At 56.2% G+C, this 56,342-nt stretch carries 56 protein-coding genes (2 of these 56 cut by a window edge); 25 read left to right on the top strand and 31 right to left on the bottom strand.

The window, feature by feature from the left end:
• On the top strand, positions 1-1,386 hold the 3' portion of the coding sequence (locus AC6I8X_RS27810) for a hypothetical protein (protein ID WP_497842020.1). The gene continues 36 nt to the left of window position 1, outside the view; only the last 1,386 of its 1,422 coding nucleotides appear in the window; the start codon falls outside the window, past its left edge; the stop codon is at positions 1,384-1,386.
• Positions 1,387-1,435: 49 nt separating this feature from the next.
• Here AC6I8X_RS27810 and AC6I8X_RS27805 read toward each other — a convergent pair whose 3' ends face one another.
• Positions 1,436-2,866: a Cu(+)/Ag(+) sensor histidine kinase gene (locus tag AC6I8X_RS27805; protein WP_313682126.1), complete on the bottom strand. Its 1,431-nt coding sequence runs from the start codon at positions 2,864-2,866 to the stop codon at positions 1,436-1,438.
• On the bottom strand, positions 2,856-3,539 hold the full coding sequence (locus AC6I8X_RS27800) for a copper/silver response regulator transcription factor (protein WP_299456615.1): 684 nt from the start codon (positions 3,537-3,539) through the stop codon (positions 2,856-2,858). Before AC6I8X_RS27800 ends, AC6I8X_RS27805 begins: the two co-directional genes overlap by 11 nt.
• A gap of 179 nt (positions 3,540-3,718) precedes the next feature.
• Here AC6I8X_RS27800 and AC6I8X_RS27795 point away from each other — a divergent pair, with 179 nt between their 5' ends.
• Genes AC6I8X_RS27795 through AC6I8X_RS27780 form a run of 4 tightly spaced genes read left to right on the top strand, consistent with a single transcriptional unit; the run spans position 3,719 to position 9,897 of the window.
• Positions 3,719-5,104, top strand: coding sequence for a Cu(I)/Ag(I) efflux RND transporter outer membrane protein (locus AC6I8X_RS27795; protein ID WP_497842019.1), 1,386 nt, complete (start codon positions 3,719-3,721; stop codon positions 5,102-5,104).
• A 32-nt stretch (positions 5,105-5,136) separates the two neighbouring features.
• Positions 5,137-5,490: a cation efflux system protein CusF gene (gene cusF, locus AC6I8X_RS27790; protein WP_497842018.1), complete on the top strand. Its 354-nt coding sequence runs from the start codon at positions 5,137-5,139 to the stop codon at positions 5,488-5,490.
• 26 nt (positions 5,491-5,516) lie between these two features.
• Positions 5,517-6,752: an efflux RND transporter periplasmic adaptor subunit gene (locus AC6I8X_RS27785; protein ID WP_299456611.1), complete on the top strand. Its 1,236-nt coding sequence runs from the start codon at positions 5,517-5,519 to the stop codon at positions 6,750-6,752.
• 10 nt (positions 6,753-6,762) lie between these two features.
• A complete protein-coding gene (locus tag AC6I8X_RS27780) occupies positions 6,763-9,897 on the top strand; it encodes a CusA/CzcA family heavy metal efflux RND transporter (RefSeq protein ID WP_299456610.1) in 3,135 nt (1,044 codons plus the stop codon).
• A 4-nt stretch (positions 9,898-9,901) separates the two neighbouring features.
• Here the strand turns inward: AC6I8X_RS27780 and AC6I8X_RS27775 are convergent, their stop codons facing one another.
• From AC6I8X_RS27775 to AC6I8X_RS27755, 5 genes are all read right to left on the bottom strand, one after another.
• Positions 9,902-10,504 carry a cupin gene (locus AC6I8X_RS27775; protein WP_497842017.1) on the bottom strand — a complete coding sequence of 201 codons (603 nt, stop codon included), beginning with the start codon at positions 10,502-10,504 and terminating at the stop codon, positions 9,902-9,904.
• A gap of 144 nt (positions 10,505-10,648) precedes the next feature.
• Entirely contained in the window at positions 10,649-11,755 is a 1,107-nt protein-coding gene (locus tag AC6I8X_RS27770) for an NAD(P)/FAD-dependent oxidoreductase (protein WP_299456607.1), read from the bottom strand.
• Between the two features lie 14 nt (positions 11,756-11,769).
• Positions 11,770-12,513 carry an amino acid ABC transporter ATP-binding protein gene (locus AC6I8X_RS27765; RefSeq protein ID WP_299456606.1) on the bottom strand — a complete coding sequence of 248 codons (744 nt, stop codon included), beginning with the start codon at positions 12,511-12,513 and terminating at the stop codon, positions 11,770-11,772.
• Positions 12,506-13,309, bottom strand: coding sequence for an amino acid ABC transporter permease (locus AC6I8X_RS27760; RefSeq protein WP_299456604.1), 804 nt, complete (start codon positions 13,307-13,309; stop codon positions 12,506-12,508). Before AC6I8X_RS27760 ends, AC6I8X_RS27765 begins: the two co-directional genes overlap by 8 nt.
• Before the next feature lie 68 nt (positions 13,310-13,377).
• A complete protein-coding gene (locus tag AC6I8X_RS27755; RefSeq protein WP_299456602.1) occupies positions 13,378-14,190 on the bottom strand; it encodes an ABC transporter substrate-binding protein in 813 nt (270 codons plus the stop codon).
• A gap of 198 nt (positions 14,191-14,388) precedes the next feature.
• Here AC6I8X_RS27755 and AC6I8X_RS27750 point away from each other — a divergent pair, with 198 nt between their 5' ends.
• Positions 14,389-15,462 (top strand): LacI family DNA-binding transcriptional regulator, encoded by a 1,074-nt coding sequence (locus AC6I8X_RS27750; RefSeq protein WP_299456599.1) that lies wholly within the window; start codon positions 14,389-14,391, stop codon positions 15,460-15,462.
• Between the two features lie 85 nt (positions 15,463-15,547).
• On the opposite strand, the gene AC6I8X_RS27745 is transcribed toward AC6I8X_RS27750, so the two are convergent.
• Both AC6I8X_RS27745 and AC6I8X_RS27740 read right to left on the bottom strand, forming a co-directional pair.
• On the bottom strand, positions 15,548-15,889 hold the full coding sequence (locus tag AC6I8X_RS27745) for a type II toxin-antitoxin system HicB family antitoxin (protein ID WP_299456597.1): 342 nt from the start codon (positions 15,887-15,889) through the stop codon (positions 15,548-15,550).
• Complete coding sequence (locus AC6I8X_RS27740; RefSeq protein WP_299456594.1) at positions 15,886-16,140, bottom strand: type II toxin-antitoxin system HicA family toxin; 255 nt, start codon at positions 16,138-16,140, stop codon at positions 15,886-15,888. Before AC6I8X_RS27740 ends, AC6I8X_RS27745 begins: the two co-directional genes overlap by 4 nt.
• Positions 16,141-16,426: 286 nt before the next feature.
• Between AC6I8X_RS27740 and fecI the strand changes: the two genes are divergently transcribed.
• From fecI to AC6I8X_RS27700, 8 genes are all read left to right on the top strand, one after another.
• A complete protein-coding gene (fecI, locus tag AC6I8X_RS27735; RefSeq protein ID WP_299456591.1) occupies positions 16,427-16,948 on the top strand; it encodes a ferric citrate uptake sigma factor FecI in 522 nt (173 codons plus the stop codon).
• Position 16,949: 1 nt separating this feature from the next.
• A complete protein-coding gene (fecR, locus tag AC6I8X_RS27730; protein ID WP_299456588.1) occupies positions 16,950-17,903 on the top strand; it encodes a ferric citrate uptake sigma factor regulator FecR in 954 nt (317 codons plus the stop codon).
• 86 nt (positions 17,904-17,989) lie between these two features.
• Positions 17,990-20,329 carry a TonB-dependent Fe(3+) dicitrate receptor FecA gene (gene fecA / locus AC6I8X_RS27725; RefSeq protein ID WP_313682109.1) on the top strand — a complete coding sequence of 780 codons (2,340 nt, stop codon included), beginning with the start codon at positions 17,990-17,992 and terminating at the stop codon, positions 20,327-20,329.
• Between the two features lie 14 nt (positions 20,330-20,343).
• Positions 20,344-21,210: a Fe(3+) dicitrate ABC transporter substrate-binding protein gene (locus AC6I8X_RS27720; protein WP_313682107.1), complete on the top strand. Its 867-nt coding sequence runs from the start codon at positions 20,344-20,346 to the stop codon at positions 21,208-21,210.
• A complete protein-coding gene (fecC, locus tag AC6I8X_RS27715; RefSeq protein ID WP_313682105.1) occupies positions 21,207-22,172 on the top strand; it encodes an iron-dicitrate ABC transporter permease FecC in 966 nt (321 codons plus the stop codon). The genes AC6I8X_RS27720 and fecC overlap by 4 nt, the downstream gene beginning before the upstream one ends.
• On the top strand, positions 22,169-23,128 hold the full coding sequence (fecD, locus tag AC6I8X_RS27710) for a Fe(3+) dicitrate ABC transporter permease subunit FecD (RefSeq protein WP_409521653.1): 960 nt from the start codon (positions 22,169-22,171) through the stop codon (positions 23,126-23,128). Before fecC ends, fecD begins: the two co-directional genes overlap by 4 nt.
• Positions 23,129-23,902 carry a Fe(3+) dicitrate ABC transporter ATP-binding protein FecE gene (gene fecE / locus AC6I8X_RS27705; RefSeq protein ID WP_299456579.1) on the top strand — a complete coding sequence of 258 codons (774 nt, stop codon included), beginning with the start codon at positions 23,129-23,131 and terminating at the stop codon, positions 23,900-23,902.
• Positions 23,903-24,034: 132 nt separating this feature from the next.
• A complete protein-coding gene (locus tag AC6I8X_RS27700; protein WP_497842016.1) occupies positions 24,035-25,417 on the top strand; it encodes a scabin-related ADP-ribosyltransferase in 1,383 nt (460 codons plus the stop codon).
• 31 nt (positions 25,418-25,448) lie between these two features.
• Here the strand turns inward: AC6I8X_RS27700 and AC6I8X_RS27695 are convergent, their stop codons facing one another.
• Both AC6I8X_RS27695 and AC6I8X_RS27690 read right to left on the bottom strand, forming a co-directional pair.
• Entirely contained in the window at positions 25,449-26,138 is a 690-nt protein-coding gene (locus AC6I8X_RS27695; protein WP_299456575.1) for a response regulator, read from the bottom strand.
• Positions 26,128-27,765 (bottom strand): ATP-binding protein, encoded by a 1,638-nt coding sequence (locus AC6I8X_RS27690; RefSeq protein ID WP_299456573.1) that lies wholly within the window; start codon positions 27,763-27,765, stop codon positions 26,128-26,130. Before AC6I8X_RS27690 ends, AC6I8X_RS27695 begins: the two co-directional genes overlap by 11 nt.
• Before the next feature lie 334 nt (positions 27,766-28,099).
• On the opposite strand from AC6I8X_RS27690, the gene AC6I8X_RS27685 reads away from it, so the two are divergent.
• The 8 genes from AC6I8X_RS27685 to citG are packed head-to-tail and all read left to right on the top strand — an operon-like array spanning position 28,100 to position 35,455.
• Positions 28,100-29,470 carry a 2-hydroxycarboxylate transporter family protein gene (locus AC6I8X_RS27685; RefSeq protein WP_084878917.1) on the top strand — a complete coding sequence of 457 codons (1,371 nt, stop codon included), beginning with the start codon at positions 28,100-28,102 and terminating at the stop codon, positions 29,468-29,470.
• Positions 29,471-29,492: 22 nt separating this feature from the next.
• Positions 29,493-30,356 (top strand): fumarylacetoacetate hydrolase family protein, encoded by an 864-nt coding sequence (locus AC6I8X_RS27680; RefSeq protein WP_313682097.1) that lies wholly within the window; start codon positions 29,493-29,495, stop codon positions 30,354-30,356.
• 15 nt (positions 30,357-30,371) lie between these two features.
• Positions 30,372-31,391 carry a [citrate (pro-3S)-lyase] ligase gene (gene citC, locus AC6I8X_RS27675; RefSeq protein ID WP_299456567.1) on the top strand — a complete coding sequence of 340 codons (1,020 nt, stop codon included), beginning with the start codon at positions 30,372-30,374 and terminating at the stop codon, positions 31,389-31,391.
• A 17-nt stretch (positions 31,392-31,408) separates the two neighbouring features.
• Entirely contained in the window at positions 31,409-31,702 is a 294-nt protein-coding gene (citD, locus tag AC6I8X_RS27670) for a citrate lyase acyl carrier protein (RefSeq protein WP_313682093.1), read from the top strand.
• Positions 31,699-32,574: a citrate (pro-3S)-lyase subunit beta gene (gene citE / locus AC6I8X_RS27665; protein ID WP_313682091.1), complete on the top strand. Its 876-nt coding sequence runs from the start codon at positions 31,699-31,701 to the stop codon at positions 32,572-32,574. The genes citD and citE overlap by 4 nt, the downstream gene beginning before the upstream one ends.
• A gap of 10 nt (positions 32,575-32,584) precedes the next feature.
• A complete protein-coding gene (gene citF, locus AC6I8X_RS27660; protein WP_313682089.1) occupies positions 32,585-34,105 on the top strand; it encodes a citrate lyase subunit alpha in 1,521 nt (506 codons plus the stop codon).
• A gap of 2 nt (positions 34,106-34,107) precedes the next feature.
• Entirely contained in the window at positions 34,108-34,647 is a 540-nt protein-coding gene (citX, locus tag AC6I8X_RS27655) for a citrate lyase holo-[acyl-carrier protein] synthase (protein ID WP_497842015.1), read from the top strand.
• The gene (gene citG / locus AC6I8X_RS27650; RefSeq protein WP_313682085.1) at positions 34,625-35,455 is read left to right on the top strand and encodes a triphosphoribosyl-dephospho-CoA synthase CitG; all 831 of its coding nucleotides are present in this window, start codon (positions 34,625-34,627) and stop codon (positions 35,453-35,455) included. The genes citX and citG overlap by 23 nt, the downstream gene beginning before the upstream one ends.
• Here citG and AC6I8X_RS27645 read toward each other — a convergent pair whose 3' ends face one another.
• From AC6I8X_RS27645 to AC6I8X_RS27600, 10 genes are all read right to left on the bottom strand, one after another.
• On the bottom strand, positions 35,456-36,001 hold the full coding sequence (locus AC6I8X_RS27645; protein ID WP_497842014.1) for a GNAT family N-acetyltransferase: 546 nt from the start codon (positions 35,999-36,001) through the stop codon (positions 35,456-35,458).
• The gene (locus tag AC6I8X_RS27640; protein ID WP_313682081.1) at positions 35,998-37,269 is read right to left on the bottom strand and encodes a type II toxin-antitoxin system HipA family toxin; all 1,272 of its coding nucleotides are present in this window, start codon (positions 37,267-37,269) and stop codon (positions 35,998-36,000) included. The genes AC6I8X_RS27645 and AC6I8X_RS27640 overlap by 4 nt, the downstream gene beginning before the upstream one ends.
• Positions 37,266-37,580: a helix-turn-helix domain-containing protein gene (locus tag AC6I8X_RS27635; protein WP_299456551.1), complete on the bottom strand. Its 315-nt coding sequence runs from the start codon at positions 37,578-37,580 to the stop codon at positions 37,266-37,268. Before AC6I8X_RS27635 ends, AC6I8X_RS27640 begins: the two co-directional genes overlap by 4 nt.
• A gap of 158 nt (positions 37,581-37,738) precedes the next feature.
• Positions 37,739-38,680 carry a threonine ammonia-lyase gene (locus AC6I8X_RS27630; protein WP_497842013.1) on the bottom strand — a complete coding sequence of 314 codons (942 nt, stop codon included), beginning with the start codon at positions 38,678-38,680 and terminating at the stop codon, positions 37,739-37,741.
• Entirely contained in the window at positions 38,677-39,684 is a 1,008-nt protein-coding gene (locus AC6I8X_RS27625) for a succinylglutamate desuccinylase/aspartoacylase family protein (RefSeq protein WP_299456547.1), read from the bottom strand. Before AC6I8X_RS27625 ends, AC6I8X_RS27630 begins: the two co-directional genes overlap by 4 nt.
• 5 nt (positions 39,685-39,689) lie before the next feature.
• Positions 39,690-40,472 (bottom strand): transporter substrate-binding domain-containing protein, encoded by a 783-nt coding sequence (locus AC6I8X_RS27620; RefSeq protein WP_299456545.1) that lies wholly within the window; start codon positions 40,470-40,472, stop codon positions 39,690-39,692.
• A gap of 18 nt (positions 40,473-40,490) precedes the next feature.
• Entirely contained in the window at positions 40,491-41,219 is a 729-nt protein-coding gene (locus AC6I8X_RS27615; protein WP_299456543.1) for an amino acid ABC transporter ATP-binding protein, read from the bottom strand.
• Positions 41,200-41,856, bottom strand: coding sequence for an amino acid ABC transporter permease (locus AC6I8X_RS27610; protein ID WP_299456541.1), 657 nt, complete (start codon positions 41,854-41,856; stop codon positions 41,200-41,202). Before AC6I8X_RS27610 ends, AC6I8X_RS27615 begins: the two co-directional genes overlap by 20 nt.
• A gap of 2 nt (positions 41,857-41,858) precedes the next feature.
• On the bottom strand, positions 41,859-42,521 hold the full coding sequence (locus AC6I8X_RS27605; protein ID WP_299456539.1) for an amino acid ABC transporter permease: 663 nt from the start codon (positions 42,519-42,521) through the stop codon (positions 41,859-41,861).
• Complete coding sequence (locus tag AC6I8X_RS27600) at positions 42,505-43,032, bottom strand: RidA family protein (protein ID WP_299456537.1); 528 nt, start codon at positions 43,030-43,032, stop codon at positions 42,505-42,507. The genes AC6I8X_RS27605 and AC6I8X_RS27600 overlap by 17 nt, the downstream gene beginning before the upstream one ends.
• Before the next feature lie 280 nt (positions 43,033-43,312).
• Here AC6I8X_RS27600 and AC6I8X_RS27595 point away from each other — a divergent pair, with 280 nt between their 5' ends.
• Positions 43,313-44,047 (top strand): FadR/GntR family transcriptional regulator, encoded by a 735-nt coding sequence (locus AC6I8X_RS27595; RefSeq protein WP_084878934.1) that lies wholly within the window; start codon positions 43,313-43,315, stop codon positions 44,045-44,047.
• 102 nt (positions 44,048-44,149) lie between these two features.
• Here the strand turns inward: AC6I8X_RS27595 and AC6I8X_RS27590 are convergent, their stop codons facing one another.
• Together AC6I8X_RS27590 and AC6I8X_RS27585 are read right to left on the bottom strand one after the other, a co-directional pair.
• Complete coding sequence (locus tag AC6I8X_RS27590) at positions 44,150-44,302, bottom strand: Hok/Gef family protein (protein WP_299456533.1); 153 nt, start codon at positions 44,300-44,302, stop codon at positions 44,150-44,152.
• Positions 44,303-44,690: 388 nt separating this feature from the next.
• Positions 44,691-44,843 (bottom strand): Hok/Gef family protein, encoded by a 153-nt coding sequence (locus AC6I8X_RS27585; protein WP_299456531.1) that lies wholly within the window; start codon positions 44,841-44,843, stop codon positions 44,691-44,693.
• A 492-nt stretch (positions 44,844-45,335) separates the two neighbouring features.
• Here AC6I8X_RS27585 and AC6I8X_RS27580 point away from each other — a divergent pair, with 492 nt between their 5' ends.
• Complete coding sequence (locus AC6I8X_RS27580) at positions 45,336-46,949, top strand: dipeptide ABC transporter ATP-binding protein (RefSeq protein ID WP_299456529.1); 1,614 nt, start codon at positions 45,336-45,338, stop codon at positions 46,947-46,949.
• Here AC6I8X_RS27580 and AC6I8X_RS27575 read toward each other — a convergent pair.
• The 8 genes from AC6I8X_RS27575 to AC6I8X_RS27540 form a co-directional block, all read right to left on the bottom strand.
• On the bottom strand, positions 46,935-47,894 hold the full coding sequence (locus tag AC6I8X_RS27575) for a hypothetical protein (protein ID WP_313687163.1): 960 nt from the start codon (positions 47,892-47,894) through the stop codon (positions 46,935-46,937). The genes AC6I8X_RS27580 and AC6I8X_RS27575 overlap by 15 nt on opposite strands.
• 256 nt (positions 47,895-48,150) lie before the next feature.
• Positions 48,151-48,963, bottom strand: a complete 813-nt coding sequence (locus AC6I8X_RS27570) for a sulfurtransferase (RefSeq protein ID WP_299456525.1) — start codon at positions 48,961-48,963, stop codon at positions 48,151-48,153.
• Complete coding sequence (locus AC6I8X_RS27565; RefSeq protein WP_299456522.1) at positions 48,953-49,924, bottom strand: ornithine cyclodeaminase; 972 nt, start codon at positions 49,922-49,924, stop codon at positions 48,953-48,955. The genes AC6I8X_RS27570 and AC6I8X_RS27565 overlap by 11 nt, the downstream gene beginning before the upstream one ends.
• Positions 49,925-50,923 (bottom strand): 1-aminocyclopropane-1-carboxylate deaminase/D-cysteine desulfhydrase, encoded by a 999-nt coding sequence (locus AC6I8X_RS27560; RefSeq protein ID WP_299456520.1) that lies wholly within the window; start codon positions 50,921-50,923, stop codon positions 49,925-49,927.
• Positions 50,907-52,334 carry a M20 family metallopeptidase gene (locus tag AC6I8X_RS27555; protein ID WP_299456518.1) on the bottom strand — a complete coding sequence of 476 codons (1,428 nt, stop codon included), beginning with the start codon at positions 52,332-52,334 and terminating at the stop codon, positions 50,907-50,909. Before AC6I8X_RS27555 ends, AC6I8X_RS27560 begins: the two co-directional genes overlap by 17 nt.
• Positions 52,331-53,245 carry an ABC transporter permease gene (locus AC6I8X_RS27550; protein WP_299456516.1) on the bottom strand — a complete coding sequence of 305 codons (915 nt, stop codon included), beginning with the start codon at positions 53,243-53,245 and terminating at the stop codon, positions 52,331-52,333. Before AC6I8X_RS27550 ends, AC6I8X_RS27555 begins: the two co-directional genes overlap by 4 nt.
• 1 nt (position 53,246) lies before the next feature.
• Positions 53,247-54,095, bottom strand: a complete 849-nt coding sequence (locus AC6I8X_RS27545) for an ABC transporter permease (RefSeq protein WP_299456514.1) — start codon at positions 54,093-54,095, stop codon at positions 53,247-53,249.
• Positions 54,092-55,585, bottom strand: a complete 1,494-nt coding sequence (locus AC6I8X_RS27540; protein WP_299456512.1) for an ABC transporter substrate-binding protein — start codon at positions 55,583-55,585, stop codon at positions 54,092-54,094. The genes AC6I8X_RS27545 and AC6I8X_RS27540 overlap by 4 nt, the downstream gene beginning before the upstream one ends.
• A gap of 167 nt (positions 55,586-55,752) precedes the next feature.
• Between AC6I8X_RS27540 and AC6I8X_RS27535 the strand changes: the two genes are divergently transcribed.
• On the top strand, positions 55,753-56,342 hold the 5' portion of the coding sequence (locus AC6I8X_RS27535) for an FCD domain-containing protein (RefSeq protein WP_299456510.1). 67 nt of this gene lie beyond the right edge of the window; the window shows 590 of its 657 coding nt (coding positions 1-590); the start codon lies at positions 55,753-55,755; its stop codon lies beyond the right edge, outside the window.

The raw sequence follows: 56,342 nt of genomic DNA, 5'->3' as shown, positions 1-56,342 counted from the left end.
GCGGTTATTGACCAGGTAGCGGAAGATGATTTCAGTTTCCCTGCCACCAGCGTTAAAAATGTCAATGATAAACCTTCCCTTTATACGAATTCACCTCAGCCGATAATTTCCCGGCTGGATATCGTTAAAGCAAAGTTCAATGATGACTCGGTGTTGTTTTTAAACTCAGCCACCCCGGTAAAATGCAATAATTTTGCCATGAATTTTATTGATGTATTTCTGGCAAATACACCTGATGTTGCACAGGTCATAAAATCGCTGAGTTTATCGACGCAAGATGCAGGATCCATTGCGAATAAAATATCTGAAAATACCCAGGAAAGAACATTAGCGATTCTTGCTTACGGACAGGAAAATCATCTGGTTGATTATCAGTTGTGGGGCGAATTTTTTTATTCGGAATTGCGTAAGATGCAGAGTGATAAGGTTTTTATTAAACCGTTCCTCATTTACTCTCGCCCGCATATGATTAAGGAAAATCTGCATGAATTCACCGTTGCGATGCACCATACCATGGCGGCGGTGCTTTCCTGCCAGAAAGGCCTCTGCCAGATAGTGGTTTACGACCCGACGCACACCACCGGATACTTTTCCACTGCGCTGGAGGAGACAGCAGAAATACGAAAATGCGATATTTTTTCCTTCATTAATAAAGGGGATAGCATCGAGTTTGTGACCGATGAACCGGGTAATACCTTGTCATACTTCACCGCTGTTCCAGGTCGCTGGGATGGGAGCCGCTTTTCACTTTTTCAGGAAAGAATAGATCAAAGGAATATCTGCAATACCTTCCTGACTGAAAAAACACAAATTCTACAACAGGAATTGTTTTATGCGGCCATCACGGGGTTGCCAGTTAAGGATTTCGTATTCTGTCTCAAACATGTCCCAGAAAATTCACGTGCCGAATTCCTGACCATAAAAGGTGAGGCGGGTAAAACTATCATCAATTTTCTGGCTGGCTTACCAGATAAAAATTGCCATCTGCTGACTAACTATTTCTCTTTTATAAAGGAAGCATTGAGGGCAGGTTTGCTGGATAAACAGGAGATGATTAAGCAACTCAGCGATAAAGTGGTTGAAGATGTGGGTTATGCCTGGTTTGAGGTAACGCTCTTTGGCCGTGCTTTTTTGCGACCCTACACGGGTAAAGTTGCAGAGGTTTTTGCTACTGAAGTTATCAGTTTGATTAAGCAGGACAGGTTAACGGAGGAAGAGGGAAAAACCATTCTGGACGATATGATCGTCATAAAAGAAAAAGAGGGCGGAGTGATGTCGGAATATGCGGGTTTTGAGTTCGCCAGACTTAGACATTATGTCCATGCCTGCGCAGCAGGGGCAATGATTCAAAAGAATTTCCCTGCATGGGAAATGGGTGAGCAATAGTAGTGCCCCGTCGCGGCGCTACAGACCCGGTCCCACGACTGGTTTATGCTCAGCTCTGAATCCGGGGCAACAACAACGTAAATCGGGTAGATACCGCATCAGAGGCGACGTGAATCTCCCCCTGATGGGCTGTGACGATTGATTTGACGATGGCCAGCCCAATGCCGCTGCCTTCGCCTTTTCTCTGGCGTGACGGGTCAACACGATAAAACCGGTCAAAAAGGCGTGCCAGATGCATCGGCGCAATAGGGATGCCTGGATTCTCAACCCTCAGCTCCACCCAGGCATCGCGCTGCTGGAGATGAACGGTAACTGACTCACCCGCAGGGGTATGGCGAATGGCGTTGGAAAGTAAGTTGTTGATAACGCGACGCAGCATCAGTGGATCACCCTGAACCAGCGCCGCGTCGCCCGCCAGGGTCAGCCCTACCTGCTGTTCTTCCGCCCAGGCTTCAAAAAACTCAAACACCTTGATGGTTTCAGTGCGCAGATCGAGCGGGATGCGTTCCGGGATCAGCTGATTATTATCCGCCTGAGCCAGAAACAGCATATCGCTGACCATTTTCGCCATCCGGTTGTACTCTTCCAGGCTGGAATACAGGACATCCTCCAGTTCTTTCACCGTACGCGGCTGGCTGAGGGCAATTTCCGTCTGCGTCACCAGATTGGTGATGGGGGTTCTGATTTCATGGGCGATATCGGCGGAGAAGTTGGCCTGACGGGTGAAAACATCTTCAATACGTTCAATCATATGGTTGAAGGACATCACCAACTGTTGCAGCTCAATCGGCACGTTATCCGGTTCCAGCCGGACATCCAGATTTTTCGAGGTGATGTTGTTTATTTGCTGGCTGACGTTGCGTAACGGCAGATAACCCTGGTGAACCGCAAACAACACGATCAGGATAATCAACAGGCTAATGGCTGAGGCGATGATTAACAGATTATGTTTCAGCGCGTCCAGGTAGTGCAGGTGGAAATCAATCGAAAGTGCGATCAGCAGCCGATCAGTGCTGGTGTGCCCGTTGTACGGTGAACTGACGGCAGTGGCCATCACCCGGTAGCTGCGATTGCCGTTGTGGGCAGCATGCGCGCCCATCGGGTCTGACCACAAAAATACCTCACCGGAATCAACTTCTGTGCTGTGGACCAGCGACATCAGGTCTGGTCCGTCTGCCGAGCGGTATAAAACCTGATTTTCCGGGCTGAGTAGCATCACCGAGATATAACGGTAGCTGTCGAGAATGGAGTCGATTTTCGCCACTTTTTGCTGTTCTGTCTCGCCGGGATTTTTCAGAATGGCTGTCAGCGTGCTGTTGATTTGCTTAAGGTTGGTCACGTCCTGTTCGGCAAAGTGATTCTGGACTGAATGCAGCATAATCCAGGCTGCGGTGGCGAAGGCAATGATGGTGGCGAGACTGATAAAGAAGGTAAGCCGGATTTCAAGCGACACAGGACGGCGCAGTCGCTTAATCTTCATCAGGCACCTCAAGCACATAACCGACGCCGCGTACGGTCTGGATCAGTTTGGGGGAGAAGTCATTATCGATTTTTGCCCGCAGCCGTTTAACCGCAACATCGATGGCATTGGTATCGCTGTCAAAATTCATATCCCACACCTGCGAGGCAATCAGCGAACGGGGCAGGACCTCACCGCGATGACGGATAAAGAATTCCAGCAAGGTGAATTCTTTGCTGGTCAGGGTGATGCGGGTACCCGCGCGGCTCACTTTACGTGACACCAGGTCAAAGTTGAGATCCGCCAGCTGGAACTGGCTCTCAGGAATAATATTGGCCCCGCGGCGCAGCAGCGTTCTGACACGCGCCAGCAACTCGGCAAAGGCAAAGGGTTTGACCAGATAATCATCGGCACCCAGTTCCAGCCCCTTTACGCGATGTTCAATGGTGCCCAGCGCGGTCAGCAGCAGAATCGGCATCCCTTTGCTGGCGGCACGCAACATACGCACGATATCCCAGCCGTTGACATCGGGCAGCATAATGTCCAGTACGATCAAATCGTACTCAGCGGTCATCGCCAGATGGTAGCCAGTGAGGCCGTTGTCGGCGCGATCGACCACAAACCCCGCCTCGGTCAGCCCTTTGCTGAGGTATTCCCCTGTTTTCACCTCGTCTTCGACAATCAGTATCTTCATTTTCTCACCCATCCCCTCATCGGTGCCATTCTAGTGGGCCAAAGGACGATATCAACGACTTCAGTCGAAAATGACAGCTTTGTCATTGTTGGGTCACGCTGCCAACAGAGTCGCTTCGTTACAGTGTCCGCCGTCATCATCTGGAAACAATGGGCAGGCAGGCCCAGGCGGTTAGCGATATGGTCAAATTAATATTACGGGTGGTGGGTGCGGCGTTTTTGCTGACGGGATGTGTCTCGCTGGCCCCTGAATATCAGCCCCCTGAACTCCCGGTTCCACAACAATTCTCTCTCTCCCGCAACACGCTGGTGCCGGTTACCGCAGGCTATCAGGATACCGGCTGGCGGACCTTTTTTGCCGATCCTCAGGCCAGGCAGTTCATTGATGTGGCGCTACGCAATAACCGTGATCTGCGTATGGCGGCATTGAAAGTGCAGGAAGCACGCGCACAGTACCGGGTAACCAATGCCGATCGCTACCCGCAGCTGAACGCTGCTACTGAAGCGAGTTACAGCGGTGGCCTGAAACGCAGCGACCTGACGGAAAAACAGTTTCAGGCCGGGCTGGATCTGAGCTTTGAGTTGGATTTTTTCGGCAGATTGAAAAATCTGAGCGAAGCCGACCGGCAAAACTACCTTGCCAGTGAGGCTGCTCAGCGTGCAGTGCATATCCTGCTGATTTCCAGCGTTGCTCAGAGCTACTTTAGTCAGCGGCTGGCAGTGGCACAGCTGCGTATTGCCCGGGAGACGTTACAGAATTATCAGCAATCTTATGCCTTTGTGGAGCAGCAGCTAATTACCGGCAGCAGCAATGTGCTGGCGGTAGAACAGGCGCATGGCCTGATTGAAAGCACCCGCGCGGAGATTGCCAGCCGGGAAGGGCAACTGGCGCAGGCGAACAATACCTTGCGGCTGGTAGTGGGCAGCTGGCAGGGACTGCCGGATGATCAACGCCGCGTGGTGGGGGATCTTAACCCGGTCAGGCTACCCGCCGGACTTTCCTCGGAAATCCTGCGTCAGCGTCCGGATCTGATGGAGGCTGAACACCAGCTGATGGCGGCCAATGCCAATATCGGTGCGGCCAGGGCTGCGTTTTATCCGTCGATTAGCCTGACCAGCGGCTTGTCGGACAGCAGCGATGACCTGTCAAATCTGTTTTCCGCAGGCAGCGGCATGTGGAATTTTGTGCCAAAAATCGACATCCCGATTTTTAATGCCGGTCGTAACCAGGCCAGCCTGACGCTTGCTGAAGTGCGCCAGCAGCAATCGGTGGTGAATTACGAGCAAAAAATTCAAAACGCGTTTAAGGACGTCGCCGATGCGCTCGCGCTGCGCGACAGCCTCAGCAACCAAATTGCGGCGCAGCAGCGTTACCTTGCTTCCCTGCAAATTACGCTGCAACGCGCACGCGGATTCTATGCCAGCGGTGCGGTGAGTTATATCGAAGTGCTGGATGCTGAGCGCTCATTATTCAGCACCCGGCAAACGTTATTTGATTTGCAATATTCCCGGCAGGTCAATGAGATCAATCTGTTCACTGCCCTGGGAGGCGGCTGGACGGAATAATCCTTCCATTACATTTTTCAGGAGTCAATATTATGCATCAGTTAATCAAAGTGGTTTTATTCGGTATTTTTCCGGCACTGATTGCCGCGGGTGCACAGGCCAGTGAGCAGCATCAGAGCATGATGTCACATACGGAGATGGCGGTTCAGCAGCCGGTGATTAACGCCACGGGGGTGATTAAACAGATTGATTTAGCAAATAAAAAAATCACTATTGATCATCAGGCGATCCCGGCGCTTGGCTGGCCAGCCATGACCATGCGTTTTACCTTTACCACTCAGGACGACAGCATCAACGCGTTAAAAGTGGGTAGCCCGGTTAACTTTTCTTTTATTCAGCAGGGGAATATCTCACTGCTTCAGGAAATAAAAGTCAGTCATTCTTAATTAACGGATGGTTGTCAGGAACAATTATGGCATCGTTAAAATTAAAATACGCGGCGGTGATGGTCAGTAGCCTGATAATCGGAGGGCTGATTACGACAGCGGCTTTCCATTATCTGCCTTCTGCCAATAAAAAGTCAGCGCCAGAACGCAAAGTTTTATTCTGGTATGACCCGATGAAACCCGATACCAAATTTGATAAGCCGGGTAAATCACCGTTTATGGATATGGATCTGATACCCAAATACGCGGATGAAGGCGAGGCGGACAATAGCCAGGGCATGCGTATCGATCCGGTGCTGGTACAGAACCTCGGTCTGAAGACCATCAAGGTCAGCAAAGGGCGATTGCAATATAGCCAGACCATTCCGGCCAACGTCAGTTTTAACGATTACCAGTTCGTGATTGTGCAGGCTCGTTCGGAGGGTTTTGTCGAAAAAGTCTACCCATTGACTGTTGGCGACAAAGTCAGCAAGGGCACACCGTTGATCGATATCACCATCCCGGAGTGGGTGGAGGCGCAGAGCGAATATCTGTTGCTGTCAGGCACCGGGGGATCGACTACCCAGGTGAAAGGTATTCTTGAACGGCTGCGTCTTGCCGGGATGCCGGAAGAGGATATTCAGCGTCTGCGCAGTTCCCGCACGGTACAGACCCGCTTCACCATCAAAGCCCCAATCGATGGGGTGATCACCGCATTTGACCTGCGCAGCGGAATGAATATCTCCAAAGATAAAGTGGTGGCCCAGATTCAGGGCATGGACCCGGTGTGGATCAGCGCTGCGGTGCCAGAGTCGATCGCCGGATTGCTCAGCGATCGATCGCACCTGTCGATTTCAGTGCCGGCATACCCGGGTCGCAGCTTCAATATCGAAAAATGGAGCATCCTGCCGAGCGTTGACCAGACCACCCGCACGTTGCAGGTGCGTCTCCAGGTGGCGAATCGCGATGAATTGCTGAAACCCGGTATGAATGCGTATCTGCATCTGAACAGCCAGAGTGAGGAGATGCTGCTGATCCCGTCTCAGGCGGTGATTGATACCGGTGATGAGCAGCGCGTGATTGCCGTGGACAGCGAGGGACGTTTTGCACCCAAAGCCATCCGCATACTGGCGGAATCGCAGCGCCAGAGTGGTGTGGCGGCAGGGCTAAGCGAAGGGGAGTCAGTGGTGGTCAACGGGCTGTTCCTGATCGACTCGGAAGCCAATATTACCGGGGCGCTGGCGCGGATGCGTCAGGCCGACAACGCGCATTCCGATCACTGAGGGAACGACGATGATTGCATGGATTATCCGGCGCTCGGTCGCTAACCGTTTTCTGGTGATGATGGGGGCACTGTTTCTCAGCGTCTGGGGGGCCTGGACCATCATCAACACCCCGGTTGATGCCCTGCCGGACCTCTCCGATGTGCAGGTGATCATTAAAACCAGCTATCCCGGCCAGGCACCGCAGATTGTGGAAAATCAGGTCACTTACCCGCTCACCACCACCATGCTTTCCGTGCCGGGTGCTAAAACGGTACGCGGCTTCTCGCAGTTTGGTGATTCCTATGTCTATGTGATTTTTGCTGACGGCACCGACCTTTACTGGGCGCGCTCCCGCGTGCTGGAGTACCTCAACCAGGTGCAGGGTAAATTACCGGCCGGGGTCAGTTCCGAAATCGGCCCCGATGCCACCGGGGTGGGCTGGATCTTTGAGTATGCGCTGGTGGATCACAGCGGTAAGCACGATCTGGCGGAGCTGCGTTCATTGCAGGACTGGTTTCTGAAATATGAACTGAAAACCATCCCTGACGTGGCAGAAGTGGCCTCGGTGGGGGGAGTGGTGAAGCAGTACCAGATTCAGGTCAACCCGCTGCAGCTGGCGCAGTACGGCATCAGTCTGGCGGAGGTGAAATCCGCCATGGCATCCTCCAATCAGGAGGCGGGCGGATCCTCCGTAGAAATCGCTGAAGCTGAATATATGGTGCGGGCCAGCGGCTATCTGCAGACCCTGGATGATTTTAATAACATCGTGCTGAAAACCGGCAGCAACGGCGTGCCGATCACTCTGCGCGATGTCGCCCGCGTGCAGATTGGACCGGAAATGCGGCGTGGCATTGCCGAGCTCAACGGTGAAGGCGAGGTGGCCGGTGGGGTGATTATCCTGCGTTCCGGCAAAAATGCCCGCGAAGTGATCACCGCCGTGCGGGATAAGCTTGATAGCCTGAAAAAGAGCCTGCCGCAGGGGGTTGAAGTGGTGACCACCTATGACCGCAGCCAGCTTATCGATCGGGCGATTGCTAACCTCAGCCACAAGTTGCTGGAAGAATTTGTGGTGGTCGCGCTGGTTTGTGCGCTGTTTCTCTGGCATGTGCGTTCGGCGCTGGTGGCGATTATCTCGCTGCCGCTGGGGTTGTGTATTGCTTTCATTGTGATGCATTTCCAGGGGCTGAACGCCAATATCATGTCGCTCGGTGGCATCGCCATTGCCGTCGGGGCAATGGTGGATGCGGCAATCGTGATGATTGAAAATGCCCATAAACGGCTGGAGGAGTGGCAACATCAACATCCTGATGAACGCATCGACAACGATAGCCGCTGGCAGGTGATCACCGATGCGGCGGTAGAGGTCGGTCCGGCGCTGTTTATCAGCCTGCTGATTATCACCCTGTCGTTTATTCCTATCTTCACGCTGGAAGGCCAGGAAGGGCGGCTGTTTGGCCCGCTGGCGTTTACCAAAACCTGGTCGATGGCGGGTGCTGCCGTGCTGGCGATTATCGTGATCCCCATCCTGATGGGATGGTGGATCCGTGGGAAAATCCCGGCGGAAAGCCACAACCCGCTTAATCGTTGGCTGATCAGGATTTATCACCCGTTGCTACTGAAGGTGCTGCACTGGCCGAAGCTGACCTTACTGGTGGCGGCGCTGTCGATCTTCACGGTGTGGTGGCCGCTGAGTCAGGTGGGTGGCGAGTTCCTGCCAAAAATCAATGAGGGGGATCTGCTGTATATGCCCTCAACCTTGCCGGGCGTCTCGCCAGGGCAGGCGGCGGCATTATTGCAGACCACGGACAAACTGATCAAAACCGTACCGGAAGTGGCCTCGGTGTTTGGCAAAACGGGCAAAGCGGAAACCGCGACCGATGCAGCACCGCTGGAGATGGTAGAAACCACCATCCAGCTGAAGCCCGAAGCCGAGTGGCGGCCTGGCATGACGCTCGATAAAATTATCGACGAACTGGATGCCAGGGTGCGGTTGCCGGGGCTGGCCAATCTATGGGTTCCACCGATCCGCAACCGTATCGATATGCTCTCCACCGGGATTAAAAGCCCGATTGGGATAAAGGTCTCAGGCAGCGTACTGGCGGATATCGATATCACCGCCCAGCGCATAGAAGAAGTCGCGAAAACTGTACCTGGCGTGGTTTCGGCGCTGGCGGAGCGTCTGCAGGGTGGACGCTATATTGATGTGGATATCAACCGGGAGAAGGCGGCGCGTTACGGTATGACGGTGGGAGATGTCCAGCTGTTCGTGTCATCGGCGATTGGTGGCACCACGGTCGGCGAAACCGTGGAAGGCGTGGCGCGTTACCCGATCAATATTCGCTACCCGCAGGGGCTGCGCGACAGCCCGGAAGCACTGCGTCAGTTGCCGATACTCACGCCGATGAAGCAGCAGATCACCCTGAGCGATGTGGCTGACGTCCGTGTGGTGTCAGGTCCCAGCATGCTGAAAACCGAGAATGCCCGTCCGACCAGCTGGATTTATATCGATGCCCGTGGTCGTGACATGGTATCGGTAGTCAATGACCTGAAAACGGCGATCGCAGACAAGGTGACGCTCAGGCCTGGCACCAGCGTGGCGTTTTCCGGGCAGTTCGAACTGCTGGAACATGCCAATAAAAAGCTGAAGCTGATGGTGCCGATGACGCTGATGATTATCTTTATCCTGCTGTATCTGGCGTTTCGCCGCGTAGATGAGGCGCTGCTGATTCTGATGAGCCTGCCTTTCGCGCTGGTGGGTGGCATCTGGTTTCTCTACTGGCAGGGATTTCATCTGTCGGTCGCCACCGGTACCGGATTTATCGCCCTGGCCGGGGTCGCTGCCGAGTTTGGTGTGGTGATGCTGATGTATTTGCGACACGCGATTGAAAATGAACCCGCGCTGTCATGCCCTGAGACGGTCACACCGCAGAAACTGGATGAGGCGCTGTATCACGGCGCGGTGCTGCGTGTGCGGCCCAAAGCGATGACGGTGGCGGTGATTATTGCCGGTCTGCTGCCGATTCTGTGGGGCAGCGGGGCGGGTTCCGAAGTGATGAGCCGCATTGCGGCACCGATGATTGGCGGCATGATCACCGCGCCGCTGCTGTCGCTATTTATCATCCCGGCGGCTTACAAACTGATCTGGCTGCGCCGCCATCGATAAGCGTCTATGCCTGCTGCCAGCTGTGGGTCAGCGGACCGGTTTGACCGGCCACCGGATCGCTGTCCGGGAACGGCAGTTGGCTGATACGTTGCAGCATCTCTGGCGTCGGGGCGGCACGGCAGATATCCCATTGCTGGTGGGGAGGATAGGCCCCCACCACCTGGAAATCATCGCTGCTGCCGTCGTTAAAATGCCCGGTGCCTGCGGGCAGCAACGCCACATCACCCGCAGCCATGTTAATCACATGGCCACCTGGGCCACCCAGCATCACTTTTGCGTTACCGCTGACACATCCCAGCACCTCATGCGCGGTGCTGTGATAGTGATGGAAGGTAAAAATCGAGGCGACCCACTGTGGCGGCCAACTGTTTTTCTCAAATAGGGATTCGGTGGGCGAGGTCATTTCAGCCGCTTTCGGCAAAACGTTTTGGTAGATAATCACCGGAAGATGGGGATTGTTCGGCACCCAGCCATTGCGTTCCAGGCGCAGCAGCTGCACATTTTGCGCTGTGGGAGCGGCGGTGGCGTAGCGGTTAAACAGGGCTGGGGCGGTCAGTGCCAGACCGGACATGACGCGCATAAAGTGGCGACGTGATAAATCATTCATCCTTTCCTCCAGGCTTTAAATGAGATGCAGATCACGTTTTAAGCGTAATGCAAATAGCGTAGCGACGCGATTTATCGCGCGGGTTTTCTCCCGCAGATGCTGCCAAAGATGCGCGATAAATCGCGCCGCTACGGGGTGGACGTCTTAGCCAAACCGCTCAGGCCGGAAGGTCGCCAGCATCGGGTGTTTCGTTCCGGTGATCATCTCCTGTGCCAGTAATTCACCGACAATTAACGCCAGCGTGGCGCCGGAATGGGTAAAGGCGACAAAACAACCCGGCACCTGCTGCAACTCCCCCAGCACCGGCTCGCCGTCGCCGGGAATCGGTTTGTAGCCCATCTTCCAGCTCTGTGCCTGCAAAGGGGCATTGTTCAGCAGCAGCTTATCGGCTTCCTGCACCAGCTGGTTCACCACCTTCTCATCGATAGTAAAACCACCGTCGGGCAGTGGCTGGATATCGTTCTCGTACCAGTCGTGATCCAGCGCCAGCGAATTCCCCGGATTAGGGCGCACTGCGGCGCGTGGCGTATTCAGCACCGCTGTGAGTTTTTGCTCAGCGGGTTGGGTGATCACCAGCATCGACAGCGGCGAACCGTTGGGGATGGTGACGCCGAGCGGGGCCACCACTGCCGGGGTGGAAGGGCCGCAGGCCACCAGCACCTTGTCGGCAGGCAATTCGCCCTTCTCCCAGCGCACGCCACAGGCGCGGCCCTCGGCGGTTATGACTTCGGCTTGTCCGGCAAACTCAATAATTTCCCCACCGAGCGCGCGTAGTTGCTGTGCCAGATGTTCGATCAGATGCGGCAGGCTTACCCAGCCTTCACCCGGATTAAAGATTGCCTCGCCGCTTAGCGCGGCGGGATCGATCTGTAGCTCCGTTACCGTGTCACGGCTGCGCAGGTGTGAATCATAACCGTGCGCGTTTTCATACTCATGGCGGGCGTGCAGGGTGGTGGGGGTGGCGGCGGTCCAGAATAGCCCACCATCAAAGCGCAGCCAGTCACGGGAAGGATCGTCGGCAAACAGCGTCCGGTAACGATCAATGCCCGCCATACGCAGCGCATGGTAAGGTTTTGAACGCTCACCGGAGGAGTTCAGCCACGATAGCGAACGACCGGAAGCGCCGGAGCACAGCTCAGCCTCCGTCACCAGCGTGACTGCCGCACCGCGCTTTGCCAGCTGCAGCGCGCTGGAAACCCCCAGCACGCCGCCTCCCAACACCACTACACGAGCCTGATTTTCTACAGCCATCTTTGGTTCCTTGTTTACAGCACTTCAGAAAGAAAACGTTGCAGACGCGGCGACTGGGGGTCATCAAACAGTGCGGCAGGGGTGCCGACCTCGATAATCTCGCCTTCGTCCATAAACACCACCTGATCGGCGACCTTGCGGGCAAACCCCATCTCATGGGTCACCACCACCATCGTCATGCCACGACGACACAAGTCGGCCATCAGGGTCAGCACACCCTTCACCAGTTCCGGGTCGAGCGCCGAGGTGGCTTCGTCAAACAGCATCACCTCAGGGTCCATCGCCAGCGCGCGGGCAATGGCCACTCGCTGCTGTTGGCCACCGGAGAGGTCGCGCGGATGATGATCGGCACGTTGGCCGAGTCCTACCTCTTCCAGCCGCTGGCGCGCGATCGTCATCGCCTGAGACTTCGGCAACCCTTTCACTTTCCACGGTGCCAGCGCGACGTTCTCCAGCGCGCTATGGTCGGGGAACAGGTTGAAATGCTGAAATACCATGCCGATGCGCAGACGCAGGGCATCTGGCTTTTCGCGCAGCACCGAACGCCCGGCCAGCAACACATCGCCGGATTTCGGTTCGTGCAGCCGGTTGATGCCGCGCAGCAGGGTGGATTTACCGGAGCCCGACGGCCCGATGATGCAGGTGGTGGTGCCCGGTGCGACGCTGAGTGATACCCGCCGCAAAACCTCAATCGGCCCGTAAGCCAGCGACAGATCGCGCAGCTCCAGGCTGGCCCCTTTCCAGCTCGTATCAGTCATGATGGCCTCCTGCGCTTTCCAGCAGTGCTTTGTTGGTGGGTTTCTGTACCTCCTCCACCTCTTTCAACCCGCTCTGCGGCGCGGTGAGGCGGCGGCGTCCGGTGCGGTAACGCACGTCAACGTAGTTCACCATATGTGTCAGCGGTACGGTGATGATCAGATAGAACACCCCGGCCAGCATCAGTGGCGACAGGTTACCGGTCAGTACCGCCGCATCCTGACCGACGCGAAACAGTTCGCGCTGGTTGGTCATCAATCCCAGCAGATAAACCAGCGAGGAATCTTTGATGATGGCGATGAACTGGTTAACGATAGCGGGAAGCACGCGGCGGATGCCCTGGGGGATCACCACCAGCCGCATGGCCCGGCTATAGCTCATACCCAGCGCCCGGCAGGCTTCCATCTGTCCGCGTTCCACGCTCTGGATGCCGGAGCGGAAAATCTCACCCATATAAGCGCTGGCGATCAGGCTAAGAGCAAAAATACCCAACGGGTAAGGTGAGGGGCCAAACAGCTGGTAACTGAAACGTGCTAATCCCTGACCGATCAGCAGAATGGTCAGAATTGACGGCAATCCGCGAAACAGATCGGTATACATACGCGCGGGCAGACGCAGCCAGCGCGAGGGTGAAATCCCCAGCAGCGCCAGTGCCAGTCCGAGCAACGTACCGAGCACGGTCGCCGCCACGGAGATGATCAGCGTGTTGACCAGGCCGGTAGTCAGCAACTGCGGCAACACTTCGATCATCGATGGAACATCAAAGAAGGTACGGGAAAGAATTGTCAGCATGTCCATCGCCGTCTCCATTCAGTGCGGGTGATGAGCACGCTCATCACCGGTGAAAAGACAAACCCTGAGCCGCGTTACTGGCCGCCAGGCAGGTACTGTTTTGGCATCGGTGAACCGGGAAACCATTTCTGGTAGAGCTGTTTCCAGGTGCCATCCTGCATGGCCGCTTTGATAGCTTTATCCAGAGCGGCTTTAAATGCCGGTTTGTCTTTGGCGATGGCAACGCCAGCGGGGGCGTTGAAAGAGGGAATATCGGCAGCCGAGACCAGCTTGAAGCGTTCGGCATAGCTTTTCGCCGCTTCGTAATCGAGGAACACCGCATCCAGCGTGCCGTTATTCATCGCCGATACCGCGGTGTTGTTATCCGGGAAACGCACGATATCGGTCTGGGTAAAGTGCTCCACGGCATAGTTCTCCTGTAACGTCCCCTGGATCACCCCAAGGCGATGTTTCGCCAGCGTGGCAACGTCAGTGACGCCACTGTCGCTGCGTGTCAGCACCGTCAGATAACCAGCGAGATAACCGGTGGAGAAATCGACAGTTTTTTCCCGTGCCGGGGTGATACCGATTGCCGCCACGCCCGCATCAAACTGGCCGTTGGCGACGGCGGGCAGGATGGCGGAGAAATCCTGTCCAACAAAATCCACCTTGTCGATACCCATACGGTGGGCCACGTTCTTAAAGAACTCCACATCGAACCCGGTGAACTGCCCGCTGGCGTCGGTGAAGGTATAAGGTTTGGAATCGCCGACGCTGGCGACGCGCAGCTGACCCGGCGTCAGCAGGCCATACGGGTTGTCATTACTGGCAGCAAACAATGGGAAGGAAAGCGAACACAGGGCGATGGCAGCGCCGAACAGGGCGTGCAGGTGTTTATGCGATTTCATAGCTCGTCCGTTTTTGCAGGTTTAAACATCAGAGACTGTTGAGCCGGAGGATGTAATGTTTTTGAGACCGGTCTCAACGCAAGTGGCTTCCTGAGCAACAGTGATTGTGAGACCGGTCTCAGGGAGTTAAAATGAGTTTAAGCACACACGTTTTTCATCGTCAATCTTCCTGTCATCAACCTGTGATTCGAATTAATTATGACCAACCAGAAAGTGCGTTCTAAAGCGCCAACCGTGGCCGATGTCGCGCGAGCAGCAAAAGTATCAAAAGCGCAGGCTGCACGCGCGCTGGGTGGCTATGGTGCGGTGAGCGAAGAGGTGCAGACCCGCGTCAGTAGTGCAGCCGCAGCGCTCGGTTATCGCCCCAATGAACTGGCTCGCAGCATGAATACCGGACGTTCCAACACCATCGGCGTGATCGTTGGTGATATTGAGAACCCACACTTTGGCCTGGCGCTGCGCGGTATGGCGGACGTCACCCGGCAAGCGGGTTATCAGTTACTGCTCAGCAACAGTGACGAGAAGTGGCAGGCGGAACAGGACGCGGTGCGGGTGATGCTGGAAAAACAGGTGGATGGCATCATCGTTACCCCCTGTTGCTCGGAGCGGGATAAAAACGCTCACCTGATGCAGGTGCTGGCGGAAGGGCGCGCGTTGAAGTTATTCGATCGCGCCGTCATTGATCTGAACGTGGAAGCGATTTGCTGTGATTTCACCGATGTTGCGCAGCAGGCAACGCAGGCATTGATCGCTGCCGGGCATCGTCAGGTGGCATACGTCACCAGCATGATGCTGGCAGGGGAGTTTACGCAGCTCAGTGACTTTGGCTTGACGCCGGTCGCACAGCGTGTCGGTGGCATGATGCGGGCGTTTGCTGCCGCCGGGCTGCCATTTGACCCGACGCTGGTGCAGGTCAATGCCGACAGCGATGAACAAATCCGGCAAATCGTCGCAAGGCTGTGGCAACGCGAACAACCGCCTACCGCGCTGATCGCCTCCGACAGCGTGGTGGCGATGTCACTGCTGCGCGAAGTGATGCGCCGGGGTCTGCGTATTCCGCAGCAGCTGTCGTTTGTGATGTACGACAATTTCCCGTGGAGCGAGATTGTATCGCCGCCGCTCACGGTAGTCGCGCAGCCGGTATATGAAATGGGACGCGAAGCGGCACGCAGGCTGATTGCGGAAATTCGTGGCGAGGTGCTTGATCCGTTACCCCGGTTCAGTGCGGAATTAATTGAACGCCAGTCGATTGGGGTAATAGCAGCCAGTTAATCCGAGGTTTTATCATCCTGGACACTTACCCGGGTTTGTAGCTGCTGCATTGTAACAAGTGATGCTTAGGCATTCTGAATCTTCCTTAAGAATGCTTCTGTATAACGAGATCAACACCTTCATTGAGTAATTCGTTAATAGACACACCATGAGCCTGAGCGGTAACTGCAAGCGCCTGATGCCGTTCTGGTGTCAGACGGGTCGTAACCTTGCCGCTGAAAGTTTTGTAAGGTTCAATCCCGTCTTTCTGGCATTCATCCAGAAAAACAGCCAGTGATACAGAACCTTCTTTTTTGAGTTCCTCCACGCTGTAAGCGTAGAAATCAGCCCCGCCGTTCAGGCCGACAAACTCCCCGCGAAACATTTCTATCTCTGGATCAAAAGTGATAACGGCAACATGGCCGTCTATTTTGAGTGTATTATTCATGGTCTGATTCCTAAACTATCCAGCCATATCCGAATGGAGTTAACCGCCCCCTTGTCAGTGGTAGGTCTCGGATGTGGCCTGTGAAAGATTTTCTTTTGTCCTTTCAGTAGAACCGCAATCCTTGAGCCTTCCCTTTCATGAACTTCTGCACCCAAGGCAATAAAAAGCGATTCAATATCGCTCCATTTTATCGAACCGCTTACGGGTCGGGCGAACACATCTGACAGCGTTTTTTGGTGTCGTTTGTTCATGCGCAAATAGTATCACATTGTGACACCACGTCAAATTCCCGTGGAGCGAGACCGCATCACAACCGCTCACGGTGGTGGCACAACCTGGCGCGATAAATCGCGCCGCGACGGATCCCTGCGTCGACATAAATGCCGACCCTGCTAGCGTAGGGGGCGCATTGATGCGCACCTGGTGGTTGATGTTCAAGGCGGTAGTACGATCCGTGCCGTTACTGGAATGGTTGTAATGATAACCATTCGCAGTTAGTATCATTACACTTTTCACCTTTTGACATACTTTGACATCATGTTGCCTGCTGCTGAATCCTCTGCTGCGCCGTCTCTGGCGCTGTTCTATGCCAACAACCATCGCTGGCTCAGGCACTGGCTGACGGGCAAGCTGCGTTCAGCCTTTGATGCGGATGATGTCACTCAGGACACCTTTCTACGGGTGATGTCCGGCGGCCATCTGGCCGACATCCGTGATGCCAAATCCTTCCTTTGTACGCTGGCGAAGCGCGTGATGGTGGATCGTTTTCGCCGCAACGCGCTGGAAAAAGCCTATCTCGAATTACTCAGCCAGCTGCCGGAAGTTGTCGCCCCGTCACCGGAAGTGCAGCAAAGCCAGCTGGAAATCCTGCAATTGATCGACCGCATGCTGGACGGGCTGGGCTTCAAAGCGCGTCAGGCTTTTTTGCTGTCGCAGCTGGATAACCTGACCTATGCCGAGATCGCTGTACAGCTGTCGGTGTCGGTCAGTTCGGTGAAAAAATACATGGCGAAAGCCACCGAGCATTGCCTGTTGTTCCGTCTTGAGCAGGGGCTGTGACATGAGCGCGCCGCTGTCGAATGCGCAACGGGAAGCGCTGCGCAGCGCATCGCACTGGTATGCGGTGCTGAGCGGTGAACGGGTCAGCCCGCAGCAGGAATTAAAATGGCAACGCTGGGTCGATGCGCATCAGGATCATCAATGGGCGTGGCAACAGGTGGAGAACCTGCGCCAGCAAATGCAGGGGATGCCGGGCGAGGTTGCCAGCAGAGCGCTGCGCGATTCGCAGATGACACGCCGTCATGTGCTGAAAGGCTTGCTGCTGGCGGTGGGTGTGGGCGCGGGATGGCAGCTGTGGCGGACTGATTACGTAACGGGGCTGCGCGCCGATTATCGTACGGCACGCGGCGAGATTCGGCAGCATCAGCTGGCGGATGGCAGCCTGCTGACACTCGATACGGCTTCAGCGGCCAATGTCACCTTCAGCGCCAGCGAGCGACGCATCGAGTTACTCACCGGCACCCTCGCTATCACCACCGGCAAAGATGCGCAGCAGCGTCCATTTCGGGTCTACACCCGACAGGGGCAACTGACCGCACTCGGTACCGCTTTTAGCGTACAGCAGCAGGACGATGCCACGCTGTTACGCGTCAGCCAGCACGCAGTGGCGGTGCGTCTTATCAGCGCTCCGCAGCAGAGTGTTACCGTGCAGCAGGGGCAGATGCTGCGTTTCTCGGCCGACCACTACGGTGCGATTAGCACGGATGCACAGCCAGAACCGGGCTGGATCCACGGCTGGCTCAGTGTCAGCGATCGGCCGCTGGGTGAAGTGATTACCCAGCTGGCGCGTTATCGTCAGGGTGTGCTGCGCTGCGATCCGGCCGCCGCCAGCCTGCGCGTCAGCGGCACCTTTCCGTTACGCGAGAGCGACCAGGCGCTGCACGCGCTGGAGCAAACCCTGCCGATTGCGGTACATCGCATTACCCGCTACTGGGCCACGGTTCAGCGTCGTTAAATTTTTTTTCACCGTCATTGTCCCTTTTACCCCGGTCATACGACTTATCTCTGAAAACCACAAAAATTATCATCTTTGGAGACGTTATGACCGCTTCACGTCCACATGCGCTGCGGGTGTTACCGCTGGTGACGGCAATCCGCTTCAGCCTGCTTCCTGCCTTACTTTTCACCTCGGGAATGGTGGTGGCCGCAGCGCCTGCCACCACGCATTACAATATCGCCGCCGGTCCGCTGGATAGCGTGTTAAATCAATTTGCAGCAACTGCGGGCATTACCTTATCGATGGATGCCAGCCTGACGCGTGGTAAGCAAAGCGCGGGATTACAGGGCGATTATGCGGTAAATGAGGGGCTGGCGGCACTGTTGCAGGGGTCGCAGCTGGAAGCCAGTGCGCTTGGTAGCAATCTGTGGACGGTAAAACCGCAACCGACTGAGCAGAGCCTGACCGTAGTCGGTGACTGGCTGGGTGAAGCGCGCGAAAGCGACGTGTTTGAACACCCGGGTGCGCGTGACGTGATTCGCCGTGCCGATTTTGCCAAAAACGGTGCGACCACCATGCGTGAAGTGCTCAACCGTATTCCGGGCGTTAATGCCCCGGAAAACAACGGTACCGGCAGCCATGATCTGGCGATGAACTTTGGCATTCGCGGCCTGAACCCGCGCCTTGCCAGCCGATCTACAGTGCTGATGGATGGCATCCCGGTGCCGTTTGCGCCATACGGTCAGCCGCAGCTATCGCTGGCCCCGATCTCGCTCGGCAATATGGATGCGGTGGATGTGGTGCGTGGCGGCGGAGCGGTGCGTTATGGGCCGCAAAGCGTGGGCGGGGTGGTTAACTTCGTAACGCGCGCCATTCCCAAAGATTTCGGTATTGAAGCGGGGGTTGAAGGGCAGCTCAGCCCGACATCTTCACAGAACAACCCAAAAGAGACGCATAACCTGCTGGTGGGTGGCACGGCGGACAACGGTTTCGGCAGCGCGATCCTTTACTCAGGTACCCGTGGCAGCGACTGGCGTGAACACAGTGCGACCCGCATCGACGATGTCATGCTGAAAAGCCAGTATGCCCCAAACGAAGTGCATACCTTCACCAGCCTGCTGCAATATTACGACGGCGAAGCGGATATGCCTGGCGGGTTGAGCCGCGCCGATTATGATGCGGATCGCTGGCAATCAACGCGTCCTTATGACCGCTTCTGGGGCCGCCGTCAGCTGGCCAGCCTCGGTTATCAGTTCCAGCCAGATCAGCAGCATAAGTTTAATATCCTCGGTTTCTATACCCATACGCTGCGCAGCGGTTATCTGGAGCAGGGAACGCGTGTGACACTGTCACCTCGTGAGTATTGGGTACGGGGTATTGAGCCACGCTACAGTCAGAGTTTTAACCTCGGTCCGACCGCGCATGAAGTGGGTGTCGGTTATCGCTATGTCAGCGAATCCGGGCACGAGATGCGTTACTACACCCCAACTGCCAGCGGTGAGTTGCCATCTACCGCCAGCCCTTATGACCGCGACACCCGTTCCGGCACAGAAGCCCATGCCTGGTATCTGGATGACCGTATTGATATCGGCAACTGGACCATCACGCCGGGGATGCGTTTTGAACATATCGAGTCGTTCCAGCGCAATGCGATTCGCGGCACGCGCCAGGATGTCAGCTATAACGCGCCGCTACCGGCGCTGAACGTGCTGTACCACCTCACCGACAGCTGGAACCTGTATGCCAACACCGAAGGTTCCTTCGGCACCGTGCAGTACAGCCAGATTGGCAAAGCGGTGGAAAGCGGCAACGTTGAACCGGAAAAAGCCCGCACCTGGGAACTGGGCACCCGTTACGACGATGGCGGGCTGACGGCCGAAGTGGGCCTGTTCCTGATCAACTTTAATAACCAGTACGACTCGAACCAGACCAACGATACCGTCACCGCGCGCGGTAAGACGCGCCATACCGGGCTGGAGAGCCAAGTGCGCTACAACCTCGGAGAGCTGACGCCGCAGCTGGAAGAGGTGTCGGTTTACGCCAGCTACGCCTATGTGAACGCTGAAATTCGCGAAAAAGGCGACACCTATGGCAACCAGGTGCCGTTCTCTCCGCGTCAGAAAGGCACCCTCGGGGTGGATTACCATCCCGGCAGCTGGACTTTTAACCTCAACAGCGAATTCCAGTCGAGCCAGTACGCGGATAACGCCAACACCGTGCAGGAAAGCGCCGATGGCAGCACCGGTCGTATTCCCGGTTTTATGCTGTGGGGCGCGCGTGCCAGTTATGATTTCGGCCCCAGCCTCGCCAATCTGAATCTCGCTGTCGGGGTGAAAAACCTGTTTGACCAGGACTACTTCACTCGCTCCTACGACGATAACAACAAAGGCATTTATGCCGGGCAGCCGCGTACCTTCTATGTGCAGGGTGCACTGAAATTCTGACGGGAGACATCACCATGCGTGTTCTGTTTTTGCTGCTGGCGTTGATGGGGTCAGCCAGCGCGGTGACGGTGCAGGATCAGCACGGCACTTTTACTCTGGAGCAGGTACCACAACGGATTGTGGTACTTGAACTGTCATTTGCCGATGCGCTGGCTGCGGTGGATCTCAGCCCGGTTGGCATTGCTGACGATAACGATCCGCAACGTTTACTGGAGGAGGTGCGGGTGCACCTCCAGCCCTGGCAATCCGTCGGGCTACGCGGGCAGCCCAGCCTGGAGGCGATCAGCAGCCTGCATCCTGATCTGATCATCGCCGATAGCGGCCGTCATGCCGGTATCTACAATGCATTGCAGCGTATTGCGCCAGTGCTGCTCCTTAAATCGCGCAATGAAACGTACCAGGAAAATTTGCAGTCTGCGGCCATCATCGGTGCGGTGGTGGGTAAACAAGCGGAGATGGAGCAACGGCTGGCGTTACATCGGCAGCGAATGGCTAGCGCCGCTGCACAGCTGCCACAGGGAACCCGGGTGATGTTCGGCACGTCGCGTGAAAATCAGTTCACGCTGCATTCGCGTGACAGTTACACCGGCGGGGTGCTGAGCGTGCTGGGATTGCAGGTGACGGAGCCGATTAATGGCGCACCGATGACGCCGATCGGCCTGGAAACCCTGCTGGCGCAAAACCCCGACTGGTTACTGGTGGCGCACTATCGGCAGGAGAGTATCGTGAAGCGCTGGCAGGCTGATCCGCTGTGGACGATGCTGAAAGCCGCACAGCAACATCATGTCCGCGAGGTCGATAGCAACAGTTGGGCGCGCATGCGCGGATTGTTCGCGGCGGAAAAGATTTCTCGTGACGCTGTCACGTTATTTGCACCATGACACGCTGGCTTTTCACCGTGGCGTTGTTGCTGTGCGCCTTCTGGTTCAGTCTGACCAGCTTCTCTGCGGTGCCAATCGCGCCGCAGTCGGCCCTGCACGCGTTATGGCCGGGCCAGCCTGCCAGTATCGGCGAGGCGCTGGTATTTAATCTGCGCTTGCCACGCGCGCTGGTGGCGGTGCTGCTGGGGGCCGCACTGGCGCTGGCGGGCGGCCTGTTGCAGGCGCTGACGCATAATCCGCTGGCTTCGCCGTCGGTGCTGGGAATCAACAGCGGCGCGGCGCTGGCCATTGCGCTGGTGTCAGCCTTTGCCCCGGTGCAGCTGGAGGGCTATCCGCTGACAGTGATCGCCGCCGGTGGCGGTGGGCTGAGCTGGGTCTGCGTGACGCTGGCGGCGCGCAGCCATGACCGGCAGCGGCTGATCCTCGCCGGTATCGCGTTATCGGCATTTTGCATGGCGATGACGCACATCGTGTTGCTGCTGGCGGAGGATCACGCATACGGCATTCTGACCTGGCTGGCGGGGGGGATTGCCCAGGTGCGCTGGCAGGAAGTGTGGCAATTGCTGCCGGTGATGGTGGTAATCATCCCGCTGGTGCTGACCCAGACGCGCGCCCTGAACCTGCTGACGATGGGCGACAGCGCGGCGCATAGCCTCGGCGTCAATATCGTTGTGCTGCGAGTCGGGCTGAGCATCGCGCTGTTGTTACTGGTGGGGGCATGCGTCAGCGTAGCAGGGCCGCTGGGCTTTATTGGTTTGCTGGTGCCGCATCTGGCGCGCGCGTGGATCGGCCACGATCTGCGCATCATGCTACCGATGGCGATGCTGCTTGGCGCAACCTTGCTGCTGGTCGCCGACATTGCTGCGCGTGGGCTGGGCTGGCCCGGTGAACTGCCTGCCGGGGTGGTGCTGGCGCTGGTGGGGGCTCCCTGCTTTGTCTGGCTGGCAAGGAGGCAACGATGATGCCCTGGCGTTACCTGCTGCCGCTGATGCTGATGGGGTTGGCGGTCGGCGCGATTATCAGCCTCAAACTGGGCGTGCAGTCCTTCGCGTGGTCAACGCTCTGGACGGCGTGGCAGCCTGCCAGCGCGGCGCATTTTGTGGTGATGGAATACCGCTTGCCACGGGTGGTGCTGGCACTGCTGGTGGGAGCGGCGCTGGCCGTGTCCGGCGTGCTGGTGCAGGGGGTGATCCGCAATCCGCTGGCATCGCCCGATATCCTCGGCGTCAATCATGCCGCCAGCCTGGCCTCGCTGGTGGCCCTGCTGTTGTTTCCCGCATTTCCGCTGGGATGGCTGCCGCTGGTGTCGTTTGCCGGGGGCTGTTGCGCGCTGATATTGCTGCGATGGCTTACCGGCACCACGTCACCGCTGCGGCTGGCTGTGGTAGGCGTTGCACTCGCCGCCTGTTTTGCCAGCATCACGGATTATCTGCTGCTGTCGCGTCCGCAGGATATCAATACCGCCCTGCTGTGGCTGACAGGCAGCCTGTGGGGACGCGACTGGCAGATGGTGCTGCTGGCGTTACCGCTGCCCCTCTTGCTGCTTATCAGCCTGAGTGTTGGTCGTGATCTTGACCTGCTGGCATTGGGGGATGAACGTGCGGCGACCCTCGGGGTTGCTTTACGCCCCTTCCAGCGCGGCGTGCTGTTGCTCGGCGTGGCACTGGCGGCGCTGGCGGTAGCGGTGTGCGGACCGATCAGTTTTATCAGCCTGGTGGTGCCACATCTGGCGCGCCGTCTGGTCGGGGGGCGTCATGCCCGCCTGCTGCCGTTTGCTGCCTTACTCGGGGCGCTGGTGTTGCTGCTGGCCGATGTGCTGGCACGCACCCTGTCTCCACCGATGGAGTTGCCCGCTGGTGTCATCACCGCGCTGATCGGCGCTCCGTGGTTTTTCTGGCTGTTAATCAGGACACGATAAATGCAACTGAGGGTTGAGAATCTGGCTGCTGGCTACGCGGGAAAACGCGTGCTTCAGGACGTAAGTGTCAGCTTTGCCTCCGGCCAAATCACCGCGTTACTTGGACCTAATGGCTGCGGTAAATCGACACTATTAAAAACGCTGGCGCGTCTGCTGCTCCCTGGTGAGGGACAAGTGTTTATCGGTGATCAGCCGCTGGCGCGTTTTTCATCACGTCAGCTGGCCCGGTATCTGGCGCTGCTGCCACAGCAGCATCTGACGCCGGAAGGGGTCAGCGTGGCGGAGCTGGTGGCTTATGGCCGCCATCCCTGGTTACCGCTGTGGGGGCGGTTGTCGGCGCAGGACAGGGAACAGGTGCAGGAGGCGATGGAACGGATGGGGATCGCTCAGCTGGCGCAGCAGCGCATCAGTGATTTATCGGGTGGGCAGCGTCAGCGGGTGTTTCTGGCGATGCTGCTGGCGCAGGATACACCGGTTATCCTGCTGGATGAACCCACCACCTGGCTGGACATCAATCATCAGATTGAACTGATGAAACTGCTGGGGGAGCTGAAAGCACAGGGTAAAACCGTGGTGACCGTGTTGCACGATCTCAATCAGGCCAGCCGCTATTGTGATCGTCTGGTACTGCTGGCCGAAGGGGCATTGGTCACCGCGGGAACGCCCGCGCAGGTGCTGCAACCTGAGATACTTAAACGCGTATTTCAGGTTAATGTGGCGGTGGTGCCGGAACCGTTGAGTGGGGCGTTGATGTGTGTTCATCACGATGAATAGCAATCCCGGCGTTTTAAAACAGGGAATTTAATTTGCAAGATGATATAAAACAATAATTTTCCGATGAATACAGAATACTCTATCGCATGGAAGTCGATGGAAATAAACACATAAAATCAGAATGTTTTTTAAATGGAAATTAAAAACATGTCAAAAAAAACACTGCTCATCATCCCTGCTTTATTGTCAATAACACCAGTAGCCTCTGCATGGGATACGTCGGGTTATTACCCTGACTGCCGGGAGAATATTAATTTCTCCCGGGCGTCAGAGAAACAACCTGAATTAGCATGGAGGCATGATCACAATATTTTATGGCGTGGCGATACCAATAATGAAGGGCTGGATGCATTCAAAAATGGGATGGTGCCGAAAGGCGTGACCAGAGGATACCCCGAAGCAGAACGCGATCATGACTGGCGTTGCCACAAAGAGGATTCTTTCCGCTCAGTTTTTATCAGTACGACAGAAAATTTAACCACGGCAATCGCCTTTGTCGATATTTTCCATCCTAAAAAGGAAGGCTGGGTATATGAAATTCATGCACCTGGCGGGATCAATCAACAGTTATCCATTGGCGCGGAGGGCGGGAGCTATGAATCAGAGATTTCTTTCCCGGGTGGAATAAAAGGGAAATTTATTAAGCAGGCATGTTATTACATCAAAAAGCAGCTGCAGCGTTGTGAGGACAACCCAAACTTTCAGGAACCGTCATGGAAAGAAAGCCCTGAAGAAGTGGCTGCCGCAGTGACCAACCTTACCCGGGTGGTCCCCAAAGGCAACTGCGAAACAACGGACTCTGCAGAGACCATGCCAGCCGGGCTATGCCCACTGCCAGATATGGCCACCACGCAGTATTTTCAGGAAGGAAATACCCTCGCTAAAGAGGGCATGTATATTGATTATGATGTCTCAGATCGTGGTCCGGAAAAGCCGGAACGCTGGATTATCTTGATGAGCGGAAATAAAAAGTCAGATTTCAGCCACATTGCGGTCAAAATACCGGTAACAGCCAGCATGCCGGATAAAGGGAATGTTTATATTTCTCCCGACAGACTGTCATCACCAGCTTATCCATGGCAGAAGATATTTCAGCGATGGTCACTGGGGGTAGCCCATGCTGAAGATAGTAATCAGATCGCAGGGCCAGTATCTTACTTCCATACAAGCTATCTTCCGGTTGTGGGTGATGTGGTACTGGATGAAATGACATCAAACACCATGAATTCAGAAGCCGCCGAACAGGGTATTCGCGTCACGGCCAGCGCCCCTGCAGGCCGTGATTCCTGGCTTTACACGCAGTTTAAAAATCCGGTGACAGGGCAGTGGGGCAAGTTTGGCAGTTATCGGAAAATAAAAGCCGGGACCTACAAAACCATTGACGCAAAAATAATCCGTAGCTGGCATCCTGAGGGCGGTATTTTTCGTATCGGGTTATCAGAAAGCGTTAATACCCCCGGGGATGTCAAACCGCTGGGTAACACGCCTTATATCGAGGTGACGGACAAACCGTAACGCACGGGTAAGGCGTGACGCCTGCCACGCCTTACCCGCCCCAGCGATACATCCTCCTCGGGTGTCCAATCTTGCCGTACTGCATTTCAACGGCCAGAAAGCCCGCATCCACGCAGTGCTCCAGATAGCGTCGGATCGTGGTTTTACTCAGCCCGGTTTCGTTCACCACTTCATCCACGGAAAAACAGCGCTGCGCGGCGTCGGCAAACATGTTTTGCACCAGCGCCAGCGTCTTCTCTTCGATGCCTTTGTTGCTGTTATGCTGACGGTAATTTTTCGCCTGAAGTTGATACAGTGAATCGACGTTTTGCTGATCGACAATCTTCCAGACTCGCTGCTGTTCAGCGAACTGCACAAAACGCTCCAGCGACTGGCTCAAACGCTTCCAGGAAACCGGTTTGAGAATATAGTCGAAGGCACCATTGCGGATCGCCTGGCTACAGGTGTCCATATCGCTGGCGGCAGTGATGAAAATCACCGAGCAGTTCGCGCGCTGTACCAGCGGATCGCCGATCAGCGTGATGCCTTTACCATCCGGCAGATAATTGTCGAGTAACACTAATTGTGGCTGCTTGCTTTGCAGCAGAAGCTGAGCTTCAGCGAGTGACGAGGCAACCCCAACCAGCCGCAAGCAGGGATGTTCACTGATCAGTTCGGCATGCAACTGGGCCAGCGTGTTTTCATCTTCAACAATCAATACGTCTATCAGTTCAGGTTGCATAATACGGTTCTTCCAGCGTGGATACGGGACGCGCCTGGTCGCCCGTTTCAGGAATAAATAACGAAAAAATCGTGCCGTGCGGTGCATTGTCGGAAACTTCAATCGACCCGCCGACCTGCGTGACATAGCTGGCGATTAAATACAGGCCGATACCATGATCGCCACTGCGTTTGGTGGTGATCCCGCGTTCAAAAATATGTTCCCGGATAGCCGGGTCGATACCGATACCCCGATCCGCCACTTCAATAATCAACTCCCGCTCGTTGAGCAGGATCAGCACCTCCACCGGTTCGTGCGGCAGAGGGGAACGCTGTGTGGCTTCTATGGCGTTATCCAGCAGGTTGCCGATGATGGAGATCAGCTCGGCTTCTCCCAGCATGTGGCAGGGGCGTTCCAGCTGGCACAGCGGATCAAATGCCAACTCCACGCCTTTTTCACGCGCGCGTGCCGCTTTCCCCAGCAGCAGGCCGCACAGGGTCGGCGAGTTAAAGCGCGCGGAGATAAAGTCCAGCAACTCCTGCGCATGTTCTGACTGTGCCTGGATATAGCGCACCGCTTCGTCGTAGCGTCCCATATGCAGCAGGCCGGAGAGGGTGGTCATACGATTTAACTGTTCATGACGCATAATGCGCAGGTTATCGACATAACGTTTGACTTGGCTGAGCTGGGCACTGAGGCTGTCTATCTCGTTGCGATCGCGAAAGGTGATGACCCAGCCCTGCAATTCATCCTCCAGCATAATCCGTACCCGGCTGGCGAGTACCGTTAACTGATTGAAGCGGCAAATCTCGTCATGGGTATCGTTTTCCAGTATCGCCTCGCGATTGAAAAAGGGGACCGGGGCAATCACTTCGCCGATATTATGCCCGCGCAGCATGCGGGTTGGCTGGCTTAAACCTAACAGTTTACGTGCTGCCTGGTTGATCACCTCGATGCGTAACTCGCTGTCGATGGCAATCACCCCTTCATAGATAGACTCCATCATCGCTTTCTGCTGGCGCACCAGCAGGCCAATTTCCCGGGGTTCCAGCGAGAAAATCTGTTTTTTAATCCCGCTGGTGAAAAACCAGGAAAAGATAAACAGCGCCGCCAGCAGTAACACCGCCGCGATAAAGATATTGATCACTTTACTCAGCGTAATGGTGTCGAGATAGCTGGTGAGATAACCCACCGAGATAATCCCGATCACCTGATGGTTATCGTCAAAGATCGGCGCTTTGCTGCGCAGGGAAACGCCCAGCCCTCCTTTCCGAATGGTGGTGGTGCTGATTCCGCGTAATACTGCGTCATTGTCGCCTCCGACCAGTTTTTTACCGACCACATCACCTTGCGCGGAATGAAATAGATGAATGCCCTTATTATCCCCCACCACAATAAAGCTGGCGTCGGTATGCAACACCACCTGATGCATAAACTGATTAATCGCCGGAATATCTTTTTCCGCTACCGCTGTTCGCAAATTCGGAATGATCGCGATTTCTTCCGCCTGTATTTTTGCTCGGGTGCTCATTTCCTGATAAAGCTGGCGGCTGACGTCCTGGTAATAATAAATGCCGAGCAGAACAAAAAGACCGGAAAAGAACAGAACCAGAGAAATAAAAAGTTTGATTTGGAAGGATAGCTTCATAACGGCACGCACCACAGCCAGTAAAGGGTCAATGTACCATTTTTTATCACTATTGCGCGTAGTTTACTGGAAACTTGTGATCCCTTGCACAGCAGGAAGTTGTGCAAAAAATGGCATGTTAAATACTCATTTTGGGAAATGTTATTAACTTGTACCCCTGGATATAAAAACCATTAAAACCACGCCAATAATTCAGGTATCAATCACAGAAAATAAAAGAAACCATAAAAACCATAGGTGCCATTAAAACTCCGCTTTTATTATGCATTCCCTCACATATCCTGCGCCATTAACGCTTTACCCTGAGGGCACAAAATAACCAAGGGGCTTAATTATGAGCACAACTGACGATTCGTTTTCTGTTACCTCGGAATCACTGGCGATTCAAAAAAAATCACTGAAGGACCGATGGTGGCATATTATGGACACCTGGAAAATCGGCATCATTCCATTGCCATTATTCCTGCTGGCGGGTGCGTTAATTGCTGTCGATTGTCTCGGCGGCAAACTACCCAGCGATATCGTGGTGATGGTCGCGACGCTGGCATTTTTCGGTTTCGCCTGTGGTGAATTTGGCAAACGTCTGCCGATTGTCGGCAAACTCGGTGCCGCCGCGATTTGTGCCACCTTTATTCCGTCGGCAATGGTCTACTATGGCCTGCTGCCTGACGTCGTGGTGGAATCCACCACCAAATTCTACAAATCCACCAACATCCTTTATCTGTACATCTGCTGCATTATCGTTGGCAGCATCATGAGTATGAATCGCACTACCCTGATTCAGGGCTTCCTGCGCATTTTCTTCCCGATGTTATGCGGTGAGATTGTCGGCATGCTGGTGGGCATGGGCGTTGGCCTGATGCTCGGCATGGAACCGTTCCAGATCTTCTTCTTTATCATTCTGCCGATCATGGCCGGTGGCGTTGGCGAAGGCGCGATTCCGCTGTCAATTGGTTACGCCACCTTGTTGCATATGGATCAGGGCGTGGCACTGGGTCGGGTATTGCCGATGGTGATGCTGGGTGGCCTGACGGCAATCATCATCTCCGGCTGTCTCAACCAGCTCGGTAAACGTTACCCGCATCTGACCGGTGAAGGCCAGTTGATGCCGAACCGCGCCAATAGCGACGAGAAAGCGCCAGCGGTGGCTGCCGGTAAAACCGGGTTGACCACCGATGTGACTACCATCGCTGCAGGTGCGTTGCTGGCGGTGCTGCTGTACATGATCGGGATGCTCGGCCACAAACTGATTGGCCTGCCAGCGCCGGTCGGCATGTTGTTTGTCGCGGTGTTGATCAAACTGGCGCACGGTGTGTCGCCACGCCTGCTGGAAGGATCTCAGGTGGTCTACAAATTCTTCCAGACCTCGGTTACCTATCCCATCCTGTTTGCCGTGGGTGTGGCGATTACCCCGTGGGAAGAACTGGTCCACGCCTTCACCATCAATAACCTGCTGGTGATTGTCAGCACCGTATCTGCGCTGGTCGCCACCGGCTTCTTCGTGGGTAAAAAGATCGGCATGCATCCTATCGATGTGGCCATCGTCTCCTGCTGCCAGAGCGGCCAGGGTGGGACAGGGGATGTTGCCATCCTCACTGCGGGTAACCGTATGAGCCTGATGCCGTTTGCACAGATTGCGACCCGTATTGGCGGCGCGATCAACGTGTCGGTGTCGCTGCTCATCCTCGGCAATTTCCTCAGCTAATTTATGCATGACAGGTAAGACTATGAAACTTGCAAGCTTTGTCCACCAGGGAAAGCGTAGCTACGGCATTGTCCACGATGACGGTGTGATCGATTTGGGTCGTCGTCTTGGTGACCGCTACGCGGATTTAAAATCGCTGCTCGCGGCCGACGCGCTGCATGAGGCACAGCAGCTGAACCATGAAACACCGGACCTGCGTTTCGACGATCTCGAATTGTTACCGGTGATTGATAACCCGGGCAAAATCCTCTGCGTTGGCATGAACTACGCCGAAAAACGCAAAGAGTTTGATCAGCACAACCCGGCACCGACGCTGTTTGTCCGTTTTGCCGATTCGCAAACCGCCCATAACGCGCCGGTACTAAAACCGCGTCACTCCAGTGAGTTCGACTATGAAGGCGAGCTGGCGGTGATTATCGGTCAGAGCGGTGAGGATATCGCGCGTGAAGATGCGCTGAAGCATGTCGCGGGCTACAGCTGTTATATGGATGGTTCCGCGCGTGACTGGCAGCACACCTGGTTTACTGCCGGAAAAAACTGGCGTCAGACCGGTGCCTTTGGCCCATGGATGACCACTGCGGATGAAATCCCGGATCCGCATCGGCTGGCGATCCGCACCTGGCTGAATGGCCGCATGGTACAGGATGACAACACCGCCAGCATGATCCACAAAGTCGCCGAGCTTATCGAATACATCAGTACCTTTACCTGTCTGCATGCCGGTGACGTGATCATCACCGGCTCGCCGGGCGGTGTGGGTAAGAAACGCAATCCGCCGCTGTTTATGCAGGCAGGCGATCGCATCGAAGTGGAGATCGAAAATATCGGTCATCTCAGCAATGTGATTATGGATGCGCCAGCTCATGTGCTGACGGCGACGCACTGAGGCGAAGGCGGAATTATGCAACCACGACCCTCCATCGACTTCCGCATTGCGGAAGTCAGCAGTAACCCCCGACGGCGCGAAAACATCCGCGCACTGTTGGCGGATAGCGGATTAGGCATGGATAGCGATATCACCACTTTCGTTGAAGCCTGGGCGGACGATCGGCTGGTGGGCTGTGCCGGCCTTGCCGCTAATGTCATCAAATGCGTCGCCATTGATGAACAGTGGCGCGGCGAAAATCTCAGCGCGCGGCTGCTGGCAGAAGTGGAGCATCTGGCGCTGGCACGCGGGCATTTTCATCTGTTTCTGTGTACGCGCCCCTGCAATCGGGAACGGTTTCAGCACAACGGCTTCTGGCCGGTGGTACAAAGCGGCCAGAACGCCATCCTGATGGAGAACACGCCTTCAGGCATCCAGCGCTACTGCCGTACCCTGCAGGCCAGCCGTGTTGCCGGGCAGCGTATTGGCGCGATTGTCATGAACGCCAATCCTTTCACGCTGGGACACCGTTATCTGGTGGAACAGGCGGCCGCGCGCTGCGACTGGCTGCATGTGTTTGTGGTACGCGAAGATGCCTCGTTCTTTCCCTTTAGTGCACGTTTGCACATGGTGCAGGCCGGCGTTGCCCATCTGCCCAATATCACCGTGCATCCGGGTTCGCAGTACATCATCTCCCGCGCCACCTTTCCGGCCTATTTCCTGAAAGAGACCGGCAAGGTACAGCAGGCGTGGAGTGAGATCGACCTGCTGCTGTTCCGCAACCATATTGCCCCAGCCCTGGGGATTACCCAGCGCTTTATTGGCAGCGAACCCTTTTGCGAGATTACCCGCCAGTACAACCACACCATGCATCAGCTGCTGGCCGACACGGTGGAGGTGGTGGAAATTCCCCGTATCAAAACCACGGGCAATGCCATTTCGGCGTCAGAAGTCCGTCGCTTACTTAAAACACACCAGTTTTCCCGTATTCGGGAAATGGTACCGGATACCACTTTCGCGCATCTTACATCCCATTACAGCGCGGAAGTTGCTTAAAAATCAGGAATATAAATATGAAAATTGTGAGGGAGGCGCTGGCGGGAACCATGGAGTCCAGCGACCTGATGGTAAAAATAGCCCCCAGCGGGGGCGACCTTGAAGTGGTGATTCACAGCGAGGTGATTAAGCAATTTGGCGATCAGATTCGCCAGGTTGTGCACGCCACCTTGCGGGAAATGCAAGTCTGGCAGGGCCTGGTCATTATCGAGGACAAGGGTGCGCTGGATTGCGTGATCCGCGCCCGTCTGCAAAGCGCCGTGCTGCGTGCCGCTGATGAGACGGAGATCGACTGGGGGAAGCTGCAATGAAAAAACTGCGTCGTAGCATGTTGTTTCTGCCCGGTGCCAATGCCGCCATGCTCTCCACTGCCTTTATCTATCGGCCTGATTCGATCATGTTCGACCTGGAAGATGCGGTGTCGCTCAGGGAAAAAGATACCGCACGTTTGCTGGTGTTCCACGCGTTGCAGCATCCGATGTACCAGGACATTGAAACGGTGGTGCGCATCAACCCGCTGCACACGCCGTTTGGTTTACCTGATCTGGAGGCAGTGGTGCGTGCCGGGGTTGATGTGGTGCGCCTGCCGAAAACCGATACCCCGGAAGATATCTATGAACTGGAGCGCCACCTCGAACGTATCGAACTGGCCTGCGGGCGTCCGATAGGTTCCACACGCGTGATGGCGGCGATTGAATCGGCCATAGGGGTGATTAACGCCGTGGCGATTGCGCGCAGCTCCCAGCGTCTGATCGGCATTGCACTGGCGGCGTTCGACTATGTGATGGATATGCAAACCGAACGCGGTGACGGCACCGAGTTGTTCTATGCACGCTGCGCCGTGTTGCATGCCGCCCGCGCCACCGGTATTGATGCCTTTGATGTGGTGTGGTCAGACGTGAATGACGAAGCCGGTTTTCTGCGCGAAGTTGAGCTGATCCGCAAAATGGGTTTTAACGGCAAGTCGCTGATCAACCCGCGTCAGATTGATTTGCTGCATAACGCCTATGCCCCGACCCAGCAGGAGGTGGATCACGCTGAGCGCGTCATCGAGGCGGCAGAGGAAGGGGACCGCAATGGCCTCGGCGTGGTGTCGCTGAACGGCAAAATGATCGACGCCCCCATTATTAATCATGCGCAGATGGTGCTGGAACGTGCGGCTGCGTCCGGCGTGCGTCGTTAAGGACAAAACCATGAACCAGACTGAACTTCTTCACGTTAATTTTCCCCATCTGCGTGCATTAAAACCTTTTGAAGGTGCTCATGAGGCCACGCCGTGGCTGGCGGATATCCATGCCAAACACTGCCGTAAATTATGCAGCTCGCTGGATGACGCTATCGCACGCAGCGGTTTGCAGGACGGTATGACCATTTCCTTCCATCATGCCTTTCGTGAGGGTGACCAGGTCATCAACAATGTGGTGGCGGCACTGGCGCGACTTGGATTTAAAAATCTGACGCTGGCCTCCAGCTCGCTGATGACCTGCAATGATGCACTGATCGAACATATCCAGAGCGGCGTCATTACACGCATCTTTACTTCCGGTATGCGCGGCAAACTGGCGGAAGCCATTTCTCATGGGTTGATGACTGAGCCGGTACAGATCCACTCCCACGGTGGTCGGGTGAAACTGTTGCAGGACGGCGAACTGAGCATTGATGTCGCTTTTCTCGGCGTGCCTTGCAGCGATGAGTTTGGCAATGCTAATGGCAGCGAGGGGCGTTCCGCGTGCGGGTCGCTTGGTTATGCGATGGTCGATGCCCGTTTCGCCAAAAAAGTGGTGCTGCTGACGGAAGAGCTGGTGCCCTTTCCCAATATGCCCGCCAGCCTCGGACAGGAGCAGGTGGACTTGATTGTCCAGGTTGCCAGCGTAGGTGATCCGGCGAAAATCAGTGTCGGGGCGGCGCGCGTCACCAGTAATCCGCGTGAACTGATGATTGCCCGCTATGCCGCTGATGTGATCGAACATTCCGGTTATTTCCGCGATGGCTTTTCAATGCAGACCGGTTCAGGCGCTGCCGCCACCGCTGCGACCCGTTTCATGGAAGAAAAAATGGCGCGTCATGGCGTCAAAGCGCGTTTTGCCCTTGGCGGTATCACCGGCAGCCTGGTCGATCTGCATGAAAAAGGGCTGATCGAAAAACTGCTCGATACCCAGTGCTTCGACAGCGAAGCAGCCGCGTCGCTGCGGCGTAACCCGAACCATGTTGAGATCTCCACCGACGTGTATGCCAATCCCGGCGGAAAAGCGGCCAGCTGCGATCAGCTGGATGTGGTGATTCTCAGCGCGCTGGAAATTGACGTCGATTTTAACGTCAACGTGATTACCGGTTCCGATGGCGTGATGCGCGGTGCCTCCGGTGGCCACTGCGATGTGGCCGCTGCGGCCAATCTGACGATCGTGGTTGCGCCGTTGCTGCGCAGCCGTATTCCCACGGTGGTCAAACGCGTCACCACCCGGCTGACACCCGGAGAGAGTATCGATGTGCTGGTGACGGATCACGGTATCGCCGTGAATCCTGCGCGTCCGGAAGTCCGCGAGCGATTACTGGCGGCAGGGATGAAACTGGTCGATATCGCAGCACTCTATCAGCGAGCGGTCGCCCTGACCGGTGAACCCAAACCGATTGCCTTTACCGACCGTATTGTCGGGGTGATCCGTTATCGTGACGGTAGCGTGATTGATGTTGTCCGCCAGGTGAAGGAGGAATAACGATGACAACCATGACGCCCGTGCGAGCGGGCGTCAGTCTTGCAGCGCTACTGGAGGCGAAAGAGGCTCGCGCGGCGCGGCAGACTGACTGGCTCACTCGCTATCAACAACCTATTATTTCTCTGACCCTGGTAACGCCAGGTGCGGTGAAAGACAGTATCCGTTATCGCAACACCATGGGGGTGGCATTGCAGGCCTGTGATCAGTTGCTGTGGCAGCATCGCTGGCCGGTGATGGCCCATCAGGTCTTATGGCTGGAGACCGGCCCGGAAGCGTTATGGTGTGTGGAACATCCGGCGGTGGAGATTAAGGCGCAGTGCGTCGAACTGGAACAGACTTTCCCCCTCGGCAGATTGTGGGATTTTGATGTGTTTTGTCCGCAGCAGGGGCAGATAGGACGGCAGTCGCTGGATTTACACACCCGCCGTTGTCTGGTGTGCGACGAACCCGCGCATGGCTGCGCACGTTCACGTCGCCACTCGCCTGAAGAGGTGGTATCTCGTGTGGAGAACATGATTGATGGCTGGTTTGCTCGCGACTAAAGCCGAAGCGCCAGACGTGCCTGGCCTGGCGGCGCAGGCGCTGCTTGTTGAGCTGAATTTAACCCCGAAACCAGGGCTGGTGGATCGCGCCAATAGTGGTTCGCACCAGGACATGGATCATGGACTGATGTTAACCAGCATTACGGCCATCACGCCGTGGCTGGCGGTTTTCTCCCGCCTGGGATCGGAGCATGCACAACAGCCCGTCGCTGAACAGTTGTCTCTGCTGCGTCCGGCGGGCATGGCCTGCGAGCAGGCGATGCTTGCCGCCACCTGCGGGGTGAATACACACAAAGGAGGCATCTTCTCCCTTGGGCTGCTGTGTTTCGCCGCCGGGCGTTTGCAGGGACAAAGACGCAGAGTGAGTGCTGACGCGCTTTGTCGTCAGGTCAGTGAAATTTGCTGTGGGCTGGTGGCGCGTGAACTGGTTAATCGTAAACAGCGGTGCACAGCCGGGGAACGGCAGTTTCGTGACTATGGTCTGACGGGCGCACGGGGTGAAGTGGAGAGCGGTTTCGCCACGGTACGCAACGCGGTGCTGCCGTTCTGGCATCATGAACAGGGCGAGCGGCGGTTACAACATGCCTTGCTGCGTCTGATGGTGTCTAACCCGGACAGTAATCTGCTGTCACGGGGGGGGATGGCAGGGTTACGTTATGTGCAGGATTATGCGGCGACGCTGCTGGCAACCGGTTGGGACAACGCCGCCCTGCGCCAGATGGATCAGGCTTTGATGGCGCGCCGTTTAAGCCCGGGCGGTAGTGCCGATTTGCTGGCTGTGGCCTGGCTGCTGGCCGAACTTGGGTAATCAGGGGGAGGGTCGGTAATCCTCGCGCGGCAAAGCAAACAGCCAGTCGCTATGCCATGTATTCCTCAGCCAGTAGCTTTCGGGGATTTCTTTTTCGAGGACAAAACCTGTTTTTTCCAGCAAACGACGGGAAGGGAGATTTCCGGCAGTGACGGTGGCGACCAGCCGCTTGATTCCTCCCGCACCAAAGGCAAAATCGCAAACGACCTGCAATGATTCCCGTGCGTACCCATTGCCCTGCGCTTCGGGCGCGAACAGAAAGCCGACTTCGGCGCAGTCATTGTCCTGCCGGATATAACCGGTAACGCCGAGTCTCACGCCGGCTTCCCGTTCCCGTACCACCAGACAGAGCCAGTGCGAGCTCTGTGTGGACCACACTGGCAACCGCGCCGCAAAAGCCGCGCGAATCTCCTCTTCGGGTTTGACATCGGCAACGTAAAATTGCACTTCCGGTGAGACCAGCAAGCGGTGAAAGAATGGCCAATCCTGCTGCTCTATCTGTGCACAGATCAGCCGGGGAGTCGTTAACTGCAATCCGTGTGTCATGCGTCCAGCGCCCGAATGTTAGCGTGTATTTTTTCTGCGCTGGCTTTGATCACACTGGCAGGAATGGCATCTCCCAGTTCCTGCGCCACCTTAATAAAGGATGCAGCAACATCGGTCACTTCCTGAATGATCAGGTTAAGGCTTTTGCCGGAGATATCTGCCGATGCAGCGGCTTTTACTAAGGCTTTCCGACTGATGTTTCGGCCGTAACCTGCCACGGATGTCTGATGCTGGCCGCCAGGTCCCATTTGTAAGGTCAGGTCATAGGCGGGTGATACCTGCCACTCGCCACGTTGATTAAGGATAAAGGCAAAGTTTTTGGCGTGATCATCCTGGTTATTCATGATGACGTTGAACACCATCCTGCGCGCCTGAATGTTCCGCTCCAGCACTGAGCGGGTAATCATGCCTGTCGCCTGAAGTATGTCGCTGTAATCAAGGCAGGGAAGCCGGAAATCCGCCTGTAGTGCACCTGCCATGCTCAGTACCGGCACCCGCATTCCCGCCACGCGATCAAAACGCTTCACGCCGAAAGCAGATAAACCTGCCCCGAGATCGAACCACTGGCTGTCAGGAAAATCGATGCCAGCGAGGCGTGCCATGCGTGCATACACCTCTTCAAGCGCACATACCCATGTATCTTCCTGCGCTGCCGGGAATTTAATCAGCCAGGGATGACTGCCAGTGAATGGCGTAGCCGCAACATGACCCGTGGCCGGATCAAATTCGACCAACACTTTTGGCCGTGCGCCATGGGGTGAGCCACCGAGGCGAACCAGTTCTGGCAGTACGTCGGAATGCTGACCAGTGACTTCAATCTGAATTTCCTGAGCCAGGATCACCAGGTCATCGATATTTTGCCGGGATTTATCCTGTTCTGGCATGTTGATCAGCGGCCGGTAGGTCAGGGCCCCCATGGTGTTGTTACCCAGCAGCGCAAGGCGATCAAGCGCCGATAACGCGGCAGGTTCGATGTTATTACGGCGCAGCAAACGGTCCAGCAGTAAGCGGCCCCATCCATCTGGCAATGAATCGGCGATAAAGCCAGGTACACCTTCCTGATGACGTTCAAAGTCGGCATAGGTGGTGCTGGTCGGTGGATGCAGCAGCGGAGAGAATTCGATGCCGCGCTGAATGCTTTCCTGTGAATATTCAAACAGCCACTGACCGCGACCACTGGCTGCCGCCAGAATACCCAGCGGCCACTCTTCCCCCCATCCCTGATAAATCACTTCAAGCCGCTGAAGAGGTTGATAATGACCTGTCAATTTCCTTTCACCTTGCGTTGTGTCGCGCGTTGACGCGTGGGTTCCCTGAGGGCCTCAACCTGTGCGATGCTGAGCGCTGGGGCGGAAAACAGCTGGGTCATCTCTTTTTCCAGTCGCAGGGCAAACACCACTTTCATAAAGTTTTCAAGGGTGGCTTTACCGTCGTTTTCCAGGTTTTTCAGTGCGGAGACGGAGATGCCCGCTTTTTCTGCCAGTTCCTTTTGCAGCATATTACGGCGCAGGCGTTGGTTTTTTAATCGCTGCCCAAGCTCGGACAATAGCCTTGCTTCAGAATAGAGATTAAGGGCCATAGATAAAGCTCCTGGTGCCTTATTGTGGATATAGGGGTTTCATTTATGGCTTTTATTATAACACAGAGAAGTAAAAGGAGGATGGTGATTTAGCGGCTTTAAATAAAGCCCTTAGTGGCAATTAACACCAATAAGAGCTTCAAATAAACCCTTTAATCTTAAATGCCGTTAGTGCCACTGCCGCACAGTACCACCGCGATTTTTTCATCGGGTTTGAGGGTAAACAGCTGTCGGGTGACCGCAGCAACAGCGGTGGCGGCCCCCAGCTCGATCGCCAGGCCAGTCGCCCCCCAGACCTCACGGGCAGAGGCTTCGACCTGGTCTTCCGGCACCAGCACGATCTCATCGACATACTCTTGCACAAGCGCAAAGTTGATGGCTTCCGTCGAACGTGCCGCGAGGATCGGGACAATGGTTTTGACCTGTTCCAGTTTCACGATGCGCTGCTGCTGACGGCAGGTCCACATCATCGGACAGCCCGCCGCTTCTACGCCGATAATACGAATGCCGGGCTTCAGTAATTTCGCCGCCTGTGCCACCCCGGCAATCAATCCCCCACCACCAATGGACACCACCAGCGTCTCTACTTCAGGCCATTGTTCAAGGATCTCCAGCGCCATGGTTCCCTGGCCGATAACCACGTCGCGGTCAGCATAGGGATGGAGTAACGCGCCACCCGTTTCCTGAATACGGGCACCTGCCGCATCCCAGCTCTGATCCCAGAAATCACCTTCCACTGTCAGCTTCGCACCGTAGCTTTCGATGCGCTGGCGCGTCAGTTCGGTGCTGGTGTTCATCACGAAGACATCCGTGGGGAGTTCCAGTTGCTGACCAACCCAGGCAACGGCCGCACCGAAGTTACCGCCCGATGCGGTGGCCAGTCCCTGATTGCGTACCGCTTGTGGCAGGTTAAGCACGCGGTTAAATGCGCCGCGTGCCTTAAAGGAACCTGTAACCTGTGAGCATTCTGCTTTCAGGCGCAGCTCAATACCGGGCACCGGTTGCCACGGTGCCGCCTCGACCAGTGGCGTTTTGCGCACCCAGGAACGCACACGATCCAGCGCTGCCTGGTAGTCATTCAGGGTAATATTTTCGCTCATGCCTGCTCCTTCGCGTTCAGGTCCTGCACCAGCACCGCCAGACTGTTGCCTTGTGCAGTAGCACCAAAGGTGCGCTGTGAATAGATACGTCCGCCCTGGGGGAAATGCACCGCCTGGGGTTGCGCGTGCGGTTCGGTCAGGCGATGCAGCCAGCCGGCCAGTTCACCGGCACTGACTTCATCGCCGATATCATGTAACGGCTCAAACCAGCCATCCCCGGGGGAGAGCAGATTGCCACCCGCAGGGATAAACACCTGGCGTGATGGCTCCGCAGGAACCCTTTCCGTGCTGATCACGCCCAGATGGTTCAGTACGCGTGTCACCGCAGCGCGGGTACGCCGGACGCCGCGCGGGGAGACACTGCCGTTCCAGCCCATTTCCGCCGCTATCGCCGGTAAGCCCAGATTGGCAGCTGCGCCACAGCTGGTACGGGGATCACCCATATTGTTGGTGACGACCGTCAGCGTGGCACCAAAGGCACGCGCCATCGCTTCACTGCGTTCACGCACCTGAGGATCGAGTTCTTCAGTGACCACTACCTGCGCGCTCTCTTCGATAAACAACGAGCTGCCACCGCTGTGCAGATCGATATAGAAATCGCACAGTGGGAAGATGGCATCGTGGATCCAGGCGGCAATCTGTTCGGTCGGCGTGCCCCACGGGTTACCCGGGAAGACGCGCGCCAGGTTTTTGTTGTCGAGCGGACTGACGCGCATTGAGGCACGCAGCGCCGGGGTATTGGCGCAGGGCAGCAGGATCAGACGCCCCTGTACCTGCTCCGGCGTCAGGTTGCGGATCAGTTCATTAATAATGATCGGACCTTCATACTCGTCGCCGTGAATACCGCCGGTAATCAACACCGTCGGGCCGCTGCCATTGGCGATCACCGTCAGTGGCATGGCAATGGTGCCCCAGGCGTCGGTATGGGCTGAAAGGGGCAAATGGGCGAAACCCACCTGCTTACCCTGGCGATGAAAATCGATTTCACTGAATACTGTGGACATGCTGACTACTCCGCCTTCAGATCGTTTTGTGCATCGTTAAACCATTTCTGGCGCAGTGCAGGCAGTTCCCCGTCCTGGGTGCTTTTATCGATAAACTGATTAATCGCCGCCATCAGCTCGGGCTGACCTGGGCGAATGGCGATATAAGCCGGGCTTTTACGCAGCAGGTATTTCAGCGCGATATGCTTCGACGGGTTCTCCTGCGCCACCTTTTGCGCAATCAGGTTGTTTTCGGCAAACATCGGTGCCTGACCCGCCAAAAATGCGCTGACGGCGGAGGCGGTATCTTCCAGCCGCAGATAGTTGCCCTGCGGGTTTTGGTCACTCAGCGTCAGATCAGGCGTGGAACCCTTAGGTACGGCGATGGTGGCATTGCCGAGATCGCTCAGCTTATCGACTTTTTTTACGCTGTCACCGCCATACACGCCGAGGTAAACCGCCGCATAAGGTTCAGAAAAATTCACCAGCTTCGCGCGTTCCGGGCTGGAGCCGAGCGCGGCTATCAGTACATCCACTTTGCGCGACATCAGGTAAGGAATGCGGTTGGCTCCGGTGACCTGCTGCAATTGCAGTTTGACGCCCATGTTGTCGGCCAGCTTCTGCGCCAGTTCCACATCCAGCCCGGTGGGTTTACCGGCGGCATCAGTGAAGCCCCAGGGGGCGGCATCAACGGTGGTAGCGACACGCAGTACACCACGGGATTTGATGTCATCCAGCGAACTGGCCTGCGCCAGCAGCGGCAGGGTACAGAGCGCGATCAGCGCCAGGGTTTTGCCCATCATTTTCATGTGTTTTCTCCGGTGTAGTTAAGCTGGGGTTTGCACAAAGCGTTGTAATTCCGGGGTGCGGGGGGCACCAAACACCTCGGCGGGCTGCCCGCTTTCCCATACCTCGCCCTGATGCATAAAAATCACCTTGCTGGACACTTTGCGGGCAAAGGCCATTTCATGGGTGACGGCAATCATCGTCATGCCTTCTTTTGCCAGGTCTTCCATGACCCGCAGCACTTCACCCACCAGTTCCGGGTCAAGTGCTGAGGTGGCCTCATCAAACAACATCACTTCAGGCGACATCGCCAGCGCACGGGCAATGGCGACACGCTGCTGCTGCCCCCCTGACAGGGAAGAGGGGAAAGCATCGCGCTTCTGTCCCAGCCCGACCTGCTCCAGCAGACGTTTTGCCAGCGCCGGGGCTTCCGCTTTGGTTATGCGTCGGGTCAATAGGGGTGCCAGCGTCACGTTCTCCGCCGCCGTCAGGTGGGGAAACAGGTTAAAACTCTGGAATACCATGCCTACGTTCTGGCGGAGTTTTTGCAGCTCGGCAGCGCTGCCGCCAACCTGCAGTCCTCCCACGTGGATGGTGCCGCTGTCCGGTTGCTCCAGCCCGTTAATACAGCGCAGCAGGGTGCTTTTGCCGGAACCACTTTTGCCAATAATGGTAACGATATCGCCACGTTCGACAGTGGTGGTGATACCCCGCAGAACTTCGTTTTGCCCAAAGCTTTTCCTGACTGCATCAATGACGACCAGCGACATGGAAACGTGCCTCCAGTTGAAGGGAAAGTCGCGCCAGCGGAAAACAAAGCGCGAAATAACAGAGCGCTACCAGCAGGTAGACCACCAGTGGTTGCAGAGTTGAACCACTGACAATCTGACCGGATCGGGTCAGCTCTACGAAACCCACCAGCGCAGCCAGTGAGGTGTTTTTGATTAGCTGCACCGAGAAGCCCACGGTGGGAGGCAGTGACAGACGAAACGCCTGCGGCAGGATGACGGTACGCAGCATTTGCAGCCGCGAGATCCCCAGCGACAGCGCGGCTTCCCACTGTCCTTTCGGCACCGCCATGATGCTTCCGCGCCAGATTTCCCCGAGAAATGCGCCTGCTGACAATGAAAAAGCGATCAGGGCGGCGGTAAAGGAACTGACATCAATACCGAGAAACATTGGCGTACCGAAAAACAGCAGGAACAACATGCCCAGCAGCGGAATGCCCTGAATCAGTTCGACATAAAACCAGGCGATGCCCTGGAGCCAGCGCTGGTGGGAAGTGCGCGCCATGGCGATCAGCAACCCGATCACCGCCCCGCAGGCAAAGGTGGTGAGTGCCAGCAACAGCGTCCAGCGCAGAGCGCTGATGATCATCCAGATATCATGAAGAGAAATACCGCGCATGCTTACCTCCGCGCCTGAAAGCGATACCACAGGATACGCAGCAGCACTTTCATCAGACTGACGGCGAAAAAATAGAGGCCGCAAATCAGCAGATAAATTTCAAAGCTGCGAAAGGTACGTGAATCGACGAAACTGCCGCTGTGGAAGATCTCTTCCACGCCAATCTGGGAAATCAGGCTGGTGCCAATCAGCGTCAGCACCATCTGGCTGGCCAGCGCCGGGAAAACGTTCTGCATCGCCGGTAGCGTCAGTACATGGGTGATGATTTGTCGCTTTGACAGACCCAGCGCTTCACCCGCCTCAGTTAAGCCGCGTGGCAGAGAGAGAAAACCAGCACGTAAAATCTCCGTCATATAAGCCCCGCAATACAGCGACAGGGCGATAATGCCCGCCACCGGTGGCGAAAGATGCAGCCCGAGGCTGGGCAGGCCGAAGTAGATCAGAAACAGCTGTACCAGCGATGGCGTATTGCGGAAAAATTCCACATAACAGCGCACCACACGCCGCCAGCCACGCCGGGCGTAGACCAGCGTCAGGGCGCATATTGCCCCCAGTGTCAGACCGAACAGGATCGATAACAGGGCATAGATGGCGGTTTCCAGCAGTCCTTTTGCCAGTACGTCGCAATAGGGTCGCAGGGCGGCGAAATCAAAGACGTAATCCATCGGCAACCCCCTCCTCCAGTTCGAAAATCGCTTCAATCTCCACCGTCTGGTTTTGTGGCAGCGAACCGGCGCCAATGGCGGAACGTGCGCCACGGCCAATCTGCTCACCAAACACCTGTACAAAGAGATCGGAACAGCCATTGATCACTTGTGGATGCTGTTTGAATACCTCATGGGCATTGACCCAGCCCAGTAGCTTGACCACGCTTTTGACGGCTCCGAGATCGCCGGTTGCCTGACGCGCCACCGCCAGTAAATTCAGGCCGGTCAGGCGCGCGTGGTAGTAGGCATCTTCTACGCTGACCTCACTGCCAACTTTGCCGGTATAAAGATGACCATTGGCTTCCAGTGGCCCCTGTCCGGAGAGATAAAGAAAATTGCCAAACAGCCGCCAGGTGACAAAATTTGCCACCGGGGTCGGTACCGGTGGTAATTCAATGCCCAACGCCAGCAAATGGCCGCTTAAGCGACATTCAGCGGGAGAGAATGGCGCTGCGATGGATGTGTTCATTTTTTGCCCTGAGTGTGTTTTTTCGGCATTATGAACACGCTGGTTTTTAATGGTCAACCATTATGGTTAACCAATAAGTAAGATGTATGGCCGATTTGTGAGACGGTTCACGTTAAAGCCCGAGGACAGCAGGGTGGCATGATAAGTAAAGGATCTGGCTGGAAATAATGACCTGACTCTGGTCTAAAACGTTGCTCGCCGAGACGTCAATCTCAGGCTATAATCGCCGCCAGCTGACCAAATTGGTCAGCCATTTACAGGTATTTTCAGGAGTCGCCGGATGAACAGCACTGATGACATCTCACAGCGTATTGTCGGTCACGACAAAACCGCTGCGGTAAGCGTTTATCGTTCCATAATGCAGGCCATCCGCGATGGGGATCTGAAAGCGGGTGATAAGTTGCCCAATGAGCGTGAGCTGGCGCGCCGCTTTGATACTTCCCGCAGCACCATTCGTAACGTGCTGGCCATGATGTCTACCCAGGGGTTGGTAACGCGTAAAGTCGGCAGCGGATCTTACTTATCCGATAACCTGCAAAACCAACTCAATGATGCCGATCGGCCGGTGGCCGCCTGGCATAAAGAAGTCCCGACCTATAGCGAAATCCTTGAAGGTCGCCTGCTGTTTGAACCGATGATGATGCAGCTGGTCACGGCGCGTGCGACAGAGGAAGACTTCACCAAAATGCGCCACCATTTGCAGGGCATTCGCGAGGCTCAGGAGTGGCTGCTGTATAAAGAACATATCTATGCGGTACACCAGGCGATGTTTGCTGCCACTCGCAACCGCTTTCTGATCCAGATTTTCGATAACGTAATCGCTGACCGGCGTGCGGTGCAGTATGACGGACAACATTCACTGCACTCGGCGGTTAATGAGATTGTGCGCGAGCAGACGCTGCGCGAGCTGACGCCGCTGGTGGAAGCACTGGAAGCCCGCGACGGTAAGCTGGCCCAGAAACGCGCGGATGATTACTTTACCCGAATTCTTGCCTCGCTGAGTGTTTACGGTTAACCACAGGACTGACAGCCTGAAGTGGGCGTGAAAAGAAGGGTGCCTGAGAGCCCGTGCCTGACAACAACCGGAACGGCGGGATGAATCCCGCCGTGGTGACCCTTACCTGATAGATTCACAGGCCATTGAAACAGCCACCTCCATGAAGCGGGTGCGGAAGCGTATCTCACAGAGATCCTTACGCGAGCCCAGTATGGCGGCGGTCACCGCCATGATCATAAAGGAAGCGAATAGCATCGCCGTAAACTGTTTCATGGTTGCTTCTCCTTCTTGCCTTGCGGCGTGTAAGAGGCTACCTTTATGTTGCGAGCATAAGGGGGCCTCAGGTTGATGGAAAATCTCCTGGGGCTTTTCTCTTTCTGCCGTCAGCCATGCTTAAGACAGAAAGTCTCAAGCACCCGCCGCAAGTCTACGCTGTGCCGCCTGATACTACAATTCTGCTAATAAGTAACGCGTGGAAGTAATCACACTGCGACTCCAGGCATTTATCCTGTTAAATCAGTGGTAAAGGCTATTTCCTGTGAAAAGCGATATTTGACGGAAAGGTGAAATTGAGTGGGGAACCGGGCGGGGAAGAAGGGTGCCTGAGAGCCCGTGCCTGACAACAACCGGAACGGCGGGATGACTCCCGCCGTGGTGACCCTTACCTGATAGATTCACAGGCCATTGAAACAGCCACCTCCATGAAGCGGGTGCGGAAGCGTATCTCACAGAGATCCTTGCGCGAGCCCAGTATGACGGCGGTCACCGCCATGATCATAAAGGAGGCGAATAGCATCGCCGTAAACTGTTTCATGGTTGCTTCTCCTTCTTGCCTTGCGGCGCGTAAGAGGCTACCTTTATGTTGCGAAGCATAAAGAACGGCCTCAGGTTGATGAAAATCTCCTGGGGCTTTTCTCTTTCTGCCGTCAGCCATGCTTAAGACAGAAAGTCTCAAGCACCCGCCGCAAGTCTACGCTGTGCCACCTGATACTACAATTCTGCTAATGAGTAACGCGATGATGTAATAGCATGACAGGATGACTGGTTATTGATTAAAAATCAGAGGGATAGTGATTTTCTATGCCGGGAAAGGGTTTAACTGATAGCGAAACAGGCCCGGGCCTCCATCCTTGCTGTGCACCGCGTTTATTTGTCGGAATGCCCATGACAATGCCAGAATGGGGAAAATCCCTTCGCGGGTGTCTTCCTTTATATCCATAATCCTCCCGTCATAACCTAACGTTCTTGTTGGCTTTTCTCTCAGGATATATCCTGTATCTTTCTGCTTTTTCGGATCTATTGCCTTATGAATGCAGCCACGCGTCTGCTCTCTGTAGAACACCTCAGTCTGGCAACGCATGACCACCGCGTGCTGGTGGATGATGTGTCTTTCCATCTCGACCAGCGGGAAATTCTGGCGCTGGTGGGGGAATCGGGTTCCGGCAAGACGCTCACCTCGCTGGCGTTAATGAACCTGCTGCCTGCAAACGTCCTGCAAACCGCAGGAACGTTGCGTTTTCAGGACGAGGTGCTGGATGCGCGACGCATTGCCTCGCTGCGTGGTTGCCGTATCGCCACCGTATTTCAGGAACCGATGACCAGCATGAACCCAACGCTGCGCATCGGTGAGCAGATTGCTGAGGTGCTGGTGCGCCATCGTCAGTTCAGCTGGAAGCAGGCGCAACGTGAAGCGATAGCTCTGCTCGATCGGGTGGGCATCGTCAATCCTCAGCAGCGGGCGCGGCAATATATTCATCAGCTCTCGGGTGGTATGCGCCAGCGTGTGATGATTGCCAGTGCCATCAGCGGACAACCTGACGTGCTGATTGCTGATGAACCCACCACCGCGCTTGACGTCACTATTCAGGTACAAATCCTGTCGCTGTTGCAGGAATTGCAGCAGGAAATGGGGATGGGTATGTTGCTGATTACCCACGATCTCTCCGTCGTTGCACGCTATGCGCATCGGGTCTGCGTGATGCAACAGGGGCGTCTGGTTGAGCAGGGGGATGTGGTCAGCACTCTCGGCACGCCAGCGCATCCCTATACGCGTAAACTGATTAACGCTTCACTGTCTCATCTTCCCCCGGTGGTTCCCGTTCGTGAGAGCCAGGCGCCATTGCTGGTGCTCAACAACATTTGTAAAAGCTACCCGATACCAGGTCGGTTGCCGCTGTGGCCAGCCAAACGCCAGACGGTGCTGCATCCCACCAGTTTGCAAATCCAGCAGGGGGAAATCGTCGGTCTGATTGGTGAGTCAGGATCGGGCAAAACCACCCTGGGCAGCGCGGCGATAGGCCTGATAGAAGCTGACAGTGGAGAGGTACAATTTCAGGGCCAGCGGCTACAGGGGCGGCAGCTCAGTACCCTGCGCCGTCACGCGCAGATCATTTTCCAGGACCCTTATGCCAGCCTGAATCCAAAAATCGCTGTCGGGGAACAGATCGCCGAACCGCTGCGCGTCTGGCAATTACGTCACGGTAAAGGTATCGATGCGCGCGTTAATGAGTTGCTGGATCTGGTGGGGTTAAAACCGGAACATGCCAGCCGCCTGCCTGGTGCGTTTTCCGGTGGTCAGCGTCAGCGCATCGCCATTGCTCGCGCACTGGCGATGGAGCCAAAACTGTTGGTGGCGGATGAAGCCGTAGCCGCGCTTGATCTCTCGGTGCGCGGCCAGGTGCTTGCGCTGTTCAGCGAGTTACGGGAAAAGCTGGGTTTGTCGGTATTGTTTATCAGCCACGATCTCAGTGCGGTGCAGCAGCTTTGTGATCGGGTGGTGGTGATGTACCACGGGCGAATTGTGGAGGCGGGTGCGACTGCCAGTGTGGTCGGAGATCCTCAGGAGAGTTATACCCGTCAGCTACTGGCAGCAGCTCCCAACATTCAGCAGGCACTGGCCGGGCGGTCAGCGTCGTTGTGACAGCGGTGCCACCGGGGGAGTGACATGACAAGTTGCCTCCCGGTAAAAAATGCTATTGAGCTGGTCATCACGATAGGTTTGTATTTGCATCAGTGCCAATCTGGCGCGTTGTTTCTGGTATTCTTCATCGCTCAGCTGTAATTGTTGCACCGCTTCTGCCTGAAAGACTTTATCAATATCGTAACTCGATGCGAACAAGGCCCATTCCAGGAACGGGTCTTCATTTTTTTCAATATCCTGGCGGATGACGGTCTGCACCGTTTCTTCAATTCGCACAATAATGGTCAGTCGTCGCTGCAGGATACAGATGTCTGTCTCATCGAGATGGTGGTTATGTGCAAGAATGTCGTCAACATCCCGCATGCTGACCCTGATACCGAGGGTCAATTTCGCCAGAAATTCCTGTTCAGCTTTATCAATGTATTCGCCAACTATGCGGGTTCGCTGATTTTCAGCTTCGGCTAATCGGATCCGCGTTGTGGTTATTTCATGCTGCATATGCTGTAAACGGGGATGATCGGCTTGCGAGGCTGGATGCTCACTCTGAATCATCGCGGGTGAGGTTGCCTGGGTGATTTCCTGCCTGAATCCGGGATGGTCAACGGCTAACAGCAGCCGACAGAGCGGGTTCTTCGCCACGATCACCCGCAGTACATTGTAATTGTTCTCCGTCGTGAGCGTTGGTGTGCCTGCTTCGTCTAACACCCTTTTTAATTTCTCTACCCACTCTGCGCCCGTTTGATATGCACGGTCCATTGCGCGGATAAACATCGCTTCAGTGGCAATATCAGCCGCAGTAAATGGCGGAACGCCAGCCTCCGATGTTTCATCTGACGCGAGAATGGCGCTAACGATGTTTTCCAGCACACTTTCTAAGTGCGGGGAATGTGGTTTTCCGGGGCGATAAGGATAATCGCTGATGGAGGATTGCAGCGTTTTCAGCACCGCTTCACCCGCTTTGGTGGTGATGACTGATTCGTGGTGATGAGAAGACAAATTCTGGCGTGTATTGTGTATTTGCACGATACGGGTGGGGCGGTTTACTGGCTGCGCAGCAGGCGCGATATTCAGCCGCTGCGGACCGGATGAAGATGAGACAATCGGCATGTTTTCCTCCATGAATACCAGGATCCAGATAGCGAACCTATTACATCCTGGTCAGGACGGGAAAAAATCGACGCCGATCGCCTTTCACGGGAATTCAGGGAAGCAGGGGGAGCTCGTCGTGTTCTGCCCATTCATGCCAGGAACCGACATAAATGGCGACATTGTCATAACCGGCCATTTTGAGCGCCGCCAGAATAGTCGCTGCACGCGCGCCGCGATGGCAATAAACCTGCAATTGCGCATCGCGTGGCAGACCGGCAGCTTCCGCTCGCCGTGCAATCTCAGCAACAGGCAGAAAGTGGCCATTCTCCAGCACATCTTCCCAGAACAGCAGCACTGAGTGCGGAATACGTCCGGCACGATGACAACATTCATGCACAAAGCTGCCATCAAATTCAGTCGGGCGACGTGCATCAACGTTAATGATTTTTTTGCCATCAGCGGCGATAACCTGCTGACGGCTACTGGCCCAGCGCCGGTCCCAAATGACCGCAGGCGAAGATGCCTGTTGCGTGACGGTGTAACTTAATCCTTCGCCGGGTTGCAGACCATAGCCTGCCGCTACCCAGGCATCGACACCGCCATCAAGAATTAATGCGTCATCCCGGCCCAGCAGCCAGGCGAACCAGGCTCCACGAGGCGATCGCATCCCGACCTGCTGTTCGAAAAATACCGGCGTCGCGGTCGGATCAGCCGCAAACAAAGGCTGGAGTGCTGCCGCAGCGTCGGCGGCCATTTTCTCCAGCCCCTCCGGCGTGCAATCTGCAATAAAGTAGTCGTAAACGTTGCAGTGCTGAGCATCGGGTAGCGTGGCGGCTTGCCACTGCCCCGCATCGCGTACATCAATTAGCAGGAAATGTTCCCCACGCGACTTTCTCATGCCCAGCTCGCTGGCTTTAATGATCATCCGCGACTCCGTTAAACAGGGGGTGTAGCGTTCCCAGTTGCTGTTGCTCTGCGGCCGCCAGTACGCGGGCGGCAAGGGCGATATCAAACACATTCAACCCGAAAGAGGAGAAATACACGCTGTCATCGGCAGCAGGTCGCCAGCCATCGATCACCAGCGTTTCCAGTGTGGCGGCCACATCCTGTGCGGCAAACTCACCTGCGCGGTACATCTGAAACAGGCTTTTGGCACTACGCTCGGCAAAATCCCCCCAGGCATCAACCACCACCTGGCTGCTGGCCTTGATCGCGGCAAAACTGACTTCGTGATAACCCACCTGAACGATCAACCGGCCAGGTTGTACTGCACAGGTATCGACGATCGGTTGTGCGGCACTGGTGCAGGTAATCACCGTGTCATAGGGGCGAGCCAATGCGGCAGCGAGATCGGGTTCTGGTGTAATCGCGGAGCAGCCAGCCACTTTTTCTGGCGTGCGATTCCACATGCCGATCTGCGTGATCGCCGGGAAAAGATGTTGCAACATGCGCAGATGCGCCCGTGCGTGCAGACCTGCTCCCAGCAGCAATACGCGTTGCACCGGGCGCGGAGCAGCATATTGCAGTGCCAGCGCGGTCACCGCAGCAGTGCGCGCGGCCGTTAATGCACCACTGGCCAGCAGACCACGGGGGACGCCGGTCAGGGCATCGTTGATCAGCGTCACCGCCAGCGCGGCGGGTAACGCATCAGGGCGTTGCGGGCGATGTGCAGTCCACTTCACGCCCGCAGCATTAAAATGTCCGCCAACCCTGGCGGGGAGTGCGTACGCTTTACCGAGCGGAGTGGCGAGGTCAATATGATTCTCGGCGGGCATTTGTGCCTCGCCGGAACGCATTAACCCGATCACCGCCCGGACATCCGCCAGTGCCAGCGCGGGATCGTCACCACCCAGCAGTGCGACCGTTGCTTCATCCAGCACGCGCATTTACCGCTCCAGCAGCCGATCGGCGAAGGGATACAGTGCCGGGGATCCGCCGCAGTGCACGAAAGTCACGCGGGAACCCGGCGGGATGCGACCCTGTTCAACCAGCGACAGTAATCCGTGCATCGCTTTACCGGTATAGACCGGATCGAGCAACACGCCTTCCTGCTGTGCCAGTTGATAAATGGCATCGATACCGCCCGCAGATGGGATACCGTAAGCCTCACCGACGTAGCTGTCCTCAATCCAGATGTCTTCCGGTTGCCAGCGTTGTGGCCATTGCAGCAGATCGGCACAATCCTGCGCCATACCTGAAATTCGTGGCTGGAACCACTCCGCTTTGGCACTGACGCTGATGCCGATAACCTGCGTTTGCGGCCAGTAGCGACGTGTGCCGACGTGCAACCCGGCGAGGGTGCCGCCGGAACCGGTAGGGGCAATGATAAAATCCGGTGCCGGCTCGTCGCGTTCCGCCAGTTGTGCGCTGATTTCTTCAACTGCACGCACATAACCCAGCGCGCCGAGCGGCGTCGCACCACCCAGTGGGATGATCATCGGCTTTTCGCCGCGTGCGGTAGCCGCATCGGCGTGGGCCTGCATCGCCCCTTCGATCTGGCTGAAATAGCCATCCGGGTCGAGAAACTGCACCTCGGCACCGAATAGCTTGTCGAGCAGCAGATTGCCCTGCCAGCTGGCAGGGGGATTGCCACGCAGGACCAGCACCGGACGCATACCAAACTTACGCGCCGCCGCTGCGACCATGCGGGCGTGGTTTGACTGATGTCCGCCGGTGGTGATTACCACGTTGACGCCCGCCTGGCAGGCTTCTGCCATCAGGTACTCCAGCTTGCGGACTTTATTGCCGCCGCCGCCGAAGCCACTGTAATCATCACGTTTGATCGTTAAAGAAATCCCCAACGCCTCCCCGAGCCGGGGTAGCGGCTCGAGCGGCGTTGGGAAGAACCCCAACGGAACGCGTTTAAAATCATCGACTTTCTTCATGGTTGTTACCTGTAATATTTTGTTTTGGTACTTCTCTGGTGTTTCCCTGGTGTGGCGCGACCCGGCCAAAGGCCGGATCATTGAATGCGGTGAGCCACAGGCTCAGTGACTGCTGGAAGCGTTCCAGTCCGGTCAGCGTGACAAACTCGTTAACGGCATGGGCGTTGCCGCCATGGCCCAGCCCGCCAATCAGAAAGGCGGGCGCAATGGCGGCGAAGGCGTAGGCGGGGGCGCATCCCGGTGCCCACGGCCAGATTTGCGGGTCCGCTCCCAGCGTCTGATAGCTGGCAATCAACTCATCGACGCCGCGCGCATGGCGGCGGAAGCGGGTACCGGGATAGCGATCCAATAACTCAAGCGTGGTGCCGGAGAGATCTGGTTGCGTAAGACGTTGTTGCGCGGCGCTAATCATCGCGTCCTGATCAAAATCAGGCGGGATGCGGAAGGCCAGTTCGGCACTGGCGCGATAAGGGATGACCCCACGTCCGCCGGTGGGATCGCTGTGTAACTCGGCCAACGTCAGCACTGCGCTGCCCAGCAACGTTTGCAGGCAGGTGACGGTGTCACCTGCAATCATCAGGCGCTGACTGCGGCGGAAGCGTAATTCGTCATCAATACTGAATGACTGCGCCAGGGTGGTCAGCAACCCGGTAGCTTCATCATCAGGTGCGATATAGCCGAGCACGCCGCTCTGGCTGGCGGGTGCGATGGCATCCAGCGCCTGCACCAGACGCCAGGCAGGGTTGGCAATCCAGCCAGCATTGCTGGCATGAATGGCGGAAGAAGGACCACCCCAGTCACCACCGGTGACGCTTAAGCGTCCGTTAGCGAGACCGGTAAAGCCAAGATAGACGCGGGGTGCGCCGCCACCATATTCACAAAGTGACGGAAACAGCACCGCCTCGGCAGGCGCAACGGGACAGGGTTGCTGCGCGAGGTAACGCCGCAGCGTGCCACTGCCGATCTCCTCTTCGCCTTCCAGCAGGATTTCCAGGTTGAAAGCGAGTTGATTGTCCTGCAACAGTTCGCGCAGCAGGATCAGCATCGCCGCGACCGGCCCCTTATTATTCTCGGCACCACGTCCGACAAAGACATCGCCCAGCTCGTCCCAGTGGCAAACGCCACCCGTGAACGGGGGCACATCCCAGCCTGCGTCATTAGCAGGCATCACGTCGTACATGTTGTAGAGCACGACTGTTTTGCTGGCACCGGTATCGATACGCACATGCACCACCGGGGGTGTCTCGGCAGGTTGCGCGTTAACCGGATAGATGGCCGTCGCGTGCAGCTGCTCCACCATCCAGCTTTCCAGCCAGGCGGCAAGACCGCGCTGTGCCGCAAGCTGACCCGCCACGCTTGGCCAGCGCGTTAACTCACTCAGCAGGTCTAAGGTGGCGGTAAGTCGGCTCACAGGCGGATCCTCGGGTTAAGCACCAGATACAGCAGGTCGATCATCAAATTGATCACCACAAACACCAGCGCGGCCAGCAGCACGATGGCCTGCACCAGCGGGAAGTCGCGGTTCTGAATCGCCTGAATCGCCAGACGACCAATTCCCGGCCAGGCAAAGATAATCTCAGTCACCAGCGCACCACCCAGCAGCGAGGCAAAGTACATGCCCTGCACGGTAATCACCGGAATCAACGCATTGCGCAACCCATGTCGTACCACGATGCGCCAGGCGCTCAGCCCTTTAGCACGTGCGGTGCGGATATAATCCTGTTGCAGCACATCCAGCAGACTGGCGCGGGTCAGACGCGCGACGGCGCTCATATAAAACGCCCCCAGGCTGACAGCGGGCATAACCAGCGCGGAAAAGCTGCCGTAGCCACTGGAGGGCAGCCATTGCAGATGAAGGCTGAAGAATAAGATCATCAGCAGTCCCAGCCAGAACACTGGCACGGCCTGGCCGCTAAAGGCCACCAGGCGGCAAAGCAAATCCCAGAAGCTGTGTGGTCGCAGGGCGCTGACGATGCCCAGCAGCAGACCGAGTAACGAGCTCCAGGCCAGCGCACTGACAGCCAGCAGGGCGGTGGCGGGCAACCGCTCGCCAATCAGCGCCAGCACGGGCTGGCTGTAGCGCAGCGATTCACCGAAATCACCCTGTAGCACGCCGCTCAGGTAATGACCGTACTGCCACAGCAGCGGACGATCGAAGCCCATGCTGTGCCGAAAGTGAGCGATTTCCTGCTGGCTGGAACCCGGTGGCATCATTAACGCTGCCGGATCACCGGTCAGATGCAGGCTGAAGAAAATCAGCAGCGATACCCCCAGCAGCACCAGCACCGACTGACCGAGGCGGTTGATTAAAATGTTCAGCATTTTAGTCAAGCCTCGTGTGGGTGCGGCGCAGTAGCGCATCGCCCAGCAGGTTGCAGCCAATCACCAGCGCGGCAATCACCAGGCCGGGATACAGCACCAGCCATTGCGCCAGCAACATATAGGAACGGCCTTCGCCAATCAGATTACCCAGCGTGGGGGTTGGCGGCTGAATGCCCATACCGAGAAAACCGACCGACGCTTCCAGTACAATCAGACGCGGAATATCCAGCGTCAGCAGCACCACCAGTGGGGTGAGCAGGTTCGGGAGAATATGGCGCAGCAGGATGCGCAGCGGCGAGAACCCCATCGCCTTCGCCGCCTGGATGTACTCCAGCTCGCGGATTTCCAGCGTTTTGGCACGGGCCACACGCGCATAGATCGCCCAGCTGGTCACCCCCATGATCACGATGATGTTGGTGGTGGACGTTCCCATTAGCGCAATAACCAGCAAAATCAGCAGAATAAACGGCACCGCCAGCTGAATATCAATCAGGCGCATAATCAGGGCATCAACCCAGCCACCGGCATAACCGGCGATCATGCCCAGTGCGACCCCCGCTACTGCACCAATGGCCGCCGCCAGTACCACCACCAGCAATGAAAGGCGGGTACCGGCCAGAATGCGCGATAACAAATCACGTCCTAACTGATCGGTGCCCAGCCAGTGGCCGGGACTACCGGGTGGCAAAAACATGTCGGCCAGCTGATTAGTTAAGGGATCAGGCAGCGGCAGCCAGGGGGAAATCAACGCAGCCACAATCACCACGATCAGCAGCAGGCTGCCGATCACGGCGTCACCGTAAAAAATCCGGCGTGGGCGACGTTGTAACGCTGCCGCTGGCGTAATCATTTCAGCCTCAGATCGTACAGCGGGATACGCGCATCGACGCGCCCTTTAAACGTCAGCTTGTCGCTGTGCGCATACAGGGTATCTTCACGATAGAGCGGAATCAGTGGCTGCTGCTCTGCGACACGCTGCTGAATCTGCTCCAGCAGTTTTTTGCGTTTATCGGCATCAACCGTCTGGCGGCTCTGGTCCAGCAGCTTATCCAGCTCAGGATCGTTAACTGTGGAGTAGGGTTCGCCGCTGTGCAGAATCGGGAACAGCGCGGCATCGGCGTCCAGCGTCTGGGTTGAACCCCAGGCCAGCATATACATCGGAGCCTGTTTCTGTGCTGCAACCTGCTGGGTATAGACCGACCACTCAGGCACTTCCAGCTGCGCTTTTACGCCAATGGCGCTGAGATCCTGCACGATGGCCTGCGCCACATCGGCGCTGGCGATATAGCGACGCGGAGCCTGGAAGCGCAGGGTAAAGCCATTCGGATAACCTGCCTGCGCCAGCAGCGATTTGGCTTTTGCCACATCCTGCACCGTGGCCGGCACGGCCAGATAACCAAAGTCATTGGCACCGGCCATGGTGCCGGTTGGTGTGCCGTACCCGTGCAGCAATTGCTGGGTGTAAGCCTGACGATTCAGCGCCAGCGACAGGGCCTGACGCACACGGACGTCGTTAAGCGGTTTTTCGCTGTCTTTCAGACCCAGATAAATGGTCAGACCGCCACCTTTCACCTGCTCAAGCTGCACGCCAGGACGGTTTTTCAGTGCCGGGACCAGGTCAGCCGGAACACTTTCCACCAGCTGCACTTCACCGGTCAGCAGCGCGGTAATGCGCGAGGTCGCTTCCGGAATCGGACGCCAGGTGACGCGATCAATCGAGGGTTTGCCACGCCAGTACGCATCGTTGGCGACCATCACCACTTTTTCATCCGGGATGAAGGTATCAAGCTTGTAGGCTCCGCTGCCGATCGGTTTGCGCGCGAACTCGCTGGCACCCACTTTTTTCACGTAAGCGGGGGGAACGATATAGGCCGGATAACGACTCATACGCGTTGGCAGCAGCGGATCCGGGCCGTTAGTATGGATCAGCACCTGATAATCATTGACCACTTCAACCGACTTGATCGTGCGGATGTAGGAGATGGTCGGGGCATGGTTGGCCGGATCCAGAATACGGTCGATGGAGAATTTCACCGCCTCAGCATTCACTGGTTCGCCATCGGTAAAATTCACCCCTTTGCGCAGGTTAAATTGCCAGGTGGTGTCATTGATGGCTTTCCAGTCAGTGGCCAGACCGGGTTGCAGCGACATGTCGTCGGCACGGCGAACCAGGGTATCGAAGATGTTATCTACGAGGGTGGCCGCTTCTTTGAGAAAGCCGGGGTCCATCGCCGTCGCCGATGCGGGCTGGGCAATGGTGAGTTCTGCTGCCTGCAGAGTGGTGGGCAACAGGGCAAACAACAATGCTGTAGTAGCAAACTTCACTGCAGGTAGTCTCATAAACTTCATCCCAAAATGCATTCGGTAACGTAGTGAAAAGAGTGGTGCTGCCAGGAATCTGTGCTTCGCTTGTTTTGTAATACATGATATATCCTATAGCGAGCATTGATGGCAACAAAACATTTAAATTTCTTACCATTTGCAGAATCCGGGAAAGGACAAGACGCATGATTGAGATGGAAAAAGCACAGCGGCTGAGCCTGACCGCCCAGGTTGAAGCCACCCTGCGTAGCGCCCTGATTGTCGGCAAACTGAAACCCGGCGCCCGCCTTGTTACCCGTGATCTCGCGGCACAACTGGGGACCAGCATCACCCCGGTACGTGAGGCCTTGTTACGCCTGGTTTCTGCCGGTGCGCTCAAAGCCACGCCGGCAGCGGCGTTTCTGGTACCGGATATGCCGTTGTCGCGTTATCAGGAAATCACACTGATACGTAAGCAACTGGAAGGCTTAGCGGTGAGGATGGCTGTGCCCAATATCAATAAAAAACAGCTCACCGAACTGAAAAAACTCTGTAATCGCTTTATGCAGGCCAAGCTGAACGGGGAAGTGGAGGCTGCGCTGGAGGCGAACCGTGCTTTTCGTTTTACGCTGTATGGTTTCGCGCAAATGCCTACGCTGGTGGGGCTGATTGAACAGCTCTGGGTACAGATCGGTCCCTGCCTGAATTACCTGTACCCGCAATCAACGGAAATGGTGAAAGGCCACAACTACGATCGCCTGCTGGAGGCGATACAGTCGCAGGATGTTGCGGCTGC

It is taken from the genome of Pantoea sp. X-Soil-TKNS-1280, from assembly GCF_059730475.1.
Note: the sequence above shows the minus strand (reverse complement) of the source record. Positions and strands in the feature narration are given on the sequence as shown.

Bases quoted from the DNA above. Each gene is read 5' to 3' on its own strand.
- AC6I8X_RS27805 (WP_313682126.1), bottom strand. From the start codon at position 2,866: ATGAAGATTAAGCGACTGCGCCGTCCTGTGTCGCTTGAAATCCGGCTT.
- AC6I8X_RS27800 (WP_299456615.1), bottom strand. From the start codon at position 3,539: ATGAAGATACTGATTGTCGAAGACGAGGTGAAAACAGGGGAATACCTC.
- AC6I8X_RS27795 (WP_497842019.1), top strand. From the start codon at position 3,719: ATGGTCAAATTAATATTACGGGTGGTGGGTGCGGCGTTTTTGCTGACG.
- cusF (WP_497842018.1), top strand. From the start codon at position 5,137: ATGCATCAGTTAATCAAAGTGGTTTTATTCGGTATTTTTCCGGCACTG.
- AC6I8X_RS27785 (WP_299456611.1), top strand. From the start codon at position 5,517: ATGGCATCGTTAAAATTAAAATACGCGGCGGTGATGGTCAGTAGCCTG.
- AC6I8X_RS27780 (WP_299456610.1), top strand. From the start codon at position 6,763: ATGATTGCATGGATTATCCGGCGCTCGGTCGCTAACCGTTTTCTGGTG.
- AC6I8X_RS27775 (WP_497842017.1), bottom strand. From the start codon at position 10,504: ATGAATGATTTATCACGTCGCCACTTTATGCGCGTCATGTCCGGTCTG.
- AC6I8X_RS27770 (WP_299456607.1), bottom strand. From the start codon at position 11,755: ATGGCTGTAGAAAATCAGGCTCGTGTAGTGGTGTTGGGAGGCGGCGTG.
- AC6I8X_RS27765 (WP_299456606.1), bottom strand. From the start codon at position 12,513: ATGACTGATACGAGCTGGAAAGGGGCCAGCCTGGAGCTGCGCGATCTG.
- AC6I8X_RS27760 (WP_299456604.1), bottom strand. From the start codon at position 13,309: ATGGACATGCTGACAATTCTTTCCCGTACCTTCTTTGATGTTCCATCG.
- AC6I8X_RS27755 (WP_299456602.1), bottom strand. From the start codon at position 14,190: ATGAAATCGCATAAACACCTGCACGCCCTGTTCGGCGCTGCCATCGCC.
- AC6I8X_RS27750 (WP_299456599.1), top strand. From the start codon at position 14,389: ATGACCAACCAGAAAGTGCGTTCTAAAGCGCCAACCGTGGCCGATGTC.
- AC6I8X_RS27745 (WP_299456597.1), bottom strand. From the start codon at position 15,889: ATGAATAATACACTCAAAATAGACGGCCATGTTGCCGTTATCACTTTT.
- AC6I8X_RS27740 (WP_299456594.1), bottom strand. From the start codon at position 16,140: ATGAACAAACGACACCAAAAAACGCTGTCAGATGTGTTCGCCCGACCC.
- fecI (WP_299456591.1), top strand. From the start codon at position 16,427: ATGTTGCCTGCTGCTGAATCCTCTGCTGCGCCGTCTCTGGCGCTGTTC.
- fecR (WP_299456588.1), top strand. From the start codon at position 16,950: ATGAGCGCGCCGCTGTCGAATGCGCAACGGGAAGCGCTGCGCAGCGCA.
- fecA (WP_313682109.1), top strand. From the start codon at position 17,990: ATGACCGCTTCACGTCCACATGCGCTGCGGGTGTTACCGCTGGTGACG.
- AC6I8X_RS27720 (WP_313682107.1), top strand. From the start codon at position 20,344: ATGCGTGTTCTGTTTTTGCTGCTGGCGTTGATGGGGTCAGCCAGCGCG.
- fecC (WP_313682105.1), top strand. From the start codon at position 21,207: ATGACACGCTGGCTTTTCACCGTGGCGTTGTTGCTGTGCGCCTTCTGG.
- fecD (WP_409521653.1), top strand. From the start codon at position 22,169: ATGATGCCCTGGCGTTACCTGCTGCCGCTGATGCTGATGGGGTTGGCG.
- fecE (WP_299456579.1), top strand. From the start codon at position 23,129: ATGCAACTGAGGGTTGAGAATCTGGCTGCTGGCTACGCGGGAAAACGC.
- AC6I8X_RS27700 (WP_497842016.1), top strand. From the start codon at position 24,035: ATGGAAATTAAAAACATGTCAAAAAAAACACTGCTCATCATCCCTGCT.
- AC6I8X_RS27695 (WP_299456575.1), bottom strand. From the start codon at position 26,138: ATGCAACCTGAACTGATAGACGTATTGATTGTTGAAGATGAAAACACG.
- AC6I8X_RS27690 (WP_299456573.1), bottom strand. From the start codon at position 27,765: ATGAAGCTATCCTTCCAAATCAAACTTTTTATTTCTCTGGTTCTGTTC.
- AC6I8X_RS27685 (WP_084878917.1), top strand. From the start codon at position 28,100: ATGAGCACAACTGACGATTCGTTTTCTGTTACCTCGGAATCACTGGCG.
- AC6I8X_RS27680 (WP_313682097.1), top strand. From the start codon at position 29,493: ATGAAACTTGCAAGCTTTGTCCACCAGGGAAAGCGTAGCTACGGCATT.
- citC (WP_299456567.1), top strand. From the start codon at position 30,372: ATGCAACCACGACCCTCCATCGACTTCCGCATTGCGGAAGTCAGCAGT.
- citD (WP_313682093.1), top strand. From the start codon at position 31,409: ATGAAAATTGTGAGGGAGGCGCTGGCGGGAACCATGGAGTCCAGCGAC.
- citE (WP_313682091.1), top strand. From the start codon at position 31,699: ATGAAAAAACTGCGTCGTAGCATGTTGTTTCTGCCCGGTGCCAATGCC.
- citF (WP_313682089.1), top strand. From the start codon at position 32,585: ATGAACCAGACTGAACTTCTTCACGTTAATTTTCCCCATCTGCGTGCA.
- citX (WP_497842015.1), top strand. From the start codon at position 34,108: ATGACAACCATGACGCCCGTGCGAGCGGGCGTCAGTCTTGCAGCGCTA.
- citG (WP_313682085.1), top strand. From the start codon at position 34,625: ATGGCTGGTTTGCTCGCGACTAAAGCCGAAGCGCCAGACGTGCCTGGC.
- AC6I8X_RS27645 (WP_497842014.1), bottom strand. From the start codon at position 36,001: ATGACACACGGATTGCAGTTAACGACTCCCCGGCTGATCTGTGCACAG.
- AC6I8X_RS27635 (WP_299456551.1), bottom strand. From the start codon at position 37,580: ATGGCCCTTAATCTCTATTCTGAAGCAAGGCTATTGTCCGAGCTTGGG.
- AC6I8X_RS27630 (WP_497842013.1), bottom strand. From the start codon at position 38,680: ATGAGCGAAAATATTACCCTGAATGACTACCAGGCAGCGCTGGATCGT.
- AC6I8X_RS27625 (WP_299456547.1), bottom strand. From the start codon at position 39,684: ATGTCCACAGTATTCAGTGAAATCGATTTTCATCGCCAGGGTAAGCAG.
- AC6I8X_RS27620 (WP_299456545.1), bottom strand. From the start codon at position 40,472: ATGAAAATGATGGGCAAAACCCTGGCGCTGATCGCGCTCTGTACCCTG.
- AC6I8X_RS27615 (WP_299456543.1), bottom strand. From the start codon at position 41,219: ATGTCGCTGGTCGTCATTGATGCAGTCAGGAAAAGCTTTGGGCAAAAC.
- AC6I8X_RS27610 (WP_299456541.1), bottom strand. From the start codon at position 41,856: ATGCGCGGTATTTCTCTTCATGATATCTGGATGATCATCAGCGCTCTG.
- AC6I8X_RS27605 (WP_299456539.1), bottom strand. From the start codon at position 42,521: ATGGATTACGTCTTTGATTTCGCCGCCCTGCGACCCTATTGCGACGTA.
- AC6I8X_RS27600 (WP_299456537.1), bottom strand. From the start codon at position 43,032: ATGAACACATCCATCGCAGCGCCATTCTCTCCCGCTGAATGTCGCTTA.
- AC6I8X_RS27595 (WP_084878934.1), top strand. From the start codon at position 43,313: ATGAACAGCACTGATGACATCTCACAGCGTATTGTCGGTCACGACAAA.
- AC6I8X_RS27590 (WP_299456533.1), bottom strand. From the start codon at position 44,302: ATGAAACAGTTTACGGCGATGCTATTCGCTTCCTTTATGATCATGGCG.
- AC6I8X_RS27585 (WP_299456531.1), bottom strand. From the start codon at position 44,843: ATGAAACAGTTTACGGCGATGCTATTCGCCTCCTTTATGATCATGGCG.
- AC6I8X_RS27580 (WP_299456529.1), top strand. From the start codon at position 45,336: ATGAATGCAGCCACGCGTCTGCTCTCTGTAGAACACCTCAGTCTGGCA.
- AC6I8X_RS27570 (WP_299456525.1), bottom strand. From the start codon at position 48,963: ATGATCATTAAAGCCAGCGAGCTGGGCATGAGAAAGTCGCGTGGGGAA.
- AC6I8X_RS27565 (WP_299456522.1), bottom strand. From the start codon at position 49,924: ATGCGCGTGCTGGATGAAGCAACGGTCGCACTGCTGGGTGGTGACGAT.
- AC6I8X_RS27560 (WP_299456520.1), bottom strand. From the start codon at position 50,923: ATGAAGAAAGTCGATGATTTTAAACGCGTTCCGTTGGGGTTCTTCCCA.
- AC6I8X_RS27550 (WP_299456516.1), bottom strand. From the start codon at position 53,245: ATGCTGAACATTTTAATCAACCGCCTCGGTCAGTCGGTGCTGGTGCTG.
- AC6I8X_RS27545 (WP_299456514.1), bottom strand. From the start codon at position 54,095: ATGATTACGCCAGCGGCAGCGTTACAACGTCGCCCACGCCGGATTTTT.
- AC6I8X_RS27540 (WP_299456512.1), bottom strand. From the start codon at position 55,585: ATGAGACTACCTGCAGTGAAGTTTGCTACTACAGCATTGTTGTTTGCC.